Source organism: Blastocatellia bacterium (assembly GCA_025054955.1).
GTDB lineage: Bacteria > Acidobacteriota > Blastocatellia > HR10 > J050 > JANWZE01.
Genome location: JANWZE010000085.1, coordinates 1 through 54445, shown reverse-complemented (window position 1 = coordinate 54445; position 54445 = coordinate 1). Strand labels below are relative to the sequence as shown.

At 56.3% G+C, this 54445-nt stretch carries 40 protein-coding genes; 15 read left to right on the top strand and 25 right to left on the bottom strand.

Going from position 1 to position 54445, the window contains the following annotated elements:
* Window positions 1-128: 128 nt before the first annotated feature.
* The 16 genes from NZ823_11175 to NZ823_11100 all read right to left on the bottom strand — a co-directional run bounded on the left by NZ823_11175 (window position 129) and on the right by NZ823_11100 (window position 21958).
* Window positions 129-644 carry a hypothetical protein gene (locus tag NZ823_11175; protein ID MCS6805686.1) on the bottom strand — a complete coding sequence of 172 codons (516 nt, stop codon included), beginning with the start codon at window positions 642-644 and terminating at the stop codon, window positions 129-131.
* Between the two features lie 75 nt (window positions 645-719).
* On the bottom strand, window positions 720-1037 hold the full coding sequence (locus NZ823_11170) for a DUF4286 family protein (GenBank protein ID MCS6805685.1): 318 nt from the start codon (window positions 1035-1037) through the stop codon (window positions 720-722).
* Window positions 1038-1298: 261 nt separating this feature from the next.
* Window positions 1299-1901: a hypothetical protein gene (locus tag NZ823_11165; GenBank protein MCS6805684.1), complete on the bottom strand. Its 603-nt coding sequence runs from the start codon at window positions 1899-1901 to the stop codon at window positions 1299-1301.
* Between the two features lie 298 nt (window positions 1902-2199).
* The gene (locus NZ823_11160; protein MCS6805683.1) at window positions 2200-3054 is read right to left on the bottom strand and encodes an enoyl-CoA hydratase-related protein; all 855 of its coding nucleotides are present in this window, start codon (window positions 3052-3054) and stop codon (window positions 2200-2202) included.
* Between the two features lie 220 nt (window positions 3055-3274).
* Window positions 3275-3637, bottom strand: coding sequence for a cupin (locus NZ823_11155; GenBank protein MCS6805682.1), 363 nt, complete (start codon window positions 3635-3637; stop codon window positions 3275-3277).
* Between the two features lie 15 nt (window positions 3638-3652).
* A complete protein-coding gene (locus tag NZ823_11150) occupies window positions 3653-3952 on the bottom strand; it encodes an antibiotic biosynthesis monooxygenase (GenBank protein ID MCS6805681.1) in 300 nt (99 codons plus the stop codon).
* A 383-nt stretch (window positions 3953-4335) separates the two neighbouring features.
* Window positions 4336-6027, bottom strand: a complete 1692-nt coding sequence (locus NZ823_11145) for an AMP-binding protein (protein MCS6805680.1) — start codon at window positions 6025-6027, stop codon at window positions 4336-4338.
* Complete coding sequence (locus NZ823_11140) at window positions 6014-7459, bottom strand: polysaccharide pyruvyl transferase family protein (protein ID MCS6805679.1); 1446 nt, start codon at window positions 7457-7459, stop codon at window positions 6014-6016. Before NZ823_11140 ends, NZ823_11145 begins: the two co-directional genes overlap by 14 nt.
* On the bottom strand, window positions 7456-8592 hold the full coding sequence (locus NZ823_11135; GenBank protein MCS6805678.1) for an SDR family oxidoreductase: 1137 nt from the start codon (window positions 8590-8592) through the stop codon (window positions 7456-7458). Before NZ823_11135 ends, NZ823_11140 begins: the two co-directional genes overlap by 4 nt.
* Window positions 8593-9210: 618 nt before the next feature.
* The gene (locus tag NZ823_11130; protein ID MCS6805677.1) at window positions 9211-11526 is read right to left on the bottom strand and encodes an SDR family oxidoreductase; all 2316 of its coding nucleotides are present in this window, start codon (window positions 11524-11526) and stop codon (window positions 9211-9213) included.
* Window positions 11527-12260: 734 nt separating this feature from the next.
* A complete protein-coding gene (locus tag NZ823_11125; protein ID MCS6805676.1) occupies window positions 12261-13325 on the bottom strand; it encodes a peptidase inhibitor family I36 protein in 1065 nt (354 codons plus the stop codon).
* A gap of 306 nt (window positions 13326-13631) precedes the next feature.
* Window positions 13632-15308, bottom strand: a complete 1677-nt coding sequence (locus NZ823_11120; GenBank protein MCS6805675.1) for a B12-binding domain-containing radical SAM protein — start codon at window positions 15306-15308, stop codon at window positions 13632-13634.
* 190 nt (window positions 15309-15498) lie between these two features.
* Entirely contained in the window at window positions 15499-17652 is a 2154-nt protein-coding gene (locus tag NZ823_11115) for a radical SAM protein (protein ID MCS6805674.1), read from the bottom strand.
* 39 nt (window positions 17653-17691) lie between these two features.
* Window positions 17692-17985: a hypothetical protein gene (locus tag NZ823_11110; protein MCS6805673.1), complete on the bottom strand. Its 294-nt coding sequence runs from the start codon at window positions 17983-17985 to the stop codon at window positions 17692-17694.
* A gap of 35 nt (window positions 17986-18020) precedes the next feature.
* Entirely contained in the window at window positions 18021-19028 is a 1008-nt protein-coding gene (locus tag NZ823_11105) for a radical SAM protein (GenBank protein MCS6805672.1), read from the bottom strand.
* A 368-nt stretch (window positions 19029-19396) separates the two neighbouring features.
* Window positions 19397-21958 (bottom strand): AMP-binding protein, encoded by a 2562-nt coding sequence (locus NZ823_11100; protein MCS6805671.1) that lies wholly within the window; start codon window positions 21956-21958, stop codon window positions 19397-19399.
* A gap of 550 nt (window positions 21959-22508) precedes the next feature.
* Here NZ823_11100 and NZ823_11095 point away from each other — a divergent pair.
* From NZ823_11095 to NZ823_11085, 3 genes are all read left to right on the top strand, one after another.
* Window positions 22509-23003 carry a Uma2 family endonuclease gene (locus NZ823_11095; GenBank protein ID MCS6805670.1) on the top strand — a complete coding sequence of 165 codons (495 nt, stop codon included), beginning with the start codon at window positions 22509-22511 and terminating at the stop codon, window positions 23001-23003.
* A gap of 325 nt (window positions 23004-23328) precedes the next feature.
* On the top strand, window positions 23329-23853 hold the full coding sequence (locus tag NZ823_11090) for a PaaI family thioesterase (protein MCS6805669.1): 525 nt from the start codon (window positions 23329-23331) through the stop codon (window positions 23851-23853).
* A 159-nt stretch (window positions 23854-24012) separates the two neighbouring features.
* The gene (locus NZ823_11085; protein ID MCS6805668.1) at window positions 24013-25248 is read left to right on the top strand and encodes an acetyl-CoA C-acetyltransferase; all 1236 of its coding nucleotides are present in this window, start codon (window positions 24013-24015) and stop codon (window positions 25246-25248) included.
* Window positions 25249-25499: 251 nt separating this feature from the next.
* Here the strand turns inward: NZ823_11085 and NZ823_11080 are convergent, their stop codons facing one another.
* The 5 genes from NZ823_11080 to NZ823_11060 all read right to left on the bottom strand — a co-directional run bounded on the left by NZ823_11080 (window position 25500) and on the right by NZ823_11060 (window position 29963).
* Window positions 25500-26111 carry a hypothetical protein gene (locus NZ823_11080; GenBank protein MCS6805667.1) on the bottom strand — a complete coding sequence of 204 codons (612 nt, stop codon included), beginning with the start codon at window positions 26109-26111 and terminating at the stop codon, window positions 25500-25502.
* Window positions 26112-26689: 578 nt separating this feature from the next.
* Window positions 26690-27718 carry a kinase gene (locus tag NZ823_11075; GenBank protein ID MCS6805666.1) on the bottom strand — a complete coding sequence of 343 codons (1029 nt, stop codon included), beginning with the start codon at window positions 27716-27718 and terminating at the stop codon, window positions 26690-26692.
* On the bottom strand, window positions 27715-28275 hold the full coding sequence (locus NZ823_11070; GenBank protein MCS6805665.1) for an HAD family hydrolase: 561 nt from the start codon (window positions 28273-28275) through the stop codon (window positions 27715-27717). The genes NZ823_11075 and NZ823_11070 overlap by 4 nt, the downstream gene beginning before the upstream one ends.
* Complete coding sequence (locus NZ823_11065; protein ID MCS6805664.1) at window positions 28272-29009, bottom strand: nucleotidyltransferase family protein; 738 nt, start codon at window positions 29007-29009, stop codon at window positions 28272-28274. The genes NZ823_11070 and NZ823_11065 overlap by 4 nt, the downstream gene beginning before the upstream one ends.
* Window positions 29010-29024: 15 nt before the next feature.
* A complete protein-coding gene (locus NZ823_11060; protein MCS6805663.1) occupies window positions 29025-29963 on the bottom strand; it encodes an NAD(P)-dependent oxidoreductase in 939 nt (312 codons plus the stop codon).
* A 922-nt stretch (window positions 29964-30885) separates the two neighbouring features.
* Here NZ823_11060 and NZ823_11055 point away from each other — a divergent pair.
* From NZ823_11055 to NZ823_11015, 9 genes are all read left to right on the top strand, one after another.
* Window positions 30886-31455, top strand: coding sequence for a hypothetical protein (locus tag NZ823_11055; GenBank protein ID MCS6805662.1), 570 nt, complete (start codon window positions 30886-30888; stop codon window positions 31453-31455).
* 1106 nt (window positions 31456-32561) lie between these two features.
* The gene (locus NZ823_11050) at window positions 32562-34550 is read left to right on the top strand and encodes a ribonuclease R (GenBank protein ID MCS6805661.1); all 1989 of its coding nucleotides are present in this window, start codon (window positions 32562-32564) and stop codon (window positions 34548-34550) included.
* Window positions 34551-35055: 505 nt separating this feature from the next.
* Complete coding sequence (locus tag NZ823_11045; protein MCS6805660.1) at window positions 35056-37695, top strand: glucosidase; 2640 nt, start codon at window positions 35056-35058, stop codon at window positions 37693-37695.
* A 212-nt stretch (window positions 37696-37907) separates the two neighbouring features.
* Complete coding sequence (locus NZ823_11040; GenBank protein ID MCS6805659.1) at window positions 37908-39626, top strand: bifunctional transaldolase/phosoglucose isomerase; 1719 nt, start codon at window positions 37908-37910, stop codon at window positions 39624-39626.
* 152 nt (window positions 39627-39778) lie between these two features.
* Window positions 39779-40762: a decarboxylating 6-phosphogluconate dehydrogenase gene (gene gnd / locus NZ823_11035; protein MCS6805658.1), complete on the top strand. Its 984-nt coding sequence runs from the start codon at window positions 39779-39781 to the stop codon at window positions 40760-40762.
* A gap of 1 nt (window position 40763) precedes the next feature.
* Window positions 40764-42287 (top strand): glucose-6-phosphate dehydrogenase, encoded by a 1524-nt coding sequence (zwf, locus tag NZ823_11030; GenBank protein ID MCS6805657.1) that lies wholly within the window; start codon window positions 40764-40766, stop codon window positions 42285-42287.
* A 489-nt stretch (window positions 42288-42776) separates the two neighbouring features.
* A complete protein-coding gene (locus tag NZ823_11025; GenBank protein ID MCS6805656.1) occupies window positions 42777-43775 on the top strand; it encodes a glucokinase in 999 nt (332 codons plus the stop codon).
* Between the two features lie 66 nt (window positions 43776-43841).
* Entirely contained in the window at window positions 43842-44648 is an 807-nt protein-coding gene (pgl, locus tag NZ823_11020; GenBank protein MCS6805655.1) for a 6-phosphogluconolactonase, read from the top strand.
* Window positions 44649-45698: 1050 nt separating this feature from the next.
* The gene (locus NZ823_11015; protein ID MCS6805654.1) at window positions 45699-47954 is read left to right on the top strand and encodes an amylo-alpha-1,6-glucosidase; all 2256 of its coding nucleotides are present in this window, start codon (window positions 45699-45701) and stop codon (window positions 47952-47954) included.
* 203 nt (window positions 47955-48157) lie between these two features.
* On the opposite strand, the gene NZ823_11010 is transcribed toward NZ823_11015, so the two are convergent.
* From NZ823_11010 to NZ823_10995, 4 genes are all read right to left on the bottom strand, one after another.
* A complete protein-coding gene (locus NZ823_11010; protein ID MCS6805653.1) occupies window positions 48158-48379 on the bottom strand; it encodes a hypothetical protein in 222 nt (73 codons plus the stop codon).
* A gap of 4 nt (window positions 48380-48383) precedes the next feature.
* On the bottom strand, window positions 48384-49088 hold the full coding sequence (locus tag NZ823_11005; protein ID MCS6805652.1) for an ABC transporter ATP-binding protein: 705 nt from the start codon (window positions 49086-49088) through the stop codon (window positions 48384-48386).
* Window positions 49089-49100: 12 nt separating this feature from the next.
* Window positions 49101-50216 carry an ABC transporter permease gene (locus tag NZ823_11000; protein MCS6805651.1) on the bottom strand — a complete coding sequence of 372 codons (1116 nt, stop codon included), beginning with the start codon at window positions 50214-50216 and terminating at the stop codon, window positions 49101-49103.
* Between the two features lie 120 nt (window positions 50217-50336).
* On the bottom strand, window positions 50337-51281 hold the full coding sequence (locus NZ823_10995) for a hypothetical protein (protein MCS6805650.1): 945 nt from the start codon (window positions 51279-51281) through the stop codon (window positions 50337-50339).
* A gap of 167 nt (window positions 51282-51448) precedes the next feature.
* Here NZ823_10995 and coaE point away from each other — a divergent pair, with 167 nt between their 5' ends.
* From coaE to NZ823_10980, 3 genes are all read left to right on the top strand, one after another.
* Complete coding sequence (gene coaE, locus NZ823_10990) at window positions 51449-52069, top strand: dephospho-CoA kinase (protein ID MCS6805649.1); 621 nt, start codon at window positions 51449-51451, stop codon at window positions 52067-52069.
* A gap of 3 nt (window positions 52070-52072) precedes the next feature.
* On the top strand, window positions 52073-53671 hold the full coding sequence (locus NZ823_10985; protein ID MCS6805648.1) for a peptide ABC transporter substrate-binding protein: 1599 nt from the start codon (window positions 52073-52075) through the stop codon (window positions 53669-53671).
* Window positions 53672-53687: 16 nt separating this feature from the next.
* A partial coding sequence (locus NZ823_10980) for an ABC transporter permease (protein ID MCS6805647.1) occupies window positions 53688-54445 on the top strand: 758 nt, incomplete at its 3' end.

Genomic DNA, 54445 nt, shown 5'->3' with positions numbered 1-54445 from the left:
AACCGCGCGAATATCAAAGCCTAAGCAGATAGCGTCAGAGAGGAATACCAATAGCGGAGAAAAGACATGCTCATAGAACTCATAGAGGATGGCGGGACCTGAAATGACTGAGCGCGAATGTGTGGTCGTCACTCGGCATTTGGTATAAGTCCGTCTGTCTGTTCAAACGCCTTGCGCTCGAACCAATTGTCGTGATACGGATGCCGCCCGCGCAACAGCGCCGCCAGACTTGACAAAAAATAGGCCGGAAGAAAAAACGGCCCCCATCGTTCATACTGCCGCACATGGACGCGCTCGTGCCGTCGCGTGTACTCCAAACAGTCGGCATCCCTGCTCAAGACAACATGGCCAAGTGTGATGGCCATACTGGAGCCGAGCCACGGCAAACGACTGGATAGGAGTTTGGGTAAAAAACTGCCGTGAACTTCGATCACACCTCGCACCAAACGAACCGAACCACCACGCAGCCTTACCAACAGCGCAATCAGCACTCCGATCAAAGTAGCCGGCGAGGCCCATACGTAGACCCATGCGCGGAGCAGATGGCTCAATGTCGCTCCGGCACTTAATCGCGTGCGACCTGCTTGAACAGTGTCCGCGCTACTTGCAGCCCGCCGATCACCTTTAATTGAAAGTCCTGTCATTCTTGCTATCTTGTGGACAACGTCGCGCTCCTAGCAGCCGGCCACTCATCAGGCGACTAACGTTGTGCCGGCGCTTCAACCGCAGACTGATGAGGGACCGGTCCAACGTTCCAGTCTCTGCCAGACCTCGCGTTCCAACTGAATGCCATCAGGAAAATGTGCGACAAAGTCTGCTCGCAACCGAGGAGCGCACTCCGTCAGGTACCGGTCGAGCGACTCCTGACTCGTCGCTTCGTATCGAACCCGATAACGACCCGATGTGCTCGAAGCAAAACACGCAGCAGTGAAATAGCCCGTCGCCAGTACGTCAGGAATGTGTTGTTCTCGCATGTAGCGTTCAAACGCTTGCGTCAAGGCTGGTGATACAATGGCTGTGATCTCGTATATGACCATGATCTCATCACAGTCGCCCAGACAGTCAGCCGTCTGCTGTTGCGCTGCATTAGAACGGATGCACGACCGGCTGGCGTAGATGCATCTTCATAGGTGTCGGCCCGTCGGTCTACCTCCAAGCTCATCTTAGTCTGCTATCACCCTCAGTCTACTCAGCAGACGTCGCCCGTGTTGGCCGACTCGGTTTACACGCTCACCACCACCTGAGGCCATCATCGCGTGTGGCCGTCAGCCACGAGCCAGGTTGCGAACCCGATCTCATCACGGCCGTTGCCAAACAGACCCATCGGTGTATTCGACACGCACGATGACGACCCGCTCATGGAGGCCTTCACTGTTGTAGACGTTGGCGCTGACGATTCTGCCCGGCGGCGACTTAATGAACACTTCCAGGTCTTTCTTCTTTCCTGGGCCAATTTTCTCTTCACTGGTGAACTGGTGTCGTCCGACTTCAGCTTGTGTTTCCGGATCAAGGAAGACGTAATCCCAATCAATCAACTTGATCGTCTTCGTCCCCGTGTTCTGCACTGTGCATCTGTACCGGTAGGCGTAACGCAGCGGCGGCGGTTTTTTGTTAGCTTTCATGATCTCATAGGTGCGCAGTTCGCGTTCGAGCTTGTTTTGATCGGCCGTGCTGCCTCCGCGCTTGGCCGCTTCTAATCGTCGCTCATCATTGATGCGCACACGCATCTCATCATAGGATTCATTCGGGCCGCCAAAGGGATTCGCTTCCCAGTTGATGCGTTCTTTGCTCCAACCGACTTTGAGCACAACAATGTCCGGAGCATCCTGCGCCATTGTTGCGCTCCGAACAATAGAGACGATTGCCAGCGTCGTGAGCATCCATAGGCTGAGGAGTTTCATAACGCCTCCTGGTCAATCAAGTTTGAAGAGATGACGCGCATTCTCCTATAAGAATTTGCATTCGATCTCCCCCGACAAGGTGAGCACGCGGACGCGCGTGATACATTGATCAAATGCCGGATGTGGAAAATGAGTGCCGGTTGCGCCCATGCGTCAATGCTCAGTTCGGTTATGCTCATCATCGCAGGCCCTCACGCGCTCGCTTTCACCAGGCATCAGGTTACACTATGGACGCTCATTTGAAAATGCGACTTCGATAAAACTACCGGCGCTTGGCGATGCTCGCTCTTTCACGATCTCAACTGCTTTGAGGCTCTGCATGATGATGTTGGTCGTTTGGTGTACTTGGAGTTGCAGTTTCTGTGTGAGCTTCGTGGCTTGGCGGGCGTGGCGATGCGTCACGCGCGCCGGCGCGGAAACGCTCCAGGCCGGCTATCATTTCGTCACTGGCGAGCGTCGGTCGAACAATTTGCGCCTCAAGTTTCAGACCCTCATCGAGTGACAGGCCGTAGGTGGCCAGCGTCGCGTGCCGATCTGCGCACATGCCAGCGAAATTGGGATACGAGGCGATGCACGTTGCGAGCTCCAGCGCGCGCGGCAGCGCCTGACCTTGCGGAACGACTTCCTGCACAAATCCCATCGCCTGAGCGCGCCAGGCATCAATACGCGCGCCGGTCTCCAGCAGGTAGAGCGCATTGCCCAATCCCATGATGCGCGCGAATCGTTGCGTGCCGCCATCGGTGTACGGAACGCCCCAGCGCCGGCTCAGGCAGCCGAATTCCGCGTTGGCCGCAGCAATCCGAAAGTCGCACCACGCAGCCAGTTCAAAACCGCCGGCAAAGCAATAACCGTTGATCGCTGCAATCGTCGGCTTGCCCGGATCAAGCCGCGCAAAGCCCATCGGTCCGGCAATATCAGTGTAGCGGTGTTGGAGCAGTGACATTGGATTTTTCAAATCAGCTCCCGCGCAGAACGCCAGCTCACCAGCCCCGGTAACGATCAGCACACGCGCCTCAGCGTCGGCGGCGAATGCCTCAATCGCTTCAGCCAGGCCGACGGCCGTCTCGCCGTCAACGCAGTTGTGCACCTCCGGACGATTGATACTAACAATGCGGACCCGTCCGCGCTGCTCGATGATGATTTTGTTACTCATAGTCAGAACAATTGCGCCGTTTTTGTGACAATGTGGCACAGGCGTTCCCAACTGTGCGCTCCATTTTCATTCTTTGTGGCGTGCAATAGCATAGGGGCGATCCTCCCGAAAATGGCTACAGAAGCCACAGAGGGGGTAGAGGGAGCCGAGGGCTTTCGGTGGACTCTATGACCTCGGTGGCTTCATGACAATGGCTCGTTGTGCTTTCTTCATCGCGCGTTCATTCATCCCGATGAACGATGTCCATGCCGAACGCCGGCAGACACACGGCGATATACTCGGCGCCGTCGGGCGCTGGTGTGCTGTACTGCACCCACTCACCACGATGAACAATCACAGCCTGACCGGCTTGCACGTCAACGCTGCCCTCCCGCGTCGTCACGCGCAACAGGCCGCGCAAGACAACCGTGTACTCATCGAACTCAGGGGTCTGTCCCGGCTCCACCCAACCGGCGGGACTGCGCATCCGCGCGATGCTCACTGCCGTGGTGTGGGAATTAACACGGCCGATGAACTCTTCGATCAATTTCGGCTTATTGCCGGCAGCTTCAATCACAGACGGTTTGCTGATCAGCGTCGGCATCGGTCAGTAAGCCTCCTATCCCACCACGTTGTAGCGACGAATATCTGGCTCAGCCGCCAACAGAGCAGGCGCTTTGCTGAGCGCCTCGCGCACATGCGGTGAAGCCAGATGCGCATCCAACGCCGCGTCGTCTTCCCATTCTTCCACGAACGTGAAGTCAGTCTCATCGGCTTTGTTTTGCAACAGCTCATAGGCGATGCAACCTGGTTCTTTGCGGGTCGGTTCAATCAACCCCATCAACAGTGAACGTAGTTCCTCCACCTTGTCCGGGCGAGCAATGATTCTGGCAACTACTCTGAGTGTATGCTTTGGCATGTTTCCTCCGAAAAGGCAGGCGCAGATTCACTGATGAAGAGATTTGCAATCAGTTAATCAGCGACGCCTGCACATTGGCGTATCGTGTGGCAGTAGCGTACTCAGTCAATCAGATTTACGCTCGGTCAATCAGTGACGCTGTGCCTGTTTTTCATCGTTTCTGGGTGTTGTCACCAACGACGTGGACAACGCCTCCGAATCTGATGTTCGTCATGAGACTCTCCCACGACGTTGCGCGCAGCCATCACCATTGATGATGAAGCAGCGCGTGGCTATGTGTGATCGGCTCACGCAACCGGGCGCCGATGCATCGTCAAGCCCTGTCCATACGTGAACGACGAGCGAGTTGGATGAGCTGAGGCACGGCGCGACACCGCCACGCATCAGGCTTTTTTCGCGCGGTACAAGTCTTCAATTTGTTCACTGAACCGCGCGGCGATAGCTTCACGCTTGAGTTTGCCGTTAGCCGTCAGCAAGCCGCTTTCAACGGTGAACGGCTCTCTTTCGATGTGAAACGCGCGGATGCGTTTATAGTGTGGCAACTGCTGATTGACGACATGCAAGGCCGCTTCGACTTGCTGGTGTGTCACATTGCCGGTAATCAGCGCCGCGAGAAAGCTTCGCCCATGCCCCACCAAAACGACCTGTTGCGCTCCGGGAATCTGCCGGATGATCATGTCTTCAATCGGCTCAGGCGGCACATTGTGACCGGAGCTCAAAACAATCACGTGCTTGACGCGCCCGATGATTCGCCAGTTGCCGTTGTCCACTTCGCCTTGATCGCCGGTGCGGAACCAGCCGTCGGTGAAGGCTTGCGCCGTTGCGTCAGGCTTGTTCCAGTATCCGGCAAAGATGTTGGGGCCGCGCACAAGGATTTCGTCGCCGTCGCCCAGTTTCATTTCAATGCCGGGAATGGCTGGCCCAACGCGGCCTGGCTCCACTTTGTAGGGATGATCCATCGTGCAAATGGCTGTCGTTTCTGTCAAACCATACACCTGCAGCACGGGAATGCCGAGCATCATAAAAAAGAGCTGCGTCTCCTTTGCCAATGGAGCTGAGCCACAGATGAGCGCCTTCAAGCGAGGACCAAGTCGCTTCTTGACCGCAGGAAAGATCAAGGAATTTGCTAAAAACAACCAGAGCGAATCAAGCGGCGAATCCGTCTCTTCAGAGACAACCTCTGTTCGCGCATTGCGTCGGAACCACACAGCTTTGCCTTTCTGATAGAGCCTGAGCAACAGCCCACCCCGTTGGTGGAATTGGTCTTCGATGCCTGCGCGCATGCGTTCCAACAAGATCGGCACGTTGAGGCAATAGTGCGGAGCCGCAACTTTCCATTCCTCGGCCAGCTTGTTCAGGTCGGTTGAAAGCGTCAACACGCTGTTGCGCGTCAAGCATGTGAGCAACAGAATCCACGAGCCGGCAAAGCAAAATGGTAAGTAATGAAAGACCTGATCGGGTTCCGTCGTCTCCCCCATCAAGACATCGAGTCGCGCGTTCGTACAGCCGAGCATGTAGGTGACGTTCCCCACCGTGAGCACAACGCCTTTAGGCTCGCCCGACGTGCCAGAGGTGTAAATGATCGTGACTGGATCCGACTCGTTTAATGCCACTGGGGCAACCTCGCCGTCACCAGCCTCGCCCGTTGAAGCGAAAATCTGCTCAAATAAATAGGTCGGGGGCGAATCAGGCCAATGTTCATGAATCGCCTGGCGCAGCGATGTGTCACCGCAGCAAATCAGCGAGACGCCGGCATCCTTCATCATGCCGACCAGCTCATTGGGCGCTTGTCGCGCATAGAGCGGCACAACGATAATCCCTTCGGCCATCAGCGCCAGGTCCACAGCCGCCCATTGAATACTATTGGCAGCTAGCACAGCGCAGCGGTCGCCTTTGTTCAATCCTGCTGCTTTGAAACATGCGCGCGCTGCGCGGACTGCCGCCAATAACTCAGCGCATGTGGCGCCGGTGATCTCGCCGTCCCGCACTTCCTGCAGGACAGGCCGCTGCGGCGTCTCATGCAAACGCTGAAAAATCTGCTCAACGAAATTCATAAGTTGCTCAGGTTGCTCCATGTCTCATCGCCAGTGGCGCGTCGCCATACGTTTCAACCAGCTTGCGCAACGTTGGGCTGAGCGGCGGCAGATAATCTTCCCAACTGAGGATGCCCGTCCGGATAGGAAATTCAGGGAAGCGCCGCTGCACATGCTGCTCGAAATAGACGCCCATGCGCGCCATCAGTTTAAGGTTTCTGGCGACTGTCTGACCAATGCCCTGACGAACAGACTCCCGCTCGTTGAACAAGGTTCTCATCACGGCAAGCAGTTTCTCTTCGAGTTGAGGATCGTCCACATCGAGCAGTAAATGCTCATGGCCACGCTCGCGCATCAGATTGCGGATGCGCTCGTCCATCGTGACACCTGCCGATGCAACCAACGCCGGCATCGAGCAGACAATCCCATGATACCGTGATGAGACCATCAGATGAGCGCAGCGCAGGATACTCACCAACTGATACATATCGTAATCGAGCGACGTCAACACCGGCACACCGCCCAATTGATCAGCCATCTGTCGGCACGCCTTGGTGTCCAGGGCCTCCATCGCTACCAGCACGGTGAAGACATTCTGCTCTTTGCGGAAGGCGGCGACCGCCTTTGACATCGCCGTCAAATAGTGATTGTAGGCGCGCGTCACCGATGGCCCTGCGTGATGAAAGTAAATCGTGCGATAGTGACTCTCTTTGAACGCGCCGGCCACCGTGTAAGCCAGGTACTTCATCACCGATGCTTTCACCGGCCACCAGAACGGATTGATCGGGCAGACGATCAGCACCGGCGCGCGCTCGTCCCATCCAAGTTGACGTAGGATTTTGTTTCCGTAATCCGGCCCATGCGGCTCGAACGTCCACGCCGTATCTGTGCCCAGTTCGGTCAGCACGCCCAGCTTATTGAGCACGGCCATAGATTCTTCGTTGCGCGTGATAATCAATGAGTGACGACAATAGCGAGCCACCATGCGCGCCACCAACGGGTCCATGTAACCAGCTTCAGCGCCATAGCCGACCGACAACTTGTTGTGCGCCGAGGCGATGCCCAATGCGCCCACCATCATGGTGGTCAGCGCGTTGGCAAATTTACTCTTGAACATGGACCCTTCGCAGGCAACGACACCGTCATACTGAGGCACTTCGCGGTACAACATCGGCGGAAACACATCGGGCAGATAGACCTGCCGGGTTCCAGAGAAGTAGCCGCGCGTCAAATCAAAATTCTGCGTCAGCACGCTGAATTCAACGTGCTGCGGTCCGAGGACGTGTCGCAACTGCCGTAGCATCTCCTCGACGCGCACATCAGCGCCGGTGTTGCGCGTGCCGTTGTAGCCGGTGAAGAAGAGTTTAAGCTTTTCGCCTGGCGTCCAGCGGCGTCCGTGGCCGAGCATCCATTTCAACTTGGAGAGTTCGATGATGCCGGCGACCCACGCTTGCAAGACGACATCCATGCTCATCGCGCTGCCTCCTTGGCCAAATTCGGCCATGGCTTGTAGGGATAGGTAAACCGGTTCCTGCGAGCGAATTTCATCAGCGGATAGCAATAGCTCGAAAAAGGCGCCGGCTCGCGGCCCAGCTCAGCAACGATGCGTGAGTTATCAAAGACCGTATTCCAAACCAAGTATGGAAGGAAGACCTTCAACAGCGAGGCATACTGCCGAACCAGCGGCCAACGGCGATTGGAGAGAAAATTCACCATCGCGGTCACCGGCCGCTCCAGACTGGGCATGAAGATAGGTTTTCGCTTGCCCTGCGCCCGCGCCAGCGCACTGGTTAACTCATCGAACGTCTCCGAGCGCCGCCCCGATGAGAGATGGTAAATCCGATGCGCCGGCTGCTCCTTCTGATGCAGTGTGGCAATCGCCTCAGCGACAAAATCAACCGGCACGATGTCGAGCCGATCACTCGGACGAAACGGCAGCAACGGGAGCCTGGCCAGAAAAACAAACGCGATCACCATATCAAACTGCGTGGTCTCGCCATACCGGCTGTCACCCAGCACAATGCTCGGACGAAAGATCGTTACTGGCACGTCAGGCAGCAACTGCTCGATCATGTGCTCGCAGAATTTCTTGGTGCGCGCATACGGATCGTAATCAGAGCGATCCCAATCAATCGCTTCATCTTCATGCACGATTTCATTGCTGCGATGGCCAGCGACAGCGACCGTGCTGATGTGACTCAGTCGCCGCAGACCATGATCATCGCGCGTCGCCTGAGCCAACTTGATGACTTCCAGTGTGCCGCGCAAATTGACGTTCAAACAGCTCTTCTCCGATTTGCGATTGAGCGACGCAGCGCAATGAATAATCGAATCGGTTGACTTGACCAAGCGCCGGTACTCGCTCTCTGACAAACCGAAGCGTGGCTGTGTCAAATCGCCAAGAAAGATGTTCATCCGCCTTCGCAGAAATTCGTAGAACTGAGCGAAGTCCAGATGCAACTGCATGGCCCGCCACAACCGCTCTTCAGCTTCACGTTGATCGTGAGCCCGCACCAGCAGGTTCAGCGAGTCAGGGTAACCCTGCAACAAATTGGCCGCTGTGTGCGCGCCCAGGTAACCGGTCACTCCTGTGATGAAAATCCCCATAATGTTAAAAAATCCGAAATCCGAAACACGAAATCCCAAACATGTTGAAAATCCGAAAGCCCAAGCGCGAAACCCCAAACATGTTGAAAATCCGAAAGCCCAAGCACGAAATCCCAAACATGTTGAAAATCCGAAAGCCCAAGCACGACATCGGAAACACGTTCAAAGTTCTGGCAGTTTGCCTTTCATCGGCGATTCGTAACAACTGCCACTATAGCGATTTTCAATTGCCTTTGCCCAGCGAGCGCCGCCTTGCGGGCTCATGCACGCTGCAACTGCGCGCCCCAGGGTAGATTGATTCGCAATCCGCTCTAAGTACCGTGACAAACGTTCGGGGCGTTTTTGGAGTGCTGCGACGTGTCGCAGCTTTGGCTGGAAAGCGGTGACACGTCACCACACTCCAAAATGTCCCGTCCCACCAAAATCTGCCGGACCTTTTGTCCACCTACTTAGCTATCGGATGGCGCTTCGACTTTATCCATGAGATTTGGCCGAGCCACATCGCCCAGACTCGCAACCCGCTTGGTGGCGTTCGTTGCGATGCAGCATGCCGCCGAGATTTGGCCGAGCCACATCGCCCACACTCGCAATAGCGACACCTCGGTTCTCACTTCTACCTTATCCATGATATTTGGCGCCGAGCATAGAAGGCGATGACTGAAGATTGACAGCCGAGTGTTGACCGGATGCTTTCTCGACCGGCCGGCCTTCAATGATCGGATACGACCAGCGCCGCAGCGCCGGAATATGAATGTTGATCCAGTACTCCCACCAATCAATCGAAAACGGATCATACTGGAAATCCTCTTTCTCCTCTGGCACAAGAGCCTGCGACAAGAGGGCGACGTTGCCGGTATTAAATACCTGTTGATTATCGAGAATGAACGGCTCGTAAAGCTCGATCAGCTTGGCAACGCGCTCCAGATTGCGTTCAACGTTGATCAACGGAGGCCGCTTCAGCGGCAGCGGCGCGCTGATTTTTTGAATGGCCTGAACGACAGCCTTCTGACCGGGCGCCGAGAGCGCCTGATACCGCTCTTTGGAGACAGGAATGGATTCAAATCGAGCGCGCATACGATAAGCCAGCCCCTCCTGCGCGCGATAGAATTTCCGATGCGCCAACGCCGTTAGCTCAATAGAGCGCCCCATGTCGCAGGGATTAACCGCCGACGTGGCCAACTGGTAAACCTGATCGTGCCGGCGTTGCACCAGCGCCGCAGCAATCAAGACCATGCCGCGACAGACCAGGTCCACCGGGATGATGTCCAGGTATTTACGTTCGTTGCTGGGTAGTTGCCTGAAATAGGTGCCTAGCAGATAGGAAATCGGCGCCGACGTGTTGACGCCTTCGTTCCAGCCACAGAACGGCTCATGAATGGATGTCTCCACGATAGAGGGTCGCACAACGGCAATAGGCAAGTCAGCTCCCAGCGTCGCGATCAACGATTCAGCCATGCTCTTGGTGAACGTGTAGGTATTGGGCCAGCCTAATTCTTTGGCCCGCTTCATGCCGGCTTCGATCAATTGATTCTTAATCCATCGCTGCCGATAACGGCGCAGACGCGTTTCCAAGCCAGCGTCGCTGCTGTCATCGGCCTCGGCGGCTTTGCTCTGCGCTTGCTGGCGGAGCTGCTCGGTGACGTCGGGCGTGGCGGCTTCCGCTTCAATGCGCCGAACTAAGGCCCAGAGCGATTGACGCTCGCGCTCGGCATCAAACCCTTCGATAGGCCACGGCGTGTAATTGGCGATCAACTGCTCCGGCACACGTCCATCCCGATAACCGACAACGTAACAGGTGGACAAGTGCATGAGTGCCGCGCGTTCACACTGGCGGAAGAAATCCAGTAGATGAAGCGTGCCGTCCACATTGATCGCCAATGCTTCACGCAGGTCAGGATTAAAATCGGTCAGCCCAGAACTGTTGATGATCACATCCAATTCACGGGTCAATCGCTGGTGCATCAGCGGGTCGAGGCCGAGTCCGGGCTGTGTGATGTCGCCTTCAACCACTTCGATTTTCTCATTGAGAAATGCGGCTAAATCCGCGCCATAGCGTTGCCGGAACCATTCAAACACCGGCGATTCCTCGACCATTTTCTGGAAGCGCCGCTGCGGGCTGAGCGAACGCTGACGACGAATGAGCAAGTAGATTCTGCCGATTGTAGGAATGTCTTTGAGCGCCTTGGCCAGCCAGACTTTGCCGATGAAGCCGGTGACGCCGATGAGCAAAAGCTGCTTTCCGGCCAACGATTGGCGCACAGAGAGCTGTGAGAGACGCTCGCGTTTTTCAAATAAGACAATCGGTCGGGCCGGCATGTGCGTGACTCTTTTGGCCGGCACAATGGCTCCCATCAGCTCATCAAGCGTGATCCCCAGGTGGCGCGTTAGTTTCTTGGCCGATACGCGCCCATCCACCTTTTTCCTCACAAACCGCGCATAGGCGCCGCGCGGTCGAATCACAGGATCGAGCAATCGGCCGGTGGCCAGTCCGTCACGAAATTCCAATCGGTTGGCAATCAGATACTGAGCGCCAAGATACTGAGCCAGCGGCCGCATGATGTGCTCCAGACCCTGACTGACCAGCACGACAGATTTGCCCGAAGCGAGCAATTGCTTGATCTTGTCTACGCTCGGCTGATTCAACCGAGGCTTCAACCGATAGTGGAAATACTCTTCGCCAAGCAAGTCGAGTCGGTCTCGACTCACGCCGCGCAGCAGCATGTGCAACACGCGCGTGGCCAACACGCGGTTGGTTGAATAAAGGAACGGCCTCAACAAGGTAACCAGCCCAACTCCACTGCGCCGCGCCCAACGCTCGGTGAATCGTTGCGCATTCCAGGTGAAGAAACCAACCGGGTGGATGGCATTCAAATTCAGCAGGCTTCCTTCCACCCGCCAGAACGTGTCGGGCTTGCCGCCAGCGGGCTGGATCATCTGGGCTTCTCCCTGATTAACCTCAGTTGCCAAAATTCTACTCCCCACACCTGACCGTGTACGGTCGCTTGCTCAATTGGCTAAGCCTGCCGGGACAGGCTCCACCAGCCGGCTTGCCACGGAGGCAAGCTGCCGCCCGGAAGGATCAGCAGCTCAGTATATGCCGGAAGAGAACAGAACGAGACCGTACCGTTCCCCACAGAAACGATCACGCCTCTTGCAGCCGATGCGCCCAAGAGACGCTTGCGTTAACTTGCAACACTGAAACGCAACCACCTTTCCCATCATGTAATGTTTGCTGAAAACGAGGCGCAAGTATATCAAAAAGACGGCGGCGACGTCCACCAATGCTTTCTCCGGTTGCTCAGCAGAGCGGCTTGCGGATTCGTTTACCCTGAGAGCGCCCGCCATCGGTATCTACACATCTCTACCCCGTCAGTCGCTATTGAATTGTCAACGTGAGCATACGCCAAGAGACGCCCCGACAACCGAGCGCCGCTGCCACACCATACGCCAATGTGCAGCCGGCCGCATGCGGCTAGTGAGTTGAGCCGGGGCTTTTCAAAGTCAAGGGCATGAAGTGAGCACGGTCTTCAGAGTGCAGTGACGTGTCACCGCTTTCCGGCCAAAGCTGCGACACATCGCAGCACTCCAAAAACGCCCCGAAAATTTTGTCACGTTACCTAGCAACCCATCCGCGCCTGTGCCGATTTGTGCCAGCAGCCCCAATCCGCTCACCACGACAATTCAAACTCGTATTCATCATCGCCGCCTCTCTTGTCTCGAATGCGAACCACAGCCGTGTAATTGTTGAAGCGTTCGGGCTGCTGGATGATTTCCACCGATCCACGCCCACGAATCTGACGAAGCTCCACGCGAATATCTCGTCGGGGTAGCGGACTGGAAAACGATACACGTTCGCCCTGTAGCGGCCTGCCGGCAATGGTCCGCACTCGCACTTCATCGCCGCGGACAAAGATTTCGATCTCGTCATCTACCCGGCCGCGCCACGTCATGTATTCGGACCGACGCCACTGCTCTGACTGATCATCGCTCGTTCCATGAACGCTAAATGAGAGCCGAAAAGGATCGCCCCAGGGCTCGCTGCGGCCATTGAGCGTAATCTGAGCAATCTGCCCACGCCGGTATTCAATTCGACCATCGCCAGTGACACGACGCCTATCGTCAGCTTGTTTCAGGTCCAAATCAACGTTTGAGCCAACACGCCGCCATCGCCCATAAAATCGCAGCGTATCATCTCCGCGAAATTCCAGTAGCGCATCGCCGTCGGCAGCTAACTCGACAACGGCGGTCTGCAGGTTCACATTGCGGCGACCTTGCAGTTGAAACACGCCGTGACCGCGCAGTTGGCTGGCTCCCTGACCGGGCAGCACATTGTCCCGCGGATTATAGCCGCCTCCTTGATTGAATCCGCCGTAGCCGCTGCCCACGATGCGCAGCGAAGAGATTTGATCGTTCCAGTTGCCCGGCAGATTTTTCAAGTCGCTCACATCCGACGCCACTTCCAGCGACTCGCCGCCAAAGTTGACGTCTTTGTAGATCACCACCCGCGCTCGACCGAATACGCGGATGGATGAAATCATATCGTTCCACCCCAGTCGCCGTAGGTCAGGTAAGTCTTCGCTCCCTGACCAGCACTCGGATTTCCCCTTGAAATTCTTATCGCCATAGACGCATACGCGATCAGCCTGCGCCCGAGTCAGGGGAACCAGGGACGCTGCCGGCAGCACCAAACAACCCAGCGCCAAAGCCAAAGTAATTTGATCCCAGCTCCTCATAAGCATTGCCTCCATTGAGCAGTCACTATCATTCACAAGCGGGTGTTTGGACGCCTGCCTGCTCGGGCACGTTGCATATACGAGCCTTGGTAGATGAACCTTGATGTTGCGGCAGCCGTCGCACACGCCATACGACGCAGTGCGTGCAGCTCGGCGCACATCATGATCGTCAGTAGAGTCAGATCAACGCCGCGTTCTGCATATACGCATCTGAGCCGTTACTCATCAGCAAGAGGTGCCTCACGCCTGCGCCAAGCCGCTCGGCGTGTGTCTCCGATGAGTGATGAACATCATCCGGCCTGTGGCTCAACTCATCAAGTGAGCCATCTCCAATTCAGGAATCCCCGGCCGGTGACGGTGCTCAGGAATCTCGACGTGCTCCGGCACCTTCAGTTTGGGTTTGCTCCGCCCGCTAAAATCCAGGTACAAATGGCGACGCAGATACCATTCCGGGAAGTGACCCAGCCGCAATAACGGATACTTCATCGCCTTGCCAAACAGCTTGCGTCCGAGCAAGTAGTAGTAGATGGGCACGCCCAGACTAAACTTCAAATTGGTCCTCAGATTGTTGTAGAAGAATTGCTGATTATAGCGCCAGCAGGTGAAGAAGAACTCCCATTGCAGGTCGGTCAAGTCAACCAATTTGGCGCTCTCGTTCTTTTCCAGCCGCGTATCTTCCAGCGGCACAAACAACGTCGGAATGACGCACCACTTGGCGTCCTTCAAGGCGAAGAGCAAATCGAGCGACTCCTTGGTGTCCTCGCGCGTTTCGCCAGGCAAGCCAATGATCCATGTGCAGAAGGGAAACCAATTATGCTTATTGAGAATTTCCATGCCCTTGAGCACGACATCCGGCCATTGTTCTGGCCGATACGGATAGCCTTTGCCTTTCATGAATTGTTTGAACAAGCGCACCGAGCCAGTCTCCAGCCCGATGAACAAATTGGCGTAGCGCTTCTCCGGATGCGTGGAGGCGCGATGCCGATGGACGCTCTTGCCCACTGCCACCGGCGACAATTCCTCGACCAGATGCGGGTCTTTGACAATCGGCGCCATGGTCCCATGCGACTGTGTCAGGTACTTGACGCCGGGAACAGCCGCAATTGATTCATACAGGCGCTTGAGCGCCGGCACGTTGGTTTCAAATCGTGGGCCTTGCTCGTAGAGAAAGATATCTTCGGTGACAAGCAAAATCGTATCAGCGCCTTCGGCCACCTGATGGCGCACGCTGGCCAGGATATGCTCCAGCGGCAGGCTCTTGCCGCTGCGCAGGGCAATCGAGCAAAACTGACAGCCACGCCCGCAGCCGCGCGTGATCTCGACTGCGCCGTAGGTGGCGCGATGGCGCAGGATCGGAATCTTTTCCAAGCGCGGGCTTCGACATTCCACCTTGCGCGGCAACGGCTCGCCCCGAATCGCCTTCTCAAACAGATCAACGGCGACATCCTCGGCTTCCCCGTCAACAATGCAGTCAATTTGCCATTCGTCTTGCAGATTCTTCTTCTCGATTTGCCACGAGCCGGGGCCGCCAACAATGATCTTCAAATGATGCTTATGCTGACGAAGCACCGGATGCAGAATCAGCTTGCGAAACTCGCCAGCATTGACCGGTTCAATCTGGCGGCCATAGAACTTTGCATAGACATCGGTGGCAAACGTGATGCCCAGCGGATTATGCGCATGAATGCCAACAACCCGCGTCTCATCGCCGACGAACCACGGCAATTGATCGGGATAACAAACAGCAATGTCTTCGGGTCGGAACTTCTCCAGCAACAGCGATTCAATGACCCGCAAGCCAGTGGGCACGTATTTGGCCTGACCATCAGGCCAGGTCTCGTTAGTGACAGAAATATCCGAAACGAAACGAGCGTATCGCATGGGCAGCGTTGCCAGCAACATCTGCCGCCATGTGCTGCGCATGTACTCGGATGATTCCGAATTACTGGCAGCAAGCACGATCTTTCTTCCCGGATGATTCATCAAGACTTCTCCTCTTGAAAATCAAGGGCCGATGAGACAGCCCCTGCGTGAGTTTGGATTTTATATCGGGCGTGATGCGCAACGGCATGACAAGCATGGTCGGAAATCACAGCCAGCAAACTGGGGGCAGGCCGCCGGAGGAGGCTTTCGTCCGGCGGCCCGCAACGTGTTGCTATCCAGATCAGCGTGACTAGTCGCCAATGCCGGCAGCCGCCTGCTGATGGGCTGCGCTCTCCTGCTTTGCCGGCGTCAACGAAGCGGGAGTCACAGCCGCCTGCTGACCGTTAGCGCGCCCATTGCCAACGCGAAGCTGAACGAGCGTCGGCTCCGGTTCTGCCGGCTCATTCAAAACGATCTGCCGATAGAGCTTCGCCATGCGCGCATTCTCCTCTTCGCGGCGTTTGCGTTCGGCGCGGGCCTTCATCTGCTCTTCGCGCGCATTCTTGGCAACACCCAACCGATCCAGATCGTGCTGCACGTCCTTGGTGATGATCTCTTCACGCAGCAGCAACGAATGCTCGGTGCTGTTAAGCGCAACGTTCTTGCCGCCGGCAAAGATTTCATGTCGGCCATGCTCCTGGTACCACTTGCTCAGCGTCGCCGTCATGTGCATCTTTTCGACGATGTTGCGCCAACCGATGCCGGTATTGTAGGCGCAGAAGGAAATTTCGCCCTCTTGCGTTGCATAGGGGATGATGCAACGTTCAGTCCGGCGGAAGTCGTAGTTAAACAGGTCTTGGAACCACATCCCGGCGATGAAGAGGAAATTCCAACGATCCTGCCGTCGCTTTTGGATGTCGGCCATCGTCCGGTCTGCTCCGACCTTGCCGTAGTCGCGGCCGGTCGCTCCCCAAGTTTTGTCAAACTTCTTCAGCAGATCAATCAAACGGAAATGGGTTGGCGATTTGAACGGATCGTAGTTTTTCATCAGCGCCAACGCCATGCCGATGATGGAGAGCCATTTGCCCCGGGCGGCGTCATTGATGGACGCTACGTCCTTGGCCAACGGCAACGCGTCGAGAAACGCTGTGACCGGCACAGCCTCTTTTGTCTCTTTATCCACCATCACGGCCATGCCGACGCCGCAGTTGGGATGGCAGCCGCACTTGAACGAGCCCCAGTCTTGATTCGGCCCTTTGACCAGATCAGCCCAGTCCGAGAACGGACTGATGAACGAAATCGGGAACCAGTCGCGCGTTGGCTCGCCCAGCCCGGTCTGCTTTTTCACATCATGCGCCAGATGCGACAGCGTGTAACGTTGCGCTTGCCGCCGCTCATCCGTGATCGCCTCATCACGTCCTGTGAATGAAACAGGCTGAAACGCGAGGAAGGCAATCTTACGCGGATTGTCCAGCGCAAATTGAATGATCCGCCCGACCTGCTCGTTGTTGATGCCATTGACAATGGTGGTCACTGGCACAATTTCGATGCCAGCGTTGTGCATGTTTTCAATGGCGCGTAACTTCACATCGAACAGATTGCCGACGCGACGATGCTGGTTGGCCGCATTGCCAATGCCATCGAATTGCAAGTAGGCAAAGCGTAACCCAGCTTCGGCGGCGGCGCGAGCAAACTCAGGGCTCTTGGCAAATTCGATGCCGTTGGTCGCCGCTTGCACACTGTTGTAACCAACTTTGCGCGCGTAGCGGATGGCATCGAGGAAGTAAGGCGACAGCGTCGGCTCGCCACCGGAAAACTGCACCGACAACTGACGGCGCGGCTTGAGCGAGATGGCGTTATCGAGTAACGTCTTGATGTCTTCCCAGCTCAGCTCATGGACGAAACCAACTTGATTGGCATCCATGAAGCACGGGTCGCACATCATGTTGCAGCGATTGGTCAGGTCAATGGTCAGCACAGCGCCGCGACCATACTTGATCGTGCTGCTGCCATGATTGTGCAACCTCTCATCGTTGTGAGCGACGATGTCGCTGCCAGGAAATGATTCTTCGAGGTGCTTGAAGAACGCCGGGTCAATTGACATGACATCTTCAAAGTGACCATGAATGGGACAATCCTTGACCATCAGGATTTTGCCATCGCGTTCGATGATCTGCGCCTTGATTTCGCCCACCCGTTCATGGCGCAAGATGTCAACCGGCAGCGCGCCATTGAGAATTTTTTCACGAATCTCCGGCACGCACTTTGGACAGAGCGAATCGGTCGTTCGTGGCCATCCCAATGGCGGCTTCACTTTCTGATACGACTTCAACAAGGGTTTGTCAGACCATTTGGGGGTGAACGATGGATTCTGATTGATGCGATTCAGTCGCTCAAACACAAACCACACCCCCTTGGCCATTATGGTCAATCCCTTTTCGACATACTTGATCGGCTTATGCATATATATATCTCCTTAACGATCGCCGGCAAAGCACCTGCCTCATCCCATCACCTTCGCCGGCATGAATCTCCATAGAAGCTGAATTGGCGATCCAGCTTCTAATTCGCCCCCTTGGATGGGATACAAGTCAGCGTCGTGGCAAGAATAGCCGTCGGCCACACCGGCGTCAAGCAGCCGGTGGTCGGGCAAACAGCCAGCGACATTGCTGCCCAGGCAGTCTGCTCCGAGACGGCTCCACCACCCGACAGTGGCGTCAGCCTGATACTTCTGTCGCCCCTGCTGCTTGTGGCGAAGCTGCCCTGACCACGTCCGATGGCGTCCTTGGTAAAACATTATAGATGAGTCCTTCGTAACAACCCTCCCAGCGGCTACCTCCCGGCATATTTGCTCAAGCGGCTCGGCGATGTTTGAATCTGGTATAACTTGATGGCTTGAACCGCTTCCTTGCGAACTATCCCTTTAGCCGGCAGCGTCTGTGGATCGCGCCAGAAATCGAACGTCGCCACCTGATTGACGCACGACACGGTGCAGTAAGGCGCGCACGCTTTCTTAGTCAAATACTCGCGGCGGATGTCCTCTTTCGTGTAGTGTTCCAACGGCACACCCGGATACCCTCGCTGCTGCGAGCAGTAATGCACCAACCCGTCTTCGCAAATGTACAAGTACCGCGCGCCTGCTCGGCAACGCCAGCGATTCGGCTTACCATCCACAAGATTTCGTTGGAAGTAATCTACCCGCGCATAGCTGCTTTTACGAAGTCGCTTCATTTCAAAATAGACCTCTCGCTCGATGCCTCTGAGCGGCTTCAGCGTGCCCGTTCCATCATGAATGACACCCAACGAGCTAGAAAAGCCTAATTCCAATGCACGCTTGCTAATGACCAGCGCATCCTGGGGCGTTTTGATGCCGCCGCCAATAACTGAATTGATGTTGACCTTGAACTCGGCCAGTTGCGACAACCAGACCAACTTCTTATCCAACACTTTGAGGCTCTTCTTGGATACGTCATCAGGGTTGACATTATCAATGCTAATCTGCAAGTACTCTAACCCAGCCTCATTCAACTTCAGAATGCGCTCCTGCGTCAACAAATAGCCGTTGGTAATCAAGCCGGTCAAAATCCCATGCTGACGGATTCGACGAATGATCGCTTCCAAGTCAGGATGCAGCAACGGCTCGCCTCCGCTGATGGTGATGGCCAACGTCCCCAGACTGGCCAGTTTGTCCACGCGACGGAACATCGTTTCAGTAGGCACAGGCGCAGAAACACTGTCGTATTCATTGCAATAAGCGCACGACAGATTACAACGACGGATCGGAATCAAGTGTGCCAGCACCGGCCGGTCTGTCCACAGCAGGCCTTTAGCAAGAAACATAAACTCCCGATAGTGGCTTCTGAGTTTACGCCATGCATTCATAATTATTGCCCCAAAAGCGCACCGCTACCCACGCAACCTAAACAGGCCACGACCCTTCAGCACTGTGATGGACATGTACTCCCACCGTGAATTTCTGTTCATCATTATTCTTTATCAAATGCCCAACCCTGGAAGAGCGTTAGTATAAAGTTAAATCATACTTGATTGTCAAGTTGACAATAAATTTTTGATCGGCAGTCAGAGCGGTTTGCGAACGAGTCTGCCCTGTGAGCGTTCCAGCGTGCATGAGCCCGCACGATGCGGGGCCGCCAGGGTAAAATCATTTGCAACCCACTCTAGAACCAAAAAAGCGTGGGCAAGCGCACTCACAGTTGCCGAACAGCTTGCTCAACCTGCCATGCCAGTTGCGAGTAATCATGTCCCTGCAGTTGAAGTGGCCGACCAAAAATGACCTTGACCGGGCCAGGTCGAGCCATTTTCCAAGACTGGTGTAACACGCGCTCCAGTCCCTCCAGCCGCACGGGCACAACTGGCAGATGAAGCCGCGAGGCAATCATGCCGACACCGCCTTGAAACCGACTGATTTCTCCCTGCTCTGTGCGCCGGCCTTCAGGAAAAATCAGGATACAGTAACCTTCACTGACCAGCTCACCCATGTAACTAAGCGCCTGCCGGGCTCCAGCTTCTTGTTGCGGCAGTGGGAAGGCGTTGAAGAATAAACACGCCAGATAATAGTTCACGCTGTTGGTTAACCACTGCCATCGCCCATGTTGAGCAGGAAAGAAGTGGGCTTTGAAAAATTCCTTCGACATGGCCGGCGCCAGCCGGTAACGCCAGCGTGGCGGCAAGGCTGCAAAAATGACCGGTGTGTCCAAATGACTCTGGTGATTTGCAGCGAAAATGGCTGGCCCGTCCAGTGCCTGCAAATGTTCACGGCCTTCAACCCGTATCCAAGCAAACAGCCGCGTCAGCGGCAGAATCAACAGCGCCAAACCGAGCCGACGAACGCCGCAAGCCAGCCAGCGCCGATTCCACGCGGGAAATTGAATCGGACTGGCGGCAGGTTCGCGGGCCGCCTGCGCCAGCAACGCGCGCAGTTCCCCCAGGTCGCGCGCCTGTGATAGGACTGTTTCATCCAGGCTCGTTTGAAATTGTTCTTCCAGCTCCATCGTCAATTCAATGCGCTCTAGCGAGCTTAAGCCAAGTTCTTCCAGCGTCACGTTCGATGTGAGCGGACGGTCGCCTGCGTATTTAGCCAGCAGAGCGGCCAGCCGATCCTCAGCCGCTGGCTCCGAACGCGGGACACTGCCCTGTTCAACCCATTGCTTGATCTGCCGGCGCTTCAGTTTGCGCGTCCCCTCGGTGCGTGGCAGCGCATCTCCAGGCCAGACGCTGAAGCCACGTATCTTCTGATGCTCTTCCAGTTGTTGGTTGGCCAGCCGCACAACCTCAGCCGGATGAACCAACGGAATGTTCTTGGCGCCGCCTGTTTCCAGCACGAGCACCGCATGAACACGCTCCTGACCGCCTCTCGTGACGCCGATGACGGCTGCTTCACGCACGCCGGCAATCCGCTCTAACACCCGCTCGACATCCTCAGGAAACACATTCAAGCCCTCCGGCGTGACGATCATCTCTTTTTTGCGTCCGCGCACGTACAAGCGGCCTTCTTCATCAAATGCGCCGATGTCACCCGTATGTAGCCAACCATCCTCGAACGCTTGAGCTGTTTCATCATCAGCGCAGTAGTAACCAACGGTGACATTTTCGCCGCGTACCAGAATCTCGCCATCCGGCGCGATCTTCACTTCAACGCCCGGCAGCGCCTTGCCGACCGAACCGGCCTGCGCGTTAAACGGATGATTCAGCGTGACAATCGGAGCCGTTTCCGTCAATCCGTAACCTTGAATCACCAGAAACCCCAGACCAGACCAGAACGCTTCCAACGCCGGGTCCAGCGGCGCTGCGCCGACAACAAAACTCCAGAATTTCATCCCGAACAGGCGATGCACCTTTCGGTACATCCACCACCGTCGAAGCACGTGTCGCCGAACCGGCTTCATGCGGGCTGCCTTCGGATCAACATGAACAATATACTCGCGCAGCACCTCCAGAATTTTCGGCACACAGACCAAGACCGAGATGCGCCGCATACGAATTTGCTTGATGATGCGCTCTGGATTGTAGCCGCGCATGAACACAACTGTGCCCGGCAGCATCGGCGGAATGAACATTGTCATCGCCTGCCCAAACAGATGGCTGAGCGGCAACAGATTGAGAAACCGCAACGGAAAGAACGGGCGACCAAGCCAGCGGTACTTCAGGATTTCATTTTCCACTGGAACAATGTTGGCCAGGATATTGCGGTGTGTAATTAGCACGCCTTTCGGTTCAGCAGTCGCTCCAGAGGTGAAGATGATCTGGATGACATCATCGCGGCTGGGCAATGCAAGTGACGCGCTGATTGACTCGATCGTGGCTCGATCAGCCCATTGTTCCATTGACGCGGTGATCTCACTGAGCGGCCAGACGGGCGGCGAAGCATCGCCGTCACTGAATGAAACCTCCTCGCCAATCAGTATGAGCCGCGGCTGTACGATCTGTCGAACGCGTTGTAGGAAATTGCTCGACGCCCGATAATCAATTGGAACTACCACGGCGCCGACCAGCAGGCAACCCCAGAACGCCACGACCCACTCCGGGCGATTCTCGCTCCAGATGATGACTTTGTCACCTTTGCCAATGCCGGCGGCCTCCAGTCGCACGGCAAACGCCTTGGCCGCTCGCGCGACATCCGAATACGTGTACGACCAGCTTCGATAGCCGTCGTCGTAGACGAGGAACTCGCCGCGCGCGTTGGCCATATCCTGAAAGAAGTCCACTAACGTCTCCCGGCGCATAGCAGAAAATATGATAGACCAACTCATGATGGCTCGTCACCGCGCGCAGACCTCTGCCGAATGAGCATGGATGATCGGTGAGCAAACATCAACAGCTTGGGAATCCGACCCGATGCAATTGACGGTGAGCAAACATTAACAGCCTTGGAATCCGACGCCACACGCGCGACGCGGTCGGCAAACACGTTCATGCCAAGCCGCGTAAGGGCAGCATGAAGTGAAGCGGTTCTTTTAAGGACGGCATCACGAGGGTGGTCAGAGCAAGCCGTCGCGTAGCGACGAGTGAAAGCACCGCCTGAATGATTCAAATGTCGTCCGCGCGCGACGCCAACGCGATGTGCCGCCATCATGGGCAGGCTATGAATGAGCTGACGGCACTAACCGCCTCCCTGGCAGAATGAAAAAACACTACCTTGAGCCATTGCGCTACCCGCGAGTCAGAAGGCGGAAAAATGGTGCTCCGTAATCACAGGCTCGCAGGACTCGCACAGAGGAGCCGGCTTGCATGAGGCTTCGACGGGAGACTTGCTCGATTCACCGGCTTATGCTTAACTCGGTAACCTTGGGAAATACGACGATGGATAAAAAATTCTTACGCGCAGATGAGCTGGGCATTCGTCTTGAGATTGTCGGTGGTCTGCCCATCTGGGAGCCGCATCCGGTCTGGAAGCACCAGAAGGCCGTTGATCGCATCCGTGCGACGATTGAACGAGGCTCACAACCATCTGAGCCAGTCGCAACCTGCGAATGTATTCACGCCGCCGATATATACATCAGCTTTCCCGACGGTTCACTGAAGCGTCCGGACATTGCCATCTTTTGCCGCGAGCCTGACGAAGAAGAAGAAGCCGTGACGCTGATTCCTGAGGCGGTCATTGAAGTGATCAGCAAGGGGCATGAGGCCAAGGACCTGGAAATCGGGCCTCATTTTTACTTGTCTCAAGGAGTCAAGGATGTGGTGGTGTTCGATCCATACACGCTGTTAGTATTGCATGTTCGGCGCGATCGAGTAACCCGCCACGTATCGCCCGTGGCGATCCAGTTCGAATGCGGTTGTCGGTGCACAGTGTGAACTAGCAATCGAGCTCAATACCGAGGTTCAGCGGGCGAAGGCGAAACGGCCACCTGCAAAATACGCAAGATGACGCCAAGGGAAAACCAATGATTGCTGACAACCGGCTCGCAATGAGGCATCAGGTAATCTTTCACGAGCTGGAGGCGCTGGACGAGTTGGCGGAGGTCTTCATTTCGGACGGCGACGCAGGGCGCCCGATGACATTGTCGAGTCATCGGTCACGTTCAAGCTGGTTCGTGCTGTTGTGTTGAAGCATTTGCCGCACCATGCGGCGCAGATTGAAGCCTGGCGACAAAAACTGGACGATATGTGAGGTGATGACATGAAACGTGAGCGCACGATTACATGGGCAGACCCGCAGGCGGTGGCTGCCACGGCGAGGCAGATGAGCGGCCTGGAATACCTACAAGCGATCCAGCGGCAACAGCTCCCAGCTCCGCCGATTGCCTCGTTGATGGGATACGATCTGGTTGAGGTCAGCCCCGGACGTGTTGTGTTTGTCGTTTCGCCGCACGAATGCCATTACAATCCACTGGGAGTCGTGCATGGCGGGCTGCTGGCGACGGTGATGGATTCGGCGATGGCCTGCGCGATTCATACGATGTTGCCCCGTGGCGAAGGCAGCACGACCCTTGAGCTTCATGTGAACTACGTCCGCGCGGTGACGATCCAGACCGGGCCTCTTCGTTGTGAAGGCGAAGTCATTTATCGAGGCGGTCGCATTGCAACGGCGCAGGCGCGGGTGTTTGACCAATCCGGCCTGCTCTATGCCCACGGGACGACAACGTGCCTGATCTTCCGTCTGAGTCAAGACAGCGGCACGCCCAATCAACAGGCAAATTCCTAAAGAGGCAATCAGCATGACGTTGTGCATCCCTGAACATGTTTCAACCAACAGCCCAACCGCGCAAGGGAGTCTATCTGCTCAGGTGCGTCGCGAACCATGTGACAGGTTCGCCGTGCTGAAACAAAAATCTCAGCTTTATCTAACGGAGGAGATTTGAACATGACAACGGCTTACATTATTGATGCTGTACGAACGCCACGTGGGCGTGGCAAGGCCGGCAAGGGCGCGCTTTCCGGCATTCATCCACAGGAATTGCTCGCTCAAACACTGAACCACCTTGTCGAGCGTGCTGGCATTCCCAAAGACGATGTTGACGATGTCGTCATTGGCTGCGTCACGCAAGCGGGCGAGCAAGGCGCTGGCATTGCTCGCAACGCGGTGTTGACGGCAGGCTGGCCACTGCAAGTGACGGCTGTGACGTTGAACCGGTTTTGCGGTTCCGGCTTGCAGGCTGTCAACTTTGCTGCGATGGGCGTCATGTCGGGCGCTCAGGATGTCGTCATTGGCGGCGGCGTTGAAAGCATGTCGCGTGTACCGATGGGCGCAGATGGCGCCGGCATTGACGGCAACAATCCGCTGCTTCGACAAAAGCATTTCCAGGTGCCACAAGGCATCAGCGCCGACCTGATTGCCACACTCGAAGGTTTTTCACGCGAGGACGTTGACCGGTTTGCGCTGGAATCTCAACGTCGGGCGGCCCGCGCTCAGAAAGAGGGACGGTTTAGCAAAAGCCTATTCCCGGTGAAGAATCCTGAAACAGGCGAGGTGGCGCTTGCTGTTGATGAGCATCCCCGACCGGAGACGACGTTGGAAGCCTTGGCTGGGCTATCGCCATCGTTTGCTGAACTGGGCATGATGCCGGCTGGCCCAAATGGCGAGACGCTTGATCAAATCGCCATGCAGCGGTATCCGCAAGTCAAATCCATCAACCATGTTCACACGGCAGGCAATTCCAGTGGCATTGTGGATGGAGCCGCTGTTGTGCTGCTGGCCTCGGAGCGTTATGTCAAGGCGCATGGCCTGAAGCCCCGAGCGCGCATTCGTGCGATGGCCACGTATGGCGACGAACCGATCATCATGCTCACCGCTCCAACGCCGGCTTCACAGAAGGCACTGGCCAAAGCCGGTATGAGCGCCAACGATATTGATCTGTGGGAGATCAACGAAGCGTTCGCCGTCGTGCCGCTTCAAGTCATGCGCAATTTGAACCTCGATCATGCTAAGGTCAACGTCAATGGCGGCGCCATTGCGCTTGGTCATCCGCTGGGAGCCACCGGCGCTTGTTTACTGGGGACGGCGCTCGATGAGTTGGAACGATCCGGTCTTGGCACGGCGCTGATCACGTTGTGCATCGGCGGCGGGCAGGGCATCGCCACAATTATCGAGCGTGTCTGACCGTCGAGGCATCAACCTTCACCTTTCGATGACAAACTATGAACTGATTCATGGTGGTTGAATGGTCTGCTGGTGGGCAACGCCGCCGGTCACGCGGATGAGCCGTATCGCTCATTGCCGCCACTCAAGCGCATGATGTTAGCCAGGTGATGTGGTCCGATGCCCCGCCGGCCCTTCGGTGTGCATCGTTTCCTCGTCCACACGCTAGCCGCTCCGGCGGGGGTTGGGCTTGCTGGAACGAAATGAGTCGCTCAGACCGTAAACTCAGCGCCTACGCTGCGGAAGAAGAAGCGATGGTCCAGCGGCTCAACGCCAGCGGCAATGCCAATCGAGATGCCAATGCCATTAAACACAGAGGGCGTCCCCGGGATGGCGAAGACCTGATTAGGACGATTACCGCTCAGGCCAAGGCCATCGAAAATGGCGATCCGGGTTGCCGCATCCCACACGTGCACATTGGACACAAAGGCATCAACGCTCGCTGTGGAGAAATTGAGAATCACGCGCAGGATTCTCAACCGCTGGTTGTTCACGATCACCGGAGTGGGAATGCCAAAATGGACCCAGTTGAGCGAGCCAGCTCTCGGCTCGATGTCCACGTGAAAGCCAAGGTAGGTTATTCGCCTCACCCGATCCGGGAATTCGATATGAGCGGTATGGCCATGGATCCAACTGGCATAGGTTACTGGTTGCGCGTGAACAGCGGGCTCATGACCGATCAACGCCCCTGCACCCAAGCCCAGCACCAGGCCACCCCCAATCTTCAATACCTCACGGCGATCGGCGGAGGCGAGTGAGGGCCGCTCCTCATTTGCACGGTGATCATCCTTGAGAATGTCCATTGGTAGGTTTTGAGATGTCATAGGTTAAGTTCCTCCCTGTGAAGATTCGGCTAGTGTGTATTTCGGAAACCGGGCTGCTCGCATTTTATAGAGTCCTACAGGAGGCAGTCAAATGACGTATAGCTCCTTCTTGGTTTTTTGCCCTTAAGAGCATGGCACAGGCAATTCCTGCCTGTGGCGTTTTCATCGTTTCTGGGCGTCGTCCAGACGGCATGTAGAACTCCTCCGAAAATCGCCCACGAAACACACGAACCTCACGAAAGAATTCTATTTTCATCGTTCGTGGCGTGCGTTTGCACATGGGCGATTCCTCTGAAATAACATGTGAGCGATTCCTCGGAAACACCACTAATGAACACAGATGGACAGTACCAATTGCGGGTTGAAGAATTCGGTCCTAGCCGCTCACACGCATTCTACGCGGGGGCCCACAGCGAGGCCCCCATACAGGCCTGCCCGCTTTCCGGGCAAAAACGCGAGCCCAGAGCCACCCTGTACGGGCGGCTCGCCGTGGCCGCCCGACTCCTCCGAAAATCGCCCACGAAACACACGAACCTCACGAAAGCATTCTCTGTTCATCCTTCGTGGCGAGCTTCAGCTCAGGAGGATTCCCTTGCAGCGCGATGACGACTCACGTTCGTTGGTTGATAAAATAGGAGTGTGCTGCCGGTATGGTCGAACGCCACTTCAACGCGTCGCCATGGACGCAGCGCCTGTTCGACGGCCTGTTGTTTTGCCGGTTCCACGATCAGGAGCAAGAATCCGCCGCCGCCGGCGCCGAGCAATTTCCCGCCGATAGCTCCTGCCTGACGCGCGCAATCGTAACCCTGGTCTATCGCTGCCGTTGAAATTTTGCTGGAGAGTCGCCGCTTGGCCATCCAGGCACAGTGTAAGAGCTCGCCAAAGAGACTGATCGGATGTCCGTTGATCAGCACGTCCAACCCTTGAGTGACGAGGCTGCTCAGATAGCTGAGATCGGTCGCATTGATGCCTTGTTTAGTGCGTTCCAGTTGCTCCTCGAGCACTTCGTGGGCGTGGCGGCTGATGCCCGTGTAAAAGAGCATCATGTGCGACTGTAGCTCGCTCAGGCGTTGCGGCGGCAGCGGCACTGGCGAGACGCGCACATGGCCGTCGCGCTCGAATTGCAAGTGGACCAATCCGCCATAAGCGCAGGTATACTGATCCTGCACGCCGACCCGTTCGCCGATCACCTGCTGCTCAACATAGACAGCTTCGGCGGCCAACTGCTCTGCGCTGACCAACTCGCCTTTGAGCGCGTGAAGCGCATGCAAGAGTCCCACGGTGAATGAAGATGACGAGCCGAGTCCGGTCCGAGCAGGCAGATCGCCGACGTAGTGCACCTCAAGATGCCCGTCGAGGCCGAGAAATTGGAGGCAGCCGCGCACCGCCGGATGCTCGATCTGATCCACACCGCTGACCAATTCGGTGCGCGAGTAACTGACACGGATGGTATGCTCAAACAATTGGGCCAGCCGATTGACGATCACATAGGAATACTTATCAATGGCCACACCCAAGGTCTGACCGCCGTGCTGGCGGAAGTAATCGGGATAATCCGTCCCGCCCCCCAGGAAGCTGACCCGTAATGGCGTTTTCGTGATGATCATTCCACTCTCTTCTGCTGATTGGCTATCAGCTCGGCAATCACACGCGCCGCGTGTTGCAAATCGTCAACGACATAGTCCGGCTGCGCCGTTCCATCGGCAGCGACACGAGCGCCGTACCCTGTCCGAACCAACAGCGTGGTTGCCCCGATGCGCCGTCCCAGTTCAATATCACAGACATTATCTCCAATCACAAACGAGCCAGACAGCTCAGCTTGCCACTCGGCGGCTGCCTGCTGAGCCAGGCCCGGCGCCGGCTTGCGGCACACACAGCCATCATCAGGATGATGTGGACACACATAAATGGCATCCAAGGACGCCCCCTGTTCCTCAAGCAAGGCGCATAAGCGCCGGTGAATCTGCTCGAGCGTGCGCCGGTCCATGTAGCCACGCGCAATCGCCGATTGATTCGTTACGACAACGACCGTGAGACCGAGCTGCCGCATCTGGAGAATCCCTTCAGCCGCCGCCGGCAACAGTTCGACTTGATCGGGAGATGACAGGTAGTGCTTCTCCACATTGATCGTCCCGTCTCGATCAAGTAACACCAACGACCTCATGCTTCGGCCTCGTTCATCCAATCAGGCAAGAGCGATTGAGCCAGCGTGTACGTCTCCGGCGTCCCGATGTCAATGAACGGGTCTGCGGCGACCAGACCGTACAATCGTTGGCCAATCATGCGTGGCAAGACATCGCGCTCGAGCGAGAGCGGCGAGCCAGGCGGAATCATTTGCAGCACGGCTTGATCCATGACGTAGAGGCCTGCATTGATCAAACCGGCCTGCTGATGGCGCTTTTCACCGAAACTGATGATCGTTCCATCAGCAGCAAGCGTCACCGAGCCGAATCGCGCGCGGGACGGAACCTCAACCAGACACAGGGTCATACGCGCCTGTTTCGCCCGATGAAATTGAACCAAGGTAGATAGGTCTGCTTGCACGAGTGAGTCGCCGTTCAAGACGCAGAGCGGATTAGACCTGACATAGGATTCTGCTTGCTTGATGGCTCCGGCTGTGCCCAATGGCCGGTCTTCACACGAATAGCGAATCTCGAGCTGCCATGCTCTGCCGTCTTGACAGTAGGCTTCGATCTCGGCTGCGCCAAAGCCGGTGCACAAGACCACGTCACGGACATGTTGTCGCTGAAGGTATCGCAACAGGTAATGCAAGAATGGATGACCGGCAATCGGGGCTAATGCCTTGGGTCTCTCACCAATAACCGCACGCAGCCGCGTTCCCAACCCGCCGCACAGCACCAACGTGGTCATACTACTGAGATCGAGAGCCGCTTGCATCTGTCATGCGCCGCATCAGACGTTGGTCAAGTGCTTGCGCCCCAGCATGCGATACCCTTTCAACAGCTCTTCAATCCCTTGGTCCAGTGAACGTCGCGCTTCAAAGCCCGCTTCACGCAGCCGCTGATTCGAGACAATGTAATTCCGCTTGTCGGGATCGCTGCCCACCGAGGCAAAGTGAATATAGAAATTTGGTACATGCTCTTTGATCTTCAGCGCCAGCTCTTCTTTGGATAAATTCGCGTCATCCAACCCAACATTGTACGTCCGCCCGACCATCCGCTCGGCATGCTCCAAGCAGTGAAGGAAGCAATCGGCCACGTCACGAATGTGGATATAGTTGCGCTTGAAATCCTTTTCGAAGATCACAATATAGCCGTCCGTCACGGCAGCATAGACGAAGTGATTGACCAGCAAGTCGAGCCGCATTCGTGGCGACATCCCAAAGACGGTTGCCAGACGCAGCGTGATCGTATTGGGGCTGTCCAGCAAGTGAGCCTCTGCTTCGACCTTCGTCCGACCGTAGAGGGTGATCGGCTCCAGCGGCGTCTCTTCCGAGCAGTAGACATCGCCCGAACGAGTCCCGTAGCCGCTGTTGGTCGTCGGGAATACAACTAACTGCTGTGGACTGCGTAGCCGATTGAGCAATCGAATCGCGTCAACGTTGACTGATTGAGCCAACCACGGATCGCGATCACACGCGGGCGCTCCTACAATAGCGGCCAGCGGAATCAACGCATCCGCCCTGTTAATCAACGGGCGCATCACCTGTTCATCCCGCGCATCGCCGAATACGAAATCAAAGGCCGGATGCGCACAGAGATGAAACAACGAATGCTGCCCATACATCAGGTTATCAACAACTGTCACCCGATAGCCGGCCTTCAGTAAATGTTCGGTCAAGACAGACCCTAAATATCCAGCGCCGCCGGTGACCAGCACATGCTGCTTCATGAAGAATCCTCGCTCTGGTGTTAATTTCTATTCGCCTACTTCACGGCGTGAGAGGGGCATTGAGGCAGGCTGCCGCCATTGGTGTAATCGCGCGTTACACAACTCGTAGGACCCCCCTGGCTTGCTTCAAAAGAAGGTAGCGACACACGCTTATGGCGCAACCCTTCATCGGTGCAGTTTTGCGCCCTCTCTTTCACGTGTCACCCGACTAGAACGTGCCTCATCATCCACTACGACTGACTAGGAGATGAAGAACCGCCTACCCTATGTTTAGGAATAAAATTACTCAAGCTCGTCCCCTACCTCCGTAAAAAGTTATAATTTTAGCGGCTTTAAGGTTATACCGAGCACGTTGGTTAAGTCAAGATGGAATGCCTACCACTTGGAGAGCACGAGTCATTTTCAGCGACGAGAGAATGCTTGACAAATCGGCTGTTTATTGCCAAGGGCAAGCGGGGCATTTTTCCCAGCATGGAGCAAGAGAGGCCCATGCACGAACGCTTATGACGACCATGCGACATCGCCTGTAGGAAGGCAGGATCACAAATGTCACATAGGCCTTGAGCAAACGGGCCATGTCGTGGCCTCTGTTCAGACGCGCCCATAAGCGAACCGGCGAGCAAGCGAGTTGGTTCGTTGCCTACCCCCGCTTGGGTCAAAGGGCTTCGGCGCGGTTGACATATTGAGCATCTTTTGGTACACCCTTCCAGGAAATCATTTATTGGGGAGTCGCCCATGAGTTCCGGGCGCACCACGAAGCATGAATACCTGGGAACGCCCAGGTCCAGCAAGCTCAATGGGCACGTCAGGAGTGTGCGCTCCCATGGATTTTCCGGGCGATCACAGAATGCGCCGATTTTACCAAAGAAAATCAGTGTGAATCCCGCGCAATCTGTGGCCATCTTCATAAGGAGTAACGACGATGAGACACAAAGCACTTATAACGATTATATGCTTGATACTTGGCCTGACACTTTCTCTGCCGGAGGCTTCTTTGGCCACCACTGAGTGGATGTGGTGTCATGGTCATAGCGCCAAGCTTGAATTTCCTGAGAGAACCGACTGGATGCTCTATCGTGGTTGGGGATTAGATTTCCATCAGAAACAGGGATTCGACAACTGGGTCCATTTTGCTGTCCCGACATCAGCTCGACTCGATGCTCTGACGGTCAGGGCGCGGTATCTGAGAATCCGGTTCTGGGCCACAGCCGAGAGCACATATCAGTGGCCGGTTATCACCGATGTTCACGTCTACAACGGTGAGACCCGTGTCCACCAGTTTTCTAACCTGAACTGGAGGGGCACCGGAAGCTGGCAAACCAAAGAACTTGATCTGGGCAGCCTGATGTCGTTCGACCGCGGCCTCGGTATCTCAGTCAGGGTTAGAGCGGAGTACATCATCGGCAAAGACGAAGCCGAGGACCAAGCTGAAGCGATGCAGGAAAGGTACCGGTTCATGTTTGCCGGGGCCGGGGCTCGGTTTGAATGGTAACCGGCTTGTCACTCGGTGATGCTTTGATTGAATGATCACCCAGCAGAGCCTGGCATGAACCGCGACCGGCTTCTGACCGAGCCAAATCTGAATAGGCTCAAGCGCATCGCTTTCGGTTGAGCAAGCGCATTAGCACGGCCAATGCGGCGAGGTTCTCTCCGGGTTCTAAAGAGGAGCGTTTGCCACCATAGAAGCGTGTGATCTGCGCCGGTGGTGCAGACCGCGCCAAATGAGGGGTGTTTCTTGTGATCGCGGAGTAATGCTTTGAAGAATCTTCCTTGCATGACCGGAATGGAAGCTTTTTCGCAAAGGCACGCAAGGTAGCTCGGTGCGCCTCTTCAAGGCGCAGATGTATGGACTATGGCTTCTCCAGACGCTGCACATCTGGCTACGTTCGCTCGCTGTCTACCACCGTTGCTCTCATGCTCGCTCGGATTCAGCACGTTAAACTTCAGACCTCAAACCTGCAACGCCTGAAACACCAGCTCATGGCGGCGCATTTGGCCGCGCAAGCAGCCCGCCACACGATAGCCAGACGCGCAACGTCTGCGCCACCAGAGCAACCAATGGCGGCGCGTTGCAGACGCGCCAGACGAAGACCGTTTCTGGGGAGCGGTTGAACAGGATGAACGAATTCACAGAGAACCCGTGGCGCTTCTTCAACGGCTCAGTAACGTGACAAAAGTTCGTGACGTTTTTGGAGTGCTGCGACGTGTCGCAGCTTTGGCCGGACAGCGGTGACACGTCACCACACGCCGAAACGTCCCGTCCCTTCAATCCGTCCCCCAAAATGTCCCGGAACTCTTGTCCACCTACTCGGCGATTGGGGAGGGATCACGACTCTTTGGCAAAAGCCTGCTGGTGGGATAAAATGGCGCTTCATGATAGCACTGAGCCATGAGAGATCACGGCGACTGAACGGCCGTATTGAATCAAACCGACGGGAGAAGCAGTTAGCAGCTCATCATCACAAGCATATACATGAATCGCCTGGCGCTGCTTTCTCGGCAAGCCTGAAGGGCGGAAAGCTACTGAGTCATCACAAGCGTATCAATGAGCCACACGGCGCTGGCCGGTCGCGTGAGCATGAGGATGAGTGATTGAACATGACTGACTACCAAGGAAAACTCATCGAATATCTGGACGGAGTCGGCGTTCGATTCGGCGTGGTCACGCGTCAGGCCGGCGACAAACTTCACGTGACCGACGAACGGGGCAAGCATGAACGCATCTCGCTCAATCACGTGATCGCTGTTCACAGCTCTGACCGACTGACCAGCGAGCCGGATGCGGTGATTTCTCAGCTCAAGTCGCACATTGAAGCGATCAAGGCGGAGATTGACACCGAATTTCTTTGGGAAAGCACAGTGGATGAAGCGCGAGAATATGAGCTGGCGGAACTGACCCGCAGTTACTTTGGCCAGGCGGATGCCATACGTCAATCGGCATTGTTCCGCGCCTTGATGGACGACTCGCTGCGCTTTAAGCGTCACGGAATTCGCTTCACGCCGCGCACGCGACAGCACGTTGCTGACCAGATCACTGCGACGCGCCGACGCCAGGAGAAGGAAGCGTTCCGCCAACAAGCCTTGGAATGGATTCGAGCCGTGTTAACGACAGATGGCACGTGTGACGTGCCGCCGGCGATGGCCGGACTGCTTCAACAAACCGAAGACTTCCTGCTGCGCCAGAAAACCAATGACGCAACGGCGCTCCTGAGGGAGGCGCACGAGGACCTCACAGCGAAGGAAGCGGCGTTTGAATTACTCGTCAAGACCGGTCGCCTGGATGCGCAAGCAGACCCGCTGCTGGTCATCGCTGGCATCGAGGAACGCTTTCCACGGCGCGTGCTGGAGCAGGCTGAGCGACTCGTCCCATTCCAACCAAATGATGCCCGACGCGATTTCACCGCGTTGATCACCGTCAGCATTGATGATGAAGAAACCCGCGAAGTGGATGATGCCTTGACAATTGAACGTCTCAGTGACCGATGGCGCGTAGGGATTCACATCGCCGATGTGGCTCACTTTGTCAGCAAAGATGATCCGCTCGACCAGGAAGCCTACCGCCGCAGCGCCTCGATTTACTTGCCCACGCGCACGGTGACCATGTTTCCCGAACGGCTCAGCTATGATCTGGCCAGCCTCAATCAAGACCAGTGGCGACCAACGATGAGTTTCGAAGTTGACTTCGACGCCAACGCGCGCGTGCTGGATTGGCAAGTGTCACGCGGTCAAATTCGCGTCACGCATCGGCTCAGCTACGCGCAAGTTGATCAAATGCTGCAGGCGCAGCCCGACGGACTGTTGACTGAGCAGCTTCATCATCTGGCTGCGTTGACGCCAAACCTGATCAGTCAACGCTTGGCCGCCGGCGCCATCATCATTCGTCGGCCACAATTGAAAATCTACGTCAAAGATGACCAGATCACCGTGAAAGTGCTCGATCCCAACTCGCCCAGCCGTCAGTTAATCAGTGAAATGATGATTCTGGCCAACAGGCTCGCGGCGCAATATGCCGCGCGGGAAGGCGTCCCGCTGATCTACCGCACGCAGGATGCGCCTGACGGGGAGCCGGGCTTTTACGGCGCTGAATCCGGCTATGATCCGGTCAGCGTCATGAAGGCGCTCCGGGGCATGCGACGCTCGCGACTGTCGCTGTCGCCTCAGCCGCACGCCGGGTTGGGCCTGGACGCTTACACTCAATTGACCTCGCCGATTCGTCGCTTCTCCGACGTGGTCATTCAACGACAAATAGCCGCTGCCCTGGCCGGTGAGCCGCTGCCTTATGAAAAAGAAGAATTGCTGTATGTGTTGGGAGCCGCCGAATCAGCCGAACGCGACATGCGTGCCATCGAACGACAGGCCGTCAATTATTGGGCGCTGGAATATCTGGCGCGACAACCTGCCGACAGCCGACATCACGGTTGGATTCTCGAAGAGACGAAGGGCGGATACGTGGTCGAACTCGACGGCCTGTTCATTCACGGCTTTCTGACCACCAAAGCGCAGCATGAGCCGGGCGATTACCTCGCGCTGTGCATTGAGCAGGTTGATCCTAAGAAAAGTGTGCTGCGGCTCAGAGAACCGAGCTAATACCAATCGTCCGAAGCAAAGGCCATGTGTGAGTCAGGAGTTAGGAGTTAGGAGTCAGGAGTTAGCAGTCAGGAGTTAGGAGTTAGCAGTCACGAGCCAGGGGTCAGCAGCCAGAAGCTAAGTAACGTGACAAAAGTTCGTGACGTTGGAGTGCCGCGACGTGTCGCAGCTTTGGCCGGAAAGCGGTCACCCGTCACCGCACGCCAAAACTGCCCGTCCCCCAAAATCTCCCAGAACGTTTGTCCACCTACTTAGAGACGCTTAATCTCATCCCGAACTCGACCGAGACGAGTTGATCACTGACTGCTCGTTCGCCATCCGCGTCATGATCCGCCTCCATCCAACGACGTGAAAACAACACGAAATCGAATCCAAAACAACGAGCCGAACAACCGTCGTGTCATGATCCGCCTCATGCCAACGACCGACGATTCAAGTTGAATTATGTTGCTCAGTAGCATAAAACTATGGGTCGTTGCCACAAAGCCGGACACGAGGTGCCGCCATGAATCATGAACAGCGCCGATTAGCCGAGTCACGTCAGCGCGTCAAACACTGGAAACGATGGGGACCTTATTTAAGCGAGCGGCAGTGGGGCACAGTCCGTGAAGACTATAGCCCGGATGGCTCAGCGTGGGACTTCTTCCCTCATGAGCATGCGCGCTCGCGAACGTATCGCTGGGGCGAAGATGGTATCGGCGGCATCTCAGATCGTCACCAGCGTATCTGTTTCGCGCTGGCTCTTTGGAATGGTAACGACCCATTCCTGAAAGAGCGCCTGTTCGGACTGACCGGCCCGCAGGGCAACCACGGCGAGGATGTCAAAGAGTATTACTTCTATCTGGATTCCACGCCGACGCATTCATACATGAAATTTCTCTACAAGTATCCACAAGCGGCATTCCCATATCAGCGGTTGATCGAGGAGAATCAACGGCGCAGCAAGCATGAGCTTGAATTTGAATTGCTCGACACAGGTGTTTTTAATGAGGACCGCTATTTCGACATCTTTGTGGAATACGCTAAAGCTGATGTTGAAGACATTCTCGTGCAGATTGAGGTCATCAATCGCGGGCCAGAAGCGGCGCACCTGGACCTGCTGCCGACGATCTGGTTCCGCAATACATGGTCATTTGGGCTGGAAGCACAACGGCCACAGTTGCGTCAAGGCGCTGCCACCAATACTGCCAACGTGATTGAACTCGACCATCATGTGTATGGTCGCCGCTGGTTATACTGCGATGGGCTGCCCGCGTTGCTGTTCACGGAAAATGAAACGAACAAGCAACGATTCGGGTGGGGCCAGAATGAAACGCCGTATGTCAAAGACAGCATCAATGATTACATCGTGCACGGCGCGCAAGAGGCTGTGAATCCTGACCGGGTCGGCACGAAAGCCGCAGCGCATTATCCTCTGCTGATCGGCCCCGGCCAGCGTGTAAGCAGACGACTCCGATTCACCAACGTGGCGCTGGATAACGAGGCGTTCGCCGATTTTGAGCAGACGCTGGCCGAGCGCCGGCGCGAAGCGGATGAGTTTTACCGAGGCATCATTCCAGAGCAGCTTTCTGATGATGCCAAGAACGTCATGCGTCAGGCATTTGGTGGATTGCTCTGGAGCAAGCAATTTTATTATTACGACATCCATCGCTGGCTCAACGGCGATCCCGGCCAACCGCTGCCGCCGCCGCAACGCCTAAAAGGACGCAATCATGAGTGGACGCACCTGTACAACGACGACGTGATCTCCATGCCCGACAAATGGGAATATCCCTGGTATGCCGTCTGGGACCTGGCGTTTCATTGCGTAGCGTTGGCGCTCGTTGATCCCGATCTTGCCAAAGAACAACTCATCTTGATGCTGCGTGAGTGGTACATGCACCCGAACGGTCAGATTCCCGCCTACGAGTGGGCGCTGGGCGACGTCAATCCACCGGTGCACGCGTGGGCGGCGTGGCGCGTCTACAAAATCGAAAAGAAGCGCAGCGGCCATGCCGATCGCCGATTCCTTGAGCGCGTCTTTCATAAGCTGCTGCTCAACTTCACGTGGTGGGTTAACCGAAAAGATGCGGAAGGCAAAAACGTCTTTCAGGGCGGCTTCCTTGGCCTGGATAACATCGGCGTCTTCGACCGGAGTAAGCCGTTGCCGACGGGCGGGCACCTGGAGCAGTCGGACGCCACAAGCTGGATGGGCATGTATTGCCTCAATATGCTGGCCATTGCTATGGAACTGGCCAAAGAAGACCCAGCCTATGAAGACGTGGCCAGCAAATTTTTCGAGCATTTCGTCTATATTTGCCGAGCAATGAACAACATTGCTGGTGAAGGCATCCGGCTGTGGGACGAACAGGACGGATTCTTCTATGACGTGTTGCACTTGAAGGATGGCGCCAACTTCCCGCTCAAAGTGCGTTCGATGGTTGGCTTGATTCCGCTGTTTGCCGTTGAGACGCTGGATGCCGATCAATTGGAGCGGCTGCCCGGCTTTCTTCGTCGCATGGAGTGGTTCATTAACAACCGCCCAGAGTTCGGCGAGTATGTCGAATCAGAGATGCGGGACGGGCGATGCACCCGTCGGTTTCTTTCATTGGTCAACCGTCAGCGATTGCGCAGTGTCTTGCGCTATATGCTGGATGAAAACGAATTCCTATCGCCTTACGGCATTCGCGCGCTCTCCCGCTTTCACAAAGACCACCCGTACGTGCTCAACGTGAACGGCGCGGAATACCGTGTTGATTACGAGCCGGCTGAATCGAGCACAGGCTTGTTTGGCGGCAACTCCAACTGGCGCGGCCCGGTGTGGATGCCGGTCAATTACTTGATCATCGAATCGCTGCAAAAATTCCACTACTTCCTCGGCGACGACTACACGGTTGAATTCCCTACTGGTTCTGGCCGGATGTTGAACCTGTGGGAGATTGCGGCTGAGCTGTCGCGCCGAGTGACACACATTTTTTTGCGAGGCGCCGACGGGCGACGACCGGTCTATGGCGGCACAGAGAAATTTCAACACGATCCGCATTGGCGCGACCTGATTCTGTTCTACGAATACTTCCATGGTGACAACGGCGCGGGCATCGGCGCCAGCCATCAAACCGGCTGGACCGCGCTGGTCGCTAAACTCCTACAACAAAGCGGCGAGTGATACGAAAGCGCTCAGCGCGTCGCCGCCAAAACAACCGAGAGGCGGACAGTGAACATGAGGCCGGAGCACTTGGTTGAATCATCCACCGCAGCAGGCGGCATTCATGAAAATGGCCTCAGGCTCAAGCGTCTCTCTGTTACAGATGGTCTCCCGTAAGCTATACTACAGGCTCGCTTGGCGTCGTCACCAATGCGGCGCCAACAGGGGTAGGCATGATTCCATTGAAAACATCGGACGATGAGCTGCTGATGCAGATCAACGCCACGCTTGCCCAGTGGCACGCCAGTAACAACGTGCAGCGTCTCTGGTCGCGCGATGCAACACTGTGGACAGGCGCTGATGAAGCCAGTTGGCTGGGCTGGTTGGAGATTGTCAAGGAGCAGCTCGAGCAGGATGAGCATCTGAGGGCTATCGCTGACGAGATCAGGCAGGCTGGATTCTCACACGCGCTATTGCTCGGCATGGGCGGATCGAGCTTGTGCCCAGAGGTGTTGAAGACGACGTTTGGGACAATTGACGGTTTCCCCGAATTGTTTGTGCTCGATTCAACCGATCCAGCGCAGATCAACACATTCGAGCGGAAGGTGGACCTTGCTCACACGCTGTTCATCATATCGAGCAAATCAGGCACGACGCTCGAACCGAATATCTTGAAACAATACTTTTTCGAGCGCGTCAAACAAGTCGTCGGCGCCCAGCGGGTCGGCCAGCAATTCCTCGCCATCACCGATCCTGGCTCGGCGCTTCATCGCGTCGCTGAAGCCGACGGATTTCGTCACATCTTGTTCGGTGTGCCCAGTATCGGCGGTCGCTTCTCTGCCCTGTCCAATTTCGGCATGGCGCCGGCCGCCATCATGGGGATCAACACGCAGCAGTTGCTGCGTCGCGCTGAGATGATGGTGAGAGCCTGCTCGCCGGATAGACCGGCGCCAGAGAATCCCGGTGTTGTGTTAGGCGCGATTCTAGGCGTGCTGGCCAATCATGGGCGAAACAAAGTGACGATAATCGCCTCGCCGGCCATCCGAAGCCTTGGCGCGTGGCTGGAACAGTTGCTCGCTGAGTCCACAGGCAAAGCGGGTCGAGGACTGATTCCGGTGGACGGTGAACCGATCGGTCAGGCCGATGTGTACGGAGACGATCGTCTGTTCATCTACGTGCGTTTGGAAGCAGCGCCCGACGCCACACAGGATGCGGCGATTGATCTGCTCGAAGCAGCCGGCCAGCCTGTCGTCCGACTCTCGATGACTGAGCCGATGGAGATCGGCCAAGAATTTTTCCGCTGGGAAATGGCCACAGCGGTCGCTGGCTCGATCATGGGCATTCACCCGTTCAATCAACCTGATGTGGAAGCCAGCAAAGTCGAGACACGCAACCTGACGGCCGCTTACGAACAGGCTGGGTCGCTGCCGCCTGAAACGCCGATTCTACAAGAAGACGGGATCAAACTCTTCGCTGACGAAGCGAACGCTGCGGCGCTGGCTCAAGCGGCAGGCCATGAGCAATCACTGGTTGGTTACTTGCGCGCGCACCTGCGGCGAATCGGCGCGGGCGATTATTTCGCGCTGCTCGCTTATATCGAGATGAATGAGGCACACGAGCACGAACTTCAGAAGATGCGCCGATTGGTGCGCGACGCCACACGCGCGGCCACCTGCCTGGGCTTCGGCCCGCGGTTCTTGCACTCTACGGGTCAAGTCTACAAAGGGGGACCCAATACCGGCGTATTTTTGCAGATCACAGCCGACGATGCTGTTGACTTGCCTGTGCCCGGTCAGGCGTACACATTTGGCGTGGTGAAGGCGGCGCAAGCGCGCGGCGACTTTCAGGTCTTAGCTCAACGAGGTCGGCGCCTGTTGCGCGTCCACTTGAGCGCAGACACCGAGGCTGGCCTGGCCATGTTGCGTGAGGCCACTGCCGCTGCAACACGCTAGAGGCACACGCAGCGTGCGGAACCGACACGCGTTCTGCGAGGAGTTAGTCATGTCGCTGGCAACAACACCCGGAAACGATGACAAGCACCGATTGACTGATTGAAAATCTGCTGATCAGTGAATCTGTGCCTGCTCTTTGGGAGGAGTGAACAATGCAACTTGGAATGGTCGGACTTGGCCGAATGGGAGCTAACATGGTGCGACGATTGATGCGTGGCGGGCATCAGTGCGTCGTATTTGATCGAAATCTTGAACACGTCAATCAGCTCAGCAGCGAAGGGGCGACCGGCGCTTCATCGCTCGATGAGCTGGTCGAGGCGCTGGACAGGCCGCGAGCCGTGTGGATCATGGTGCCGGCAGGCGAGCCGACGGAGCAAACCGTCATGGCGCTGGCCGAGCGGTTGAGCGCCGACGACATCATCATTGACGGAGGAAATTCCTATTTTAAGGACGATGTGCGACGAGCCAAAATCCTACGGGAAAAAGGCATCCGTTACATTGATGTCGGCACCAGCGGCGGCGTCTGGGGATTGGAGCGCGGCTATTGCCTGATGATTGGCGGTGATCCGCAGGTGGTGCAACACCTGGACCCGATCTTCAAAACGCTCGCCCCAGGTCGTGGCGACATTCCACGAACGCCCGGACGAGAACGCACTGGCGGCACGGCAGAAGAAGGTTATTTGCACTGCGGCCCCAACGGCGCTGGTCACTTCGTCAAGATGATCCACAACGGCATTGAGTACGGATTGATGCAAGCTTACGCCGAAGGCCTGGACATCTTGAAGAACGCTGCCTCTGATCAATTGCCCGAAGAGATCCGCTATGAGTTCAATCTGGCCGATATTGTCGAGCTATGGCGACGCGGCAGTGTGATCGGTTCATGGCTGCTGGACTTGACGGCCATCGCCCTGTTGGAAGACCCGGCGCTCTCCAACTATACAGGCTATGTGCAGGACTCGGGCGAAGGCCGCTGGACGATTATGGCCGCCATCGAGCAGGCCGTTCCGGCTGACGTGCTCTCGGCATCGTTGTACACACGCTTCCGTTCGCGGCAGGAACACACGTTTGCTGAGAAAGTCTTGTCAGCGATGCGCCATCAGTTCGGCGGGCATGTGGAGCGCCCCACAGGAGCATGATATGACCGACGCAAGTGACACGTATCAGCAGGCACAAACGGCCGACCCGTGCGTCATGGTCATCTTTGGCGCTTCCGGCGATCTGACCCGACGCAAACTCTTACCGGCGCTTTACAACCTGGCGCAACACAAGTTGCTGGCCAACGAATTCGCCATCATCGGCGTGGCGCGACGCGCGATGAGTCATGAGCAGTTTCGCGCAAAGATGACCGCCGAGATTCAGCAGTTTGCCACCAGTCCGGTTGACGCCACGCTGTGGGACTGGTTCACGCAACGCCTCTACTACTTGGCCGGCGACATTCAACTGCCGGAGACGTATCAACAGCTCAAGAGCCTGCTGGCCGAGGTGGATCAGGCGCATGGCACGCACGGCAACTATCTTTACTATCTGGCGACGGCTCCTGAATTCTTCTCCACTGTTATTGAACAATTGGGCGCTGCCGGCTTGACTCACGAAGAAACGGGTTGGTGGCGTCGCGTGATCATCGAAAAACCGTTCGGATACGACCTGGAGTCAGCCCGCGCTCTCAATCAAGCGATTGGCCGGGTGCTCCAGGAACGCCAGATTTACCGCATTGATCATTATCTGGGCAAAGAGACAGTGCAAAACATCATGGTCTTTCGTTTTGCCAATGGATTGTTTGAGCCGGTTTGGAACCGCCGCTATGTAGACCATGTTCAGATCACAGCCGCCGAAGATTTGGGCGTCGGCAATCGTGGCGGCTATTACGACACGGCCGGCGCGCTACGTGACATGGTGCCCAACCACCTGTTTCAATTGGTCACGCTCACGGCGATGGAGCCGCCCATCTCGTTTGAAGCCGACGCGGTGCGCGATGAACAGGTCAAGATTCTACAGGCGATCCAGCCGCTCTCACCAGAAGACGTGCTGACCAACACAGTGCGCGGCCAATATGGCAGTGGCATCGTTGCAGGAGAGCAGGTGCCAGCGTATCGCGCTGAACCGGACATCGCGCCGCAATCAACAACAGAAACGTTCGTCGCCTTGAAACTGCATGTGGATAATTGGCGCTGGGCCGGCGTGCCGTTCTATCTGCGAACCGGTAAGCGATTGGCCAAACGCGTCACTGAGATCACGATTCAATTCAAACGAGCGCCCTTTGTCTTATTCCGTCAAACGCCGGTGGAGAAGCTCACGCCGAATCTGCTGGTGCTGCGTATCCACCCAGAGGAAACGATCTCGTTGCGCTTCAGCGCCAAAGTGCCAGGACCACTGGTGCGGCTCGATAACGTGGATATGCAGTTCAACTATCAGGATCGCTTCGGCACGGCTGCCAGCACGGGGTACGAGCGATTACTCTATGATTGCATGCTCGGCGACGCCACTCTTTTTCAACGCGCTGACATGGTTGAAGCCGGCTGGCGGGTGATTACGCCGATCATTGATGTATGGAAGGCGTTACCACCGCGTAGCTTCCCCAACTATACCGCTGGCACATGGGGACCGAAAGAGGCAGACGAATTGTTAGCCCGCGATGGACGAACATGGCGAGTCAGTCTCTAACGAATAAATCATCAACTTCCTCTTTGGCCCTGTAGTGCTGATGCGCCCGTTGGCACTCCCAAAGGAATCATCCCTATGCGATGGCACGCCACGAAGCATGAAAATGGTTATTTTCGAAAGAGCAGTCGGCCACAGATTGCACCGATTGTCACCGAGAGAACCATCGGTGTGAATCTATGAAATCTGTGGCTATTTTCAAAGGAGTTGTTCATGTTGTGTGGACGACGCCCAGAAACGATGGAAAACGCCACAGGCAGGAATGCCTGTGCCACTTTTTTCAGAGGAGTTGTTCATGTCGTCCGGACGACGCCCAGAAACGATGAAAAACGCCACAGGCAGGAATGCCTGTGCCACTTTTTCTGAGGAGTGTTGGAACATTGAGATTTTGGGGTTTGAACTTTTTTCGGATTTGGTGCTTCGGATTTCGGATTTTTCCGTTCGCTTCGTTGGTGTGTTTGGTGGGCTATTCTTCAGAGGAGGTCACGAACGATGATCCTAGCCGGTGACATTGGCGGCACTCATACCAGACTCGCGTTGTGCGAATTGACGCAGGGTCGTCCCAGATTGACGGCGGTGGAAATCTATCAGAGTAGCCAGTACGAAACGCTCAGCGCCATCATAAGCGAATTCCTACGAGATAAACGACATCGGATTGACGCAGCGTGTTTCGGCATCGCCGGGCCGGTTCGACAGGGACGTAGTGAATTATCCAACCTCAACTGGACGGTCGAGGCCATCCAACTGAGTCTACAGATCGGCGTGGAAAAGGTCGAGTTGATCAATGACCTGGAAGCAAATGCCTATGGCCTGGCGCTGCTTGCGCCTGATGACCTGCGGACGTTACAGCAAGGAGAGGCCGAAGCCGGCGGCCATGCCGCGTTGATCGCTGCCGGCACCGGCCTTGGCGAAGCCGGCCTCTACTGGGACGGCGCTGACTACCGGCCACTGCCCTCTGAAGGCGGTCATGTGGATTTTGCGCCGCGCAATCAACTGGAAGTTGAGTTAGTGCTCTACCTGATGGAACGATTTGACCACGTCAGCTACGAACGAGTGCTATCAGGACCGGGCTTGATCAACATTTACAAATTCCTACGTGACACGGGACGAGGCGATGAACCCGCCTGGTTGATCGAACCGGTTAACAGCGGCAATGCCGCCGCTATCTCGCAAGCCGCGATGGAAGGCCGTTGCCCGTTGTGCGCACAGGCGCTCGATCTTTTCGTCTCGATTTACGGCGCGGAAGCCGGCAACCTGGCTCTGAAGTTCTTGGCCACTGGCGGCGTCTACGTTGGTGGCGGCATCGCCCCGAAGATCATCGGGAAACTGCAAGACGGAACGTTCCTCAACGCCTTCACGGCGAAAGGACGGCTCACGCCGTTGATGCAAATGATTCCCGTTCGCGTCATTCTCAACGATCGGACGGCGTTGCTGGGCGCCGCTCGACGCGCAGCGATGCTAATTCAAAAACCTGATGACGAGCTGGCGTGATGGAACTGCCTGGCTGCGTCTGCCTGCCCGTCGCGCTTCTCGTTCATACCATCATGATGACCGGACATGACCTCAATCAACCGTGAAATCCGCATTGTCCAGAATGCAACGCAACTCGCTCGCGTAGCCGCAGCGGCATTTGCCACGCTGGCCGAACAAACGGTGGCCGCGAAAGGGTCGTTCAGCGTTGCGCTGGCCGGCGGTTCAACGCCGAAAGCGATGTTCGCGTTGCTGGCTGATGCATCCGAAAAGTTTCGCGCGCGTGTGCCCTGGAGCCACATTCATTTCTTTTGGAGCGACGAACGCCACGTTCCGCCTGATCATGCGGAGAGCAACTACCGCATGGCCGCTGAAACGCTCCTATCGCGTGTGCCCGTCCCACCGGAACATATCCACCGCATTCGTAGCGAACGAGCGGATGCCAGCCAAGCTGCTCAAGAGTATGAACTGGAGCTGCGCGACTTCTTCAAGCTTGAGGCCGGACAATGGCCGCGCTTCGACCTGGCGTTACTCGGCATGGGCGCTGACGGGCATACAGCCTCGCTCTTTCCCGGCACGACGGCGCTTCATGAGCAGGCGCGGTTGGCTGTGGCCGTCTGGGTTCAAATGCTACAAACGTATCGCATCACGCTCACGCCACCGGTCTTCAATCATGCAGCGCGCGTGATTTTTATGGTCAGCGGCCAGGAAAAAGCCGAAACGCTTCGTCGTGTGCTGGAAGGGGAATATCAACCGGAGCGTTGGCCCTCTCAATTGATTGCGCCTCAGCAGGGTCATTTGCTATGGCTCATAGATCAAGCGGCTGCCAGGCTGCTTTCGCCACATTTGCGTTCGGCATTCGCAAGTGACTCACTGAGCTGCGCCGGTCAGTAAGGCGCGCATCGAGGATTGTCTTAGGCCACACTGCGCTGGCTGGGCGCGTTTTTGGTCAAACAGCGTCAGCGTTAAACCACCTTAGCGGTTTGCACATGGATTGGCAGTGCCCACATAGTCGGCATTGAAATTGGTAACAGAAAAAACGGGAAGTCAGAAGTCAGAAATGCGCATTATACGGGATGTGGCCTCAATTGGAAGTGAAGTCAGGAGCCAGAAGTCAGAAGTCAGGAGCCAGAAGTCAGCAGCCAGGACCCAGGGTCATAATACCAATAGCTTGGAGAAAGGCCATGCTTGATGGGAAGTTTGGTGAAGCAAGAAGAGCAGCAGAACGTCTCAAGCAGCCGTCTCCGATGTTCTGATGGCCTATGAAGTTCTCATGCTACGCTCGTTTCTGTTAAGCCGCGCCAGCGGCGCATGCGAAGGTAGCCAGACGTGCAACGTCTGGAACGGAAAACGTCCAAGCTCAGTCAAGGCAATTCGATCCCTACAACAACAAGCGTGCAACATCTGGAACGGAAAACGTCCAAGCTCAGCGTGCGCCGGAGGCGCAAACAGCAGGTAGCCAGACGTGCAACGTCTGGGAAAGCAGGTCAAACAATCGTGGCGCGTTGCAGACGCGCCCAGATGTGCGCCTCCGTGGCCAGCGATTGAACAGCGTAAACGAGCCGGTGAGAGAACGAAGTGGCGCCTGTTGAAGGCGCGAAGGATTGGGATGACACTCGCCCAGACGTTGTACGTCTAACTACCCGCCGGTTCGCGGCTGCTGCCGCCCAAGTAAATGCTGAGTGAAGATCGCAGATTGCTACATGAGTTATGTCGTTGCGAGTGATTATTTGTGGGGGCGCCGAAGTAAAGGCCGAGTGAAGATCACACACTGCCGCTCAGTCAGTTCAGGCCTGGCCATGCTGTTGGCCCCACAAACGCGGTCTTTCCCTCAGCAATCGGTATTATCCCCAAGTCATGTCCTGTGTAGCAGCCATGAGTCGGCTCACCGGTACGCTTGAAATCGGCCAAGTCAAGTGGCTATGCTACCGGCGGAGGGAAATCATGATCCATCTTGATGAAGAGATTTGCACCGATCTGAGAGCGTCGTCTACCCGCGAATGGCTAGAGACCAACGGACTGGGTGGATTCGCCTCATCAACCATCATCAACCTTCATACCCGGCGATACCACGGCATGCTGATAGCCGCGACTCAACCACCTGTCGGACGCATGGTGCTGGTTTCAAAGCTGGAAGATACGCTGATCATCAATGGATGGCGATTCGAGCTTTCCACCAATCAATATCATCCCGGCGTAATCTACCCGGAGGGCTACCACTACCTGAAGCAGTTTCGCCTTGATCCGTTCCCCGTATTCACCTACGTCGTTGATGGGATCGAGCTGGAAAAATCAGTCTTCATGGTGCACGGGCACAATACCACTGTTGTGCAATACCGGCTTCGTCGAACTGAGCGCCTGACGGAGGCTGACTCATCAAGAATGCCGCCTGTCTTCTTAGAAGTCCGTCCACTGCTGGCGTGCCGCGATTATCACAGCACGATTCGTCAAAATTCCGCATTGAATCCTTATGTTCAGACGGAGCCGGGGTTGGCCATCATGACGCCCTATGCCGGCCTGCCCACTCTCTACATCGCACACGACGCTGAGACGATTGAAGCGACCGGCTACTGGTATCGGGCGTTCCAATATCGCGTTGATAGAGAACGCGGCTTCCAGGACGATGAAGATTTGTATAACCCGTTCGTTCTCAGCTTTGATATGACGCATCGGGCGGAGGCGGCCATTATTGTCTCAACTGAACGTGTGGCCGCCAATCAGGCTGAGGCGTATCGTCAGGCCGAGATTGATCGGCGCCGGGCATTGGTCGCAGCGGCGCCTTTTGATGATGAGCTGGTTCGTACACTGGTGGCAGCCGCCGATCAATTCATTGTAGCGCGAGGTGATGGTCATACGGTGATTGCCGGCTACCACTGGTTTACCGATTGGGGCCGCGATACGATGATCGCGCTGCCCGGACTGACGCTGGTGACAGGTCGGGCAGACATCGCCAAAAACATATTGCTTGAATTTGCTCGGTATGTTGACCACGGCATGTTGCCAAACCGGTTCCCCGACAGTGGTGGAGCGCCTGAATACAACTCGGTAGATGCCGCTCTGTGGTTTTTTCAAGCTGTTCATGCTTGGCTCAAGTACACGAATGATCGCGAATTTGTGAAGACCACGCTTTATCCCGTGCTCACCGAGATCATCGCTTGGCACGAGCGCGGCACACGCTATCAGATTCGCGTTGATGCAGACGGGCTACTGTCACTCAATGATCCAACAGTGCAACTGACTTGGATGGATGCCAAAGTCGGCGATTTTGTGGTGACGCCCCGCCACGGAAAGCCCGTTGAAATCCAAGCGCTCTGGTACAACGCGCTCCGTATGATGGAGCATTTGGCGCACGAATTTGGCGACATTGAAGCGGCGATCAAATACGAAGCGATGGCCAACCGCGCCAAGAAAAGTTTTAATCAGCTTTTCTGGAATGCTGAAGCGGGATGTTTGTATGATGTTGTTGACGGCGAGCGTCGCGACGCGAGCATCCGACCCAACCAACTCCTGGCGGTGAGCCTGCCGTACTCGATGCTCTCGCGTGAAAAGAGCAAAGCAGTTGTCAAAGTGGTCGAACGTGAACTCTTGACTCCTTATGGCCTGCGGAGCCTGGCCATTAGCGATCCTGCATATCGCGGACGCTACGAAGGCGAGTCTCACCACCGCGATCTGGCTTATCATCGAGGAACCGTTTGGGCCTGGTTGATGGGACCGTTCGTCACCGCTTACGTCAAAGCTCACCGTAGGACCAAGAGAAGCCGCCAATGGGGCGCTCGGTTTTTCAACGGTTTTCGCTGGCACCTGTACGAAGCGGGCGTTGGGCAGATTTCGGAAATCTTCGATGGCAATGCCCCACACACGCCGCGCGGCTGCATTGCACAAGCATGGAGCGTCGGTGAACTGTTGCGGGCGATAGTGGAGGATGTAGGCAAACTAATATTGGTCAAGCGAGCTCGTAAACGAGCTACACCGAAGCCGAAGGCTCGCGCAGCAGCTCATTCAGCAGCCAGTTCAAAGGCGAAATCATCCAAGCCAGCCGCTCGCGCAGCAGCTCAATCAGCAGCCACTTCAAAGACCAAGTCATCGGTTAACCGCTCGCGTGCTAGAGGTGTTCAAGTCGCCAGTGACGACGCAGGAGAAATGAGGAGAATAGAGCACGGGCGGAAGCCTGTGCCGCATTCTCAAGGGAATCGCCCATGAGCTCCGCGCTCGTCGCACACAATAAAGAGGACTCACACGCAGACACGGAGGGCACGGAGAGGCTCTCAGTTGGCCGGTCTTTGTGTTCTTAGTGGCTCCGTGAGGAAATGATTTTCACAGGAATCGCCCATGAGCTGCGCGCTCGCCACGAAGGATGAAGGTGGCGCACAGGCGGGAACGCCTGTGCCACTTTTTCTGAGGAGTCAGTCTTGAGTGAGCGCTGAAGCGGGAGCGGTCGGCGAGTTCGATTGCGTCGCCGGCGGCTCCAACCAATGGCGAAGCGGTTCCGGCGGCGGCGTGAAGCATGAACTGGGCGTGAGGAAGATAAAAGCCAGGATCAGAATGCACAGAAGTTCATATTGCCAGGAGCCGCGCTGATACGACCATAACAGGATGTTTTTGAGCACGGAGAACAAGTAGGACATAGGCTCAACCCACAATTTTGCCGTCTCGCATGTGCAGCGTGCGGTCGGCGATGGCTGCTGCTTCTGGATTGTGCGTGATCATCATGATGGTTTGGTGGAATTGACGGTTTAGGTCCTTCAGCAGTCGTAAGACGATCTGGGAATTGTCCGAGTCGAGGTTGCCCGTCGGCTCATCAGCCAGTAAGATGGCTGGCCGATTGATCACGGCGCGAGCCAAAGCGACGCGTTGCTGTTCGCCGCCGCTCAGTTGCGTGGGTTTATGATTGATCTTCGTGTCCAATCCAAGCAGTTTGAGAATCTCGGCGCGTCGCGCGGCATGCTCAGCGCGATCACGACCGTTGTAGCCGTAGATTCGCTCAGCCAGCCGCAGATTCCCTTCCACAGTCAATGTGGGGAAGAGATTGAACCGCTGAAAGACGAATCCGATTTTCTGACGGCGCAATTCAGTGCGCTCGGCATCGCTCATGGCCGAGAGTTCATGGCCGTCCACAAAGACCTGCCCTCGCGTTGGCGTGAGCATTCCACCGATAATGTGGAGCAATGTTGATTTGCCACAGCCGGATGGCCCCATGACGGCGACGAATTCACCGTCGAAGACTTCCAGGTCTACACCGCGAAGCGCGTGCACCGAGACGCTTCCCATCGGATAGTGCATTTCCAAGCCGATGGTCTTCAAGATCGCTTTTCGCTGGCCTTGGTCGTGGCTCATTGGTCCTCGCGTTTACTCATACGAAAGAGCTTTGACAGGGTCTTGACGGGCTGCACGCACAGCCGGATACAGCGCACCGAGCGCGCCTCCCAGCAGCGCGATGAGCAGCGCCATCAACAACCAGTTCAGTTCAAATTTGATCAGAAGTGTAGTGTAGGTGGTGATTCCAAAACGGGTCAAGAGCGCCAGCAGAAACCCGACCACAGCGCCCAATCCGCTGATCAACAACGCTTCCTGCTCGATCACCCGCAAGATAAATCCTTTGGAGGCGCCTAACGACTTGAGCACGCCGATGTCGCGCGTTCGTTCCATCACCGCTGTATACATGGCGAGTAAAATCACCAACGCGCTGATCACCATCGCCAACCCCATTACCACACGCAAAAACACGGGCAGGCCGGGAAAGCTGTTTTCATAATAGTTGGGAATATCACGAGCCAGAACGACGCGATTGCCGGGAATGCGCTCGTTGATGCCCAGCGCGACGGCATCCTGATCGTCAGGATTAGCGCACTTGACCAGGATGGTCGAACATTTATCGGGCGTGCCCAGCAACTGTTGCATCACGTTCAATCGAATCTTCAGACGAGCGCCGCTGGGCGGTTCGTAGATGCCGGCGACGCGAAACTCGCGGTCAAACAGCCGCACGATGGAGCCGGGCGCTAATTGGCGCGTCGTTGCATGCTGACGATCAATCAGAATCTCGTCGTCGCGCCGCAGCTCATCGCCTTGAACAATGCGAATGCCGCTGATCTGAGCATAACTGGCATAGTCTGCTGTCGGCTCGGTGACAATGCCCTCAACGACTTCAAACCCAATGCCGCCGGCGCCGCTGCGCAAGAATCGTCCGACCGGCGTGACCGTCTGCACCCCTTCGACCTGATTGAGCAATCGGCAATAGGCAACAGGCAACGTCATGGGGGAAGTGGCCATGCCACCAAATCCACCTGGCGACTGAAACAGAATTTCGGCGCCCACATTGCGCTCGCGCTGCCCGGCATCATACAAAATGCCACGCGCCAGCCCGACTGTCATGACGATCAAGACGAATCCCACCGCCACACCCAGTATGCTGGCGATGGTTCGTGTCGGACGTTGCGTCAGATTGGCCAGAACTAAGCTCTGCACGTTCTTCTCCGGCTGGTGATTCGGCGGTCAGTAGCCCCGGCTGAAGCGTCTGGCGTGAAATCGCAGATACACCCAACAGAGCAACCGATGAATATCAGGCGTGACGCCGGCCAGACGGGTCTACAGATTGGCATAGCTGTCCAGGTCAATCGTCTCCACATCATCACCCCACTCGGTCGGTTTCTCTAATGTGAAAGCCCGCTCCGGGACCTCTACGTTCAGTTGCACGGTCGGCGCGTCCAGGCGCAACCAAGCTGAATACTGATCGCGCGGGCGATGAATATGAATCGAAGTCGGGATGAGTAAAGCGCTGGCCTCGGGACGAATCGGATCGCTGAAGCTGATGTCAGCCACTAACTCGCCGGTTGGGGCAAATGCCTGCTGACGCACCAATCGTTGTTCACCGGTTCGATCAAACCAATACTTATGCCGCAACCGATAAAACGAACCGGCTTCTTGTTGAATCACATCGAGCACCCAATAGGTTTTGATGACACGCTGGCCGCGCGGCGCATTCGGGCGTAGATCAGGCTCCTCACGTTGGACTTCTTCTTTGACCACCACGGTTGTTGGGTCATGCAAATCAATCGCTGGAAAGAGCAACGCCTCGGTGAAATGCTCAGGCCGCAGACGGGCAAATCCACCGGCCTGTTGTCGCCGTTCTTTGGCTTGTGGGCTGAGCGACAAATGATCATACTGGCGACCATTCGTTCCCCTGATAAACATGCGGTACTTGTCCGGATGAATGATGACGCTAAAGCGGTGACCATCGGACGCCACTTCGGCAATGTTAGTTTTGACCACAGGCGCTTGAATGAGCAAGCGAATCTTGCCAGGCCGCGCCAACACGAGCCGTCCTTCAGCAGCGCGATACAGCCGGCTCAATCCCTGATCCACCTGCTGATTATTCTGGAATTGCACGGCGAGCCGAGCCGTCATCGTTTGGAGCCGCTGATATTCATTGAGCGAAGCGACCAGGTCCTGAACCGTCGCATCCCACACAGGAGGCAGCAGAATCGGCACCTGCACACTCCTTGACACACAACCGGCAGTGAGCCAGACCATACTGACCATCATGAGTGTGAACAGGCGCCGTAGCATCAGGCAGCAACCCTATATGAAAAATGCACGGTCATAAAAACGAACCAAATTAACCAAACAGGGGGGCTTTGTCAATGAAGTTGCCAGCGCACAACGCCTATGATAGTTTTTCTGAATATTGAGGATGCATTATGCTGAAAGTTGGACTGACCGGCGGCATCGCGACGGGAAAAAGTCACGTCTTGTCTTTGTTCAAAGCGTTGGGTTGTCACGTCATTGACGCTGACCAAATCGCGCGGCAAGTGGTCGCGCCCGGCCAGCCGGCGCTGAACGAGCTGGTTAACGAATTCGGTCCGCAGATACTGGACGCAACAGGTCATCTGGATCGCGCTTATCTAGCCAATCTCGTCTTTCAGGATGAACAAAAACGAGAGCAACTAAACGCCATCGTTCACCCACGCGTGATTCAAGAAATTGCGCGACAGTATAGCGCCTATGAACAGAGCGACCCAAACGGCATCGTCATCGTTGACGGAGCGCTCATCATCGAAACCGGCCTTCATACCACATTTGATGTGTTGATTGTGACCGACTGCGATCCACAGCAACAACTGAACCGACTTGTCGCCCGCGATCGGCTCAGCGAGGAAGCGGCCCTCAATCGCATCCGCGCGCAAATGCCAGCGGCAGAAAAGAAGAAGCACGCCGACTTCGTCATTGATACATCAGGCTCATTTGAAAACACCCGCCGGCAGGTTGAGCAGGTGTACCAGGCGCTCCGAGCCAAAGCCTCAACTCAGCAAGGAGCCTAACCCATGTCAGCACGAGCATGGCTACCGATCCGTTGTCTGGCGCTGATCGTTGGGCTACTTCTTGGGTTATCCGCGTGCAATCGCCCGGATGCGCCAGTGGCCGGTCAACATCTGCGCATCGCGCTGGGAGCCAATCCGAGCACGCTCGATCCGCATCGGGCTACCAGCACAGCCGATGAAGCGATTGTGGCTAACTTGTTTGTTGGATTGACTGAGTATGATCCTCGCTCGGTGGCCCCCGTGCCTGAACTGGCCGAACGATGGCAGATGAGCGACGACGCGACCACCTTCACCTTTTATCTGCGACGTGACGCCCGATGGAGCAACGGCGATCCGGTGACGGCGCATGATTTCGTCTATGCATGGCGACGCATCCTGGACCCGGCTACTGCCTCCGAATATGCTTCGATGCTCTATCCGATCCGTCACGCCCGGGCTGTCCATCAGGGACGCCTCAGCAGTGCGAGCCTCGGCGTCGAAGCCCTGGATGAACACACGTTGCGGGTCACGATGGAACGACCGACAGCCTACTTCTTGCAGTTGACATCACACTGGGCGTTTCGTCTGGTTCATCGTCCGACCGTTGAACGATGGGGCGACCAATGGACCAAACCCGAACATCTCGTGGTGAACGGCCCATTCCTGCTGGCAGAATGGAAACCCAATGAGACGCTCACGCTGAAAAAGAATCCGACATACTGGGACGCTGACTACGTCAAGCTTGAGCAGGCCACATTCTACCTGAGCGAAGATACCACCGCGCTACTGAATCTTTATCGCGTCGGAGAGATTGACACCATGGTGAGCGGCCTACTGCCGGTTCAGCAAATTCCTTTACTCCGTCAACAGGACGACTATGTCAGCGGCCCATTCCTCTCGCTCTATCATTACCTGCTAAATGTGACCAAGCCACCGCTGAGCCGTCTGGAGGTTCGGCAGGCGCTCAACCTCAGTTTGAATCGCCCACAGATATGCCATCGCGTGTTACAGGCCGGTCAACAACCAGCCAGTGGTTTGACGCCGGGCGATTTCGGCGGACAATATCCACGTCCGCCGGGACCTTCATTCGACCTGCCGGCAGCGAAAGAGCTGATGAGCAAAGCTGGCTACCCAGAAGGGCGCGGGCTACGGCTCCGGTTGATCTTCAGTTCGCTGGACGTTCATCGTCAACTTGCCGAGGCTGCCCAGGCCCAGTGGCGCGCGGCGTTTCCGCACATCCAGATCGAGTTGGCCAGCATGGAATGGCAAGTCTTCCGACAAGCGCGTCAGCAACGCGATTTCGATCTGGCTATGCGACACTGGATCGCCGATTACAATGACCCGTATAACTTTTTGGAACTCATGCTCACAAACAATAGCAACAATCAAACGGGCTGGAGCAATCCCAACTATGATCAACTGATCGAACAAGCCAATGCGACCAGTGTGCCCAATCAGCGCTTCTACCTGCTGGCTCAAGCGGAGCGTCTGCTGCTCGAGGAGCTGCCTTTCATTCCAATTTACGAAGGCGTGACGTTTTTCCTCAGCAAGCCTTACGTTCAAGGTTGGCACACGAATCTATTGGACAAGCATCCGCTGAAATTTGTGCGGATAGCCAAGTGAGCACTTGTCCGGCGATATGCTTGCGTTCATGCTCAAGCGCGCGGCGATCATCCCGCCGTTGTTGATGATTATCATTACGGTCAGCTTCTTCCTCATCCGGTTTGCGCCGGGCAGCCCGCTGGCCCGCGAGCGAGCGGTGCCGGCGGAAGTGCGCGCTTCGCTTGAGCGGTATTACGGACTGGACCAGCCCTGGCATATTCAGTACACGAATTACCTGCGCCGATTGGCGCAGTTTGACCTGGGGCCCTCGTACAAAATCCCGACGGTCACCGTTGACGAGCTGATTGCGCGAAGTTGGCCTATTTCGGCGCAACTTGGTCTCTCAGCTTATGCCTTGGCTCTGTTGGTTGGTATTCCACTGGGCGTGCTGGCCGCTGCTCACCACCGTTCGCTCTGGGACGTGGGGTTGAGAAGCATAGCCCTTCTGGGCATGAGTCTGCCAACCTTCGTGATCGGTCCGCTGCTCATTTTGCTGTTCAGCGTGACGCTTCTGTGGCTACCGCCGGCTGGCTGGGGAGACGCGCGTCATCAGATTTTGCCAGCGATCACGCTGGCTGCCCCCTATGTGGCCTATATCGCCCGGCTGACGCGCAGCGGCGTGCTGGACGCCCTCGCACAAGAGCACATCCGCGTCGCCCGCGCTAAAGGTGTGCGCAACTCGGCTGTGCTGTGGCGACATGCCCTGCGCATCGGGATACTGCCGGTCGTCTCGTTTAGCGGCCCGGCGCTTGCCTTCCTGCTGACGGGCACCGTTGTTGTCGAGCGAATCTTCGC

What these genes read in the sequence shown, in the direction of transcription:
- NZ823_11135 (MCS6805678.1), bottom strand. Translation starts at nt 8,592, where the DNA reads ATGGGGATTTTCATCACAGGAGTGACCGGTTACCTGGGCGCGCACACA.
- gnd (MCS6805658.1), top strand. Translation starts at nt 39,779, where the DNA reads ATGCAACTTGGAATGGTCGGACTTGGCCGAATGGGAGCTAACATGGTG.
- NZ823_11045 (MCS6805660.1), top strand. Translation starts at nt 35,056, where the DNA reads ATGAATCATGAACAGCGCCGATTAGCCGAGTCACGTCAGCGCGTCAAA.
- NZ823_11055 (MCS6805662.1), top strand. Translation starts at nt 30,886, where the DNA reads ATGAGACACAAAGCACTTATAACGATTATATGCTTGATACTTGGCCTG.
- NZ823_11150 (MCS6805681.1), bottom strand. Translation starts at nt 3,952, where the DNA reads ATGCCAAAGCATACACTCAGAGTAGTTGCCAGAATCATTGCTCGCCCG.
- NZ823_11105 (MCS6805672.1), bottom strand. Translation starts at nt 19,028, where the DNA reads ATGTTTCTTGCTAAAGGCCTGCTGTGGACAGACCGGCCGGTGCTGGCA.
- NZ823_11145 (MCS6805680.1), bottom strand. Translation starts at nt 6,027, where the DNA reads ATGGAGCAACCTGAGCAACTTATGAATTTCGTTGAGCAGATTTTTCAG.
- NZ823_11130 (MCS6805677.1), bottom strand. Translation starts at nt 11,526, where the DNA reads ATGATCCAGCCCGCTGGCGGCAAGCCCGACACGTTCTGGCGGGTGGAA.
- NZ823_11080 (MCS6805667.1), bottom strand. Translation starts at nt 26,111, where the DNA reads ATGACATCTCAAAACCTACCAATGGACATTCTCAAGGATGATCACCGT.
- NZ823_11025 (MCS6805656.1), top strand. Translation starts at nt 42,777, where the DNA reads ATGATCCTAGCCGGTGACATTGGCGGCACTCATACCAGACTCGCGTTG.
- NZ823_11005 (MCS6805652.1), bottom strand. Translation starts at nt 49,088, where the DNA reads ATGAGCCACGACCAAGGCCAGCGAAAAGCGATCTTGAAGACCATCGGC.
- NZ823_11160 (MCS6805683.1), bottom strand. Translation starts at nt 3,054, where the DNA reads ATGAGTAACAAAATCATCATCGAGCAGCGCGGACGGGTCCGCATTGTT.
- NZ823_11070 (MCS6805665.1), bottom strand. Translation starts at nt 28,275, where the DNA reads ATGAGGTCGTTGGTGTTACTTGATCGAGACGGGACGATCAATGTGGAG.
- NZ823_11065 (MCS6805664.1), bottom strand. Translation starts at nt 29,009, where the DNA reads ATGCAAGCGGCTCTCGATCTCAGTAGTATGACCACGTTGGTGCTGTGC.
- NZ823_10995 (MCS6805650.1), bottom strand. Translation starts at nt 51,281, where the DNA reads ATGGTCTGGCTCACTGCCGGTTGTGTGTCAAGGAGTGTGCAGGTGCCG.
- NZ823_11125 (MCS6805676.1), bottom strand. Translation starts at nt 13,325, where the DNA reads ATGAGGAGCTGGGATCAAATTACTTTGGCTTTGGCGCTGGGTTGTTTG.
- NZ823_11040 (MCS6805659.1), top strand. Translation starts at nt 37,908, where the DNA reads ATGATTCCATTGAAAACATCGGACGATGAGCTGCTGATGCAGATCAAC.
- NZ823_11175 (MCS6805686.1), bottom strand. Translation starts at nt 644, where the DNA reads ATGACAGGACTTTCAATTAAAGGTGATCGGCGGGCTGCAAGTAGCGCG.
- NZ823_11120 (MCS6805675.1), bottom strand. Translation starts at nt 15,308, where the DNA reads ATGAATCATCCGGGAAGAAAGATCGTGCTTGCTGCCAGTAATTCGGAA.
- NZ823_11010 (MCS6805653.1), bottom strand. Translation starts at nt 48,379, where the DNA reads ATGTCCTACTTGTTCTCCGTGCTCAAAAACATCCTGTTATGGTCGTAT.
- NZ823_11100 (MCS6805671.1), bottom strand. Translation starts at nt 21,958, where the DNA reads ATGAGTTGGTCTATCATATTTTCTGCTATGCGCCGGGAGACGTTAGTG.
- NZ823_11115 (MCS6805674.1), bottom strand. Translation starts at nt 17,652, where the DNA reads ATGCATAAGCCGATCAAGTATGTCGAAAAGGGATTGACCATAATGGCC.
- NZ823_11095 (MCS6805670.1), top strand. Translation starts at nt 22,509, where the DNA reads ATGGATAAAAAATTCTTACGCGCAGATGAGCTGGGCATTCGTCTTGAG.
- NZ823_11015 (MCS6805654.1), top strand. Translation starts at nt 45,699, where the DNA reads ATGATCCATCTTGATGAAGAGATTTGCACCGATCTGAGAGCGTCGTCT.
- NZ823_10985 (MCS6805648.1), top strand. Translation starts at nt 52,073, where the DNA reads ATGTCAGCACGAGCATGGCTACCGATCCGTTGTCTGGCGCTGATCGTT.
- NZ823_11110 (MCS6805673.1), bottom strand. Translation starts at nt 17,985, where the DNA reads ATGTTTTACCAAGGACGCCATCGGACGTGGTCAGGGCAGCTTCGCCAC.
- NZ823_11060 (MCS6805663.1), bottom strand. Translation starts at nt 29,963, where the DNA reads ATGAAGCAGCATGTGCTGGTCACCGGCGGCGCTGGATATTTAGGGTCT.
- NZ823_11165 (MCS6805684.1), bottom strand. Translation starts at nt 1,901, where the DNA reads ATGAAACTCCTCAGCCTATGGATGCTCACGACGCTGGCAATCGTCTCT.
- NZ823_11085 (MCS6805668.1), top strand. Translation starts at nt 24,013, where the DNA reads ATGACAACGGCTTACATTATTGATGCTGTACGAACGCCACGTGGGCGT.
- NZ823_11090 (MCS6805669.1), top strand. Translation starts at nt 23,329, where the DNA reads ATGAAACGTGAGCGCACGATTACATGGGCAGACCCGCAGGCGGTGGCT.
- NZ823_11050 (MCS6805661.1), top strand. Translation starts at nt 32,562, where the DNA reads ATGACTGACTACCAAGGAAAACTCATCGAATATCTGGACGGAGTCGGC.
- NZ823_11170 (MCS6805685.1), bottom strand. Translation starts at nt 1,037, where the DNA reads ATGGTCATATACGAGATCACAGCCATTGTATCACCAGCCTTGACGCAA.
- NZ823_11155 (MCS6805682.1), bottom strand. Translation starts at nt 3,637, where the DNA reads ATGCCGACGCTGATCAGCAAACCGTCTGTGATTGAAGCTGCCGGCAAT.
- NZ823_11075 (MCS6805666.1), bottom strand. Translation starts at nt 27,718, where the DNA reads ATGATCATCACGAAAACGCCATTACGGGTCAGCTTCCTGGGGGGCGGG.
- pgl (MCS6805655.1), top strand. Translation starts at nt 43,842, where the DNA reads ATGACCTCAATCAACCGTGAAATCCGCATTGTCCAGAATGCAACGCAA.
- coaE (MCS6805649.1), top strand. Translation starts at nt 51,449, where the DNA reads ATGCTGAAAGTTGGACTGACCGGCGGCATCGCGACGGGAAAAAGTCAC.
- NZ823_11140 (MCS6805679.1), bottom strand. Translation starts at nt 7,459, where the DNA reads ATGAGCATGGATGTCGTCTTGCAAGCGTGGGTCGCCGGCATCATCGAA.
- zwf (MCS6805657.1), top strand. Translation starts at nt 40,764, where the DNA reads ATGACCGACGCAAGTGACACGTATCAGCAGGCACAAACGGCCGACCCG.